Here is a 54386-nt window from a genome sequence, read left to right on the forward strand (position 1 = left end):
CCACCGTGCCGACGACATCGCGACGGCGCTGCGCGTGGCCGAGGAGTTCGGCTACGACCTCGTGCTCGACCACGGCACCGAGGCGCACCTGCTGGCGGACCTCATCGCCGAGCGCGGCGTGCCGGTGATCTTCGGGCCGCTGCTGTGCAGCCGCAGCAAGGTCGAGACGGTGAACCGCTTCCCGGCCAACGCGGTGACGCTCGCCGAGGCGGGCGTGACGCTCGCGATCGCCACCGACCACCCGGTCGTGCCGATCGAGCACCTGATCGTGCAGGCGATGCTGTGCGTCAAGGAGGGCCTCGACCGGGACACGGCGCTGCGGGCCGTGACGATCAACCCGGCGAAGATCATGGGCGTCGACGACCGGATCGGCTCGCTCGAGGCGGGCAAGGACGCCGACTTCTGCGTCTGGTCGGGCGACCCGCTCGACTTCTACTCCGAGGTCGAGCAGGCCTACATCGACGGCCGCCCCGTCTAGCGGTGCGAAAAGGCCGGGAGCGGTCGCTCCCGGCCTCTCACGTTCGGCTCGCTCAGGCGGCCCGGCGGACGTCGCCTCGCTTGAGCGGGGCGCCCGCGCGCGACGCCGCCCTGAAACGCAGGGAGGCGATGCGGTCGAAGACCGTGGGCCGGTGCTCGACGACCGGCGCGTCCGGCAGGGCCGAGCGCGCCTCGTCGTGCATGACCTGGAGTGCCAGGATCGCGAGTGGTTCCATCGTGGTGTTCCTTCCGGGCGGTGGTGCGTGTGCGTGCCGCGCCGGTGCGGCGGTGAGCCCAACGATGCAGGCGAAGTGTCACCGGCGCATTACGCGTGAAGAAACCGCCGCGAACTCGCGGTAAAAAGCTCGTGCCCCCGGATGGCCCTGCTCACAGAAGTGCGCGAAGCCGAACGCATCGCACGGGTCGAGAGGACACCGGCCATGGATCTCGACGACTACCGCGTGGTGATCACCGGAGCGGGACGCGACTTCGGCAGGAGCCTGGCGATCGGCCTCGCCGAGCTCGGGGCGGAGGTGTTCCTGTCGGCGCGGGACTTCGACGCCGCCTAGCCGAGGCGGTCGAGGACGATCGGGCCGCGCTCGACCGGCTCGGCGCCGACGCTCCACCGGCCTCGCAAGGTCTCCTTCGCCGCTTCGATGCGCTCGGGGGTGTCGGTGTGGAGCCGGAGCACCGGCTCCCCCACCTCGACCCGTTCGCCGACGGCCTTGAGGATCTCGACGCCGGCCCCTGCCTGCACCGACTGGCCTTGCCTGGTGCGGCCGGCGCCGAGACGCCATGCGGCGACGCCGACAGCATAAGCGTCCATGTCAACCACGAAGCCGCCGGTTTCGGCGGTGATCTCCTCGGTGTGGCGCGCGGTCGGCAGCGGGGCGTCGACGTCGCCGCCCTGGGCGGCGATCATCTTGCGCCAGGAGTCCATCGCGCGGCCGTCGGCGAGCGCGGCGGCCGGGTCCAGGCCCGGCCTGCCAGCGGCGTCGAGCATCTCGCGGGCGAGCGCGACGGTGAGCTCGACGACGTCGGACGGGCCGCCGCCCGCGAGGACCTCCAGCGACTCGCGCACTTCGAGGGCGTTGCCCGCGGTGCGCCCGAGCGGGACGCTCATGTCGGTCAGCAGCGCCCTGGTGTCGACGCCGTGGGCGCCGCCGAGGCGCACCATCGTCTCGGCGAGCTCCTTCGCCCGGTCGAAGTCCTTCATGAACGCGCCTGAGCCGACCTTGACGTCGAGGACGATCGCGTCGGCGCCTTCGGCGATCTTCTTGCTCATGATGGACGAGGCGATGAGCGGGATGGACTCCACCGTGGAGGTGGTGTCGCGCAGGGCGTAGAGCTTCCGGTCGGCCGGGGCGAGGTCGCCGGTGGCCGCGCACACGACCGCGCCGACCTCCTTCAGCTGCGCGACGATACCCGCCTCGTCGAGGTTCACGTCGAAGCCGGGGATCGACTCGAGCTTGTCGAGGGTGCCGCCGGTGTGGCCGAGGCCCCGACCCGACAGCTGCGGGACGGCGACGCCGAACACGGCGACCAGCGGGGCGAGCGGGAGGGTGATCTTGTCGCCCACGCCGCCGGTGGAGTGCTTGTCGACGCACGGCCTGCCGACGCCGGACAGGTCGAGCGTCAGTCCTGAGCGGATCATCGCGGCGGTCCAGTCGGCGATCTCGCGAGGCGAGGCCCCGTTGAGGAAGATCGCCATGGCCAGGGCCGACATCTGCTCGTCGGCGACCTCGCCTCTCGTGTAGCCGTCGATGACCCAGTCGATCTGGTCGGTCGACAGCTCGCCCCCGTCCCGCTTGGTCCGGATGACGTCGACTGCGGTGATCAAGGCATGTCCCTCACTCGTCGAGATGGTCCGGCCCGAAGGCGCCGGGGAGGAGCGTCTCCACGGCGACCGGTCCGGGTTCGGCGTCCACGAGGCAGGCGGGGCCGCCGTGCTCGTGGAGCAGCTGGCGGCACCGGCCGCACGGGGTGAGGGGTCGGCCGCGGCCGTCGACGCAGGCGACGGCCACGAGGCGCCCGCCGCCGGTGGCGGCGAGCTCGGAGACCATGCCGCATTCGGCGCACAGCGTCAGGCCGTAGGAGGCGTTCTCGACGTTGCACCCGGCCACGGTGCGGCCGTCGTCGACGAGCCCGGCGACGCCGACCGGGTAGTTCGAGTAGGGGACGTAGGCGCGGGCGGCCATCTCGACGGCCTTGGCGCGCAGCGCCGCCCAGTCGATGTCGGTCATCACTTGTCTCCCGGGTTGTACGGCACGCCGTCGGCGGCGGGCGCCTTGGCCCTGCCGATGAGCCCGGCGACGACGACGAGGGTCACGACGTAGGGCAGCATCTGGAGGAAGGGGCCGGGCACGATGGAGTTCCCGGCGACGTCGAGGTATTCGGCCATCTGGCTGGCGAAGCCGAAGATGAGCGCCCCCGCGAGGACGCCGAGCGGGTTCCAGCGGCCGACGATCATGACCGCGAGGGCGACGAAGCCGAGCCCGGCGGTCATGTTCTTGGTGAACGCCAGGGAGTTCGCGAGCGTGAAGAACGCGCCGCCGAAACCGGAGACGAGGCCGGCGGCGGTGACGTTCCAGAAGCGGAGCCGGTTGACGGCCACGCCCATGGAGTCGGCGGCGGCCGGGTGCTCGCCGACCGAGCGGGTGCGCAGGCCCCAGCGGGTGCGGAAGAGCAGGAACCACACGACGAACACGGCGACGAGCCCGACGTAGACGAAGATGTTCTGGGCGAACAGGACCGGCCCGACGAGGGGGATGTCGGCGAGGAAGCCGAGCCCGATGCCGTCCAGGGCGTTCGAGGGCACGCCGTAGGCGGAGTTGTAGCCCTCGGTCTTCTTCAGCTGGTCGTACATGAAGCTGGTGAAGCCGAGCGCGAGCAGGTTGAGGATGACGCCGACGACGACCTGGTTGACCTGGTACTTGGTGGACAGCATCGCCAGCAGCATCGTGGTGAGCGCCCCGGCGAGCATGGCGCCGAGCATGCCGGCGTAGACGTTGCCGGTGATGTTGGCGACCAGCACGCCGGTGAAGGCGCCCATGAGGAACTGGCCTTCGATGCCGATGTTGATCACGCCGGAGCGCTCGCAGACGACGCCCGAGAGCGCGCCGAAGATGAACGGCAGCGACAGGAACACCGCCCCGGCGAGGATCGACTCGGCGCGGAAGACCATGCCCGGCTCGGAGACCGACCAGGAGATCAGGGCGAACACGATGGCGGCCACCGCGATCGCCGAGGCGAGTTTGAACAGCCCGCGCCGCAGGCCGAGGAGCATCCACGCTCCGCAGGCGGCCACGACCGCCGCCATGGCGATGACGGTGGGGAGGGTCGGCAGCGTCCAGCTGGCGTCGGTGAGCGTCCGGTCGAGCGTGAAGACGGTCTCGCGGTCGCCGCCGAGGAAGGCGAGCGCGCCCGCGGCGAGGAGGACGCCGATGGCCGCGTAGACGATGCCCGCCTTGAGGTGGCGGACGACGGCCCTCTCGTCGACGTGCGCGGGGGCGGTGGCCTGCGTGTCCGTTGCCATGGGGCTCACCAGCCTTTCGCTTCGAGGGTGACCAGGCCACCGCGCGGGGCGCGCAGCCGCAGGATCGCTTTCACCAGGGCCGGCGCGGCGATGAACAGCACGATGGTCGCCTGGAGCAGGGTCGACATGTCGACCGGCACGTCCGGCTGGGCGTCCAGGGCGCCGGCCTTGAGCGCGCCGAACAGCAGCGCGGCGGCGATGATGCCGCCGGGGTTGGCCCGGCCGAGCAGGGCGACGGTGATGCCGTCGAAGCCGTATTCGAGCGCGGTGTTGGTGGTGATGCCGCCCGAGCCGACGCCGAGGGTCAGCGCGGCCCCGGCGAGCCCGGCGAGGCCGCCGGCCACGCTCATGGTGGTGACGTAGGTGCGGCCGATGTTCATCCCGGCGGTGGAGGAGGCGTGCTCGTTGAAGCCGACGGCGCGGATGCGGTAGCCGAAGGTCGACTTCGACAGCAGCCACCACACGAAGACGGCGGCGGCGACGCCGATGAGGAGCGCGAGGTTGACGCGCAGGCCGTCGTCGACGAAGCCGAGGAGCAGCGGCAGGGACGCGGAGTCCTCGACGGGCTTGGTGACCAGTTCGGAGCGGGTCTCCGAGTGCATGAAGGAGGTGCCGATGGCCCACACCAGGAACAGCCCGGCGATGTTGTTGAGCATGATCGAGGAGATGACCTCGTGGGCGCCGGTGGTGGCCTTGAGGACGCCGGGGACGGCGCCGAACGCGGCGCCCGCGACGGCTCCGGCGAGGACGGCCAGGGGGAGGTGGAGGATCGCCGGGAGGTTCAGGCTGAAGCCGACGATGAGCGCGCCGATCATGCCGAAGATCATCTGGCCCTGGGCGCCGATGTTGAACAGGCCCGCGCGGAAGGCGAGGCCGACGGCGAGGCCGGTGAAGATCAGCGGGGTGGCGTAGGTGAGGGTCTGGGAGATCGGGCGCAGCAGGTCGCCGATCTCGGCGGTGCCCGCGGCCATCCGGTCGATGGTGTTGAAGTTGAGGATCGCGCCCTCGAACAGGGCGCGGTAGGAGTTCGAGACGACCTGCCAGGAGGCTTCGAGGGCGTCGGTGGGCCGGGAGAAGAAGTAGCTCCAGGTGCCGCGGACGGTCTCGTCGGAGACGATGAGGAGGATCGCTCCGATGAGGAAGGCCAGCAGCAGGGAGTAGACCGTGACCATGACCGAGTTCGCCTCGGTCAGGTACCGGCCGAAGAGGACCATGAACGGGGGGCGCTTGTCGGGCCGCTCCCCCGCTTCGGGCGGTTCGGGAGTGGGCGTCGCGGTCTCAGTGGTCACGGTCACCTCCGTTGGCGTCATCGTCGGTGGTCGCCGTGTCGGGGGCGGCGGGGCTCTCGGCGTCGAAGTCCGCGACGGCGGCGCTGTCGGCGGCCTCGGTCTCGGCGCCGTCGGGCTCGGCGCCGACCATGAGCCGCCCGATGACCTCCCTCGGCGTGTCGGGGCCGACCTCGCCGACGATGCGGCCGTTGTAGATCACGGCGATGCGGTCGGCCAGGGCGTAGATCTCGTCGAGCTCGGAGGAGATCAGCAGCACCCCGGTGCCGGTGTCGCGCTCGGTGACCAGTCGCGAGTGGATGAACTCGGTGGCGCCGACGTCGACGCCGCGGGTGGGCTGGGCGGCCACCAGGAGCCGGCGGGGCCGGGAGAACTCGCGGGCGATGACGACCTTCTGCTGGTTGCCGCCCGACAGCGAGGAGGCCGGCTCGGCGGGCCCCTGCGTGCGGATGTCGAACTCGGCGATGGACTCCTCGGCCCGCCTGCGGATCGCGGCGGCGTCGATGACGCCGCCCTTGGCGAAGGGCCGGTCCCGGTACTGGTTGAGCACGATGTTCTCGGCGACGGTGAACTCGTTGATCAGGCCGTCGCGGGCGCGGTCCTCGGGGATGTAGCCCAGGCCGCGCTCGATGCGCTGCGCGGGGCTGTCGCGGTCGACGCGGCGCCCGTCGACGGCGATGGTGCCCGCGTCGGGGCGGATGAGGCCGAGGACGGCGCGGGCCAGCTCGGTCTGGCCGTTGCCCTCGACGCCGGCCAGGCCGACGATCTCGCCGGCGCGGACGGTCAGGTCGAGCCCGTCGAGGACCTTGACGCCCGTCTCGCCCACGACCGTCAGCCCCGAGATCTCCAGGCTGGGCTCGCCGGGCTCGGCGGGGGTCTTGTCGACGGTCAGGGAGACCTCGCGCCCGACCATGGCCGAGGCCATCTCGGTCTCCGAGGCGGTCGGCTCCAGCTCGGCGACGACCTTGCCGCGCCGGATCACCGTGACGGTGTCGGCGACGGCCTGGACCTCTTTGAGCTTGTGGCTGATGAACAGGATCGAGGTGCCCGCCTCGGCGAGCGAGCGCATGATGTCGAGCAGCTCGCCGATCTCGGCGGGGGTGAGCACCGCGGTGGGCTCGTCGAGGATGAGCAGCTCGGTCCTGGGGCCCGAGAGGGCCTTGACGATCTCGACGCGCTGCTGGACGCCCACGGGCAGGTCCTCGCAGATCGCGTCGGGGTCCAGGCGCAGCCCGTACTGCTCGGAGACGTCGAGCACGGCCCGGCGGGCGGCCCGCGCCGAGAGCACGCCCGCGCCGCGGGTGTGCTCTCGGCCGAGCTGGACGTTGTCGGCGACGCTGAAGGGCCCGACGAGCTTGAAGTGCTGGTGGACCATCCCGATCCCCGCGGCGATGGCGTCGCCGGGCCCGGAGAAGGCGACCGGCTCGTCATCGATGAGGATCTCGCCGCTGGTCGGCTTGAGAATGCCGTACAGCATGTTCATCAGCGTCGACTTGCCCGCGCCGTTCTCGCCGAGGACGGCGTGGATCTGGCCGGGCTCGACCGTCAGGTCGATGTCGTCGTCGGCGGTGAACGAGCCGAACTTCTTCGTCAGGCCCTTCAGTTCGAGTCGCAATTGGCGTCCTTCGGGTCCCGGCTAGGAGGCGGCGGGCGAGGACGGCGAGTTCAGCCCGAGCGACTCGTCGCCGTCGATGATGCGCTGCTGGATCTCTTCGAGCTCGGTCTTGGTCTCCTCGGAGACGGCGTCCTCGAACTCGTGGAACGGGGCGAGCGAGACGCCGCCGTTCTCGAGCGTGCCGGTGTAGGAGCCGCCGACCTCGCCGTCGTAGGCGGCCAGGACGGCGTCCTTGACGGCCACGGCCAGGCCCTTCTCGGCGCTGGAGAGGATCACCGAGCAGTCGTCGGGCAGGGACTCGCAGCCGTCGACGTCGACCCAGATGACGCTGACGCCCTCGTTCTCGCCGGCGGCGGTGACCGCGCCGGTGCCCGCGGGGCCCGCGACGGGGTGGATGATGTCGGCGCCCTGGGAGATGAAGGTCTCGCTCAGGCTCTTGCCGGCGGAGGTGTCCTCGAAGTCGTCGGTGAAGGTGCCCTCCTGGGATTCGGGGTCCCAGCCGAGGACCTGGACGTCGGTGCCCTTGGCCTCGTTGTGGTAGGCGACGCCCTGGACGAAGCCGTCCATGAAGATCGTCACCGGCGGGATCTTCGCGCCGCCCCAGGTGGCGACGGTGCCGGTCTCGGTCTGGGCGGCGGCGAGGTAGCCGGCCAGGAAGGCCGACTGGGCGGTGTCGAACTGGATCGAGTGGACGTTCTCGACCTCGGAGAAGCCGTCGACGGTCGCGAAGGGGATGTCGGGGTTGTTGGTGGCGGCGGTGTTGACGTTCTCGGTCATCAGGCCGCCGACGCCGACGATGAAGTCGCAGCCGTCGTCGACCCATGCCTGAAGGTTCGGGTCGTAGTCGGACTCGTTCGAGGACTCCTTGTAGTCAACGTCGATGTCGGGGTTCTCCTCGGCGGCGTCGTTCATGCCGGCCCAGGAGGACTCGTTGAAGGACTTGTCGTCGACGCCGCCGGAGTCGGTGACCATGCAAGCCTGGAACGAGGCCTCGGCGTCGTCGCCGGAGCCCTCTTCGGGGGCTTCGCCGCAAGCGGTGAGGGTGATCAGGCCCGTGGCGGCCACGCCCGCCAGGGCCAGCTTGTACGGCTTCACAGCCATCTTCGTCTCCTTCGACAGTTCAGGTGATCCCATCGCGCCTAATCATGGCCGCCGGGACCGTTCATTGACAGTCACTTTGATCAAGTCGTTATCGAAACATCCTATGACTGAGACCACCTGCGAACAGGCGTTTCAGCCTCGTGCCGTTTCGATTGCGATCACGACCAGAAGACGGCCACGCCGGCGGTCACCAGGGCCATGCCGCCGATCGCCCAGAAGTGCCCGGGCGCGACGGTCTTGCGCTTCTTCCACCACGGGACGGCGATCATGACGGCCAGCAGCAGCGCGAGGAGGAACTTGACGCCGAGCTTGGCGTGGTTCGCGTCCTCCCCGGCCAGACCGTAGAGGACGATGCCGGTGGCCAGCTGCGCGGCGATGCCGTACAGCATCGCGGTGTTGATCTTGTAGCGCTTGGAGAGCCAGGCGGTGAACCAGCCGCCGACGACGGCGGCGAAACCGAGAAGGTGCAGGTAGCGCAGGAGCAGCTCGACGAAATCCATACTCGGGAGTATCGCAGAGGGGCCCGCCCGGCTCGGCTCTGGCCGCCGCCGGACGGGCCGGGGTCCACAAGGACCGCGCCGCTCAGCGCACGCGGTGCGCTCCGGCGGCGGCGCGGGCGGCGAAGATCCGCGGCCTCGGCAGGGCGGCGGCCTTGGCGGCCTCCAGCACGGCGGCCTCGGTCTTCGGCGCGGCGGCGGTCTCGACCAGGGCGATCGCGCTGCCGCCGAAGCCGCCTCCGGTCATGCGCGCCCCGAGCGCGCCGGCGCCGAGGGCGGCGTCGACGGCCGAGTCGAGCTCGACCGAGGAGATCTCGTAGTCGTCGCGCATCGAGACGTGCGAGGCGGTCAGCAGCTCGCCGATCCCGGCGACCGAGCCTCCCTTCAGGATCCGGGCGGTCTCCAGGACGCGCTCGTTCTCGGTGAGGATGTGCCGCAGGCGCCGGTTCAGCCGGTCGTCGTCGAGGCGGGCGTCGGCGGGGGCGTCGCGCAGGTACGCCACGCCGAGCAGCCTGGCGGCCTCCTCGCAGTCGGCGCGGCGGGAGGCGTACTCCCCGTCGGCGTGGCGGTGCGGGGCCTGGGTGTCGATGACGAGCATGGTCAGGCCCTCGTCTTCGAGGCGGAACGGCACCTGCTCGCGCGAGAGGTCGCGGCAGTCCATGAACATGGCGTGCCCCTCCTCGCACAGCAGCGAGGCCGACTGGTCGAGGATGCCGGTGGGGGCGCCGACGTACTCGTTCTCGGCGCGGCGGGCGATGCGGGCGGCCTCGGCCCGGTCGATCGCGTGGCCGTGGAGATCGGCCAGCGCGAGCAGCGCCGCGCATTCGAGCGCGGCCGATGAGGACAGGCCCGCGCCGTGGGGCACGTCCGAGTGGATGGCGATCCGGGCGGGGCCGACCTCGTATCCGGCCTCGTTCATCGCCCAGGCGACGCCCGCGAGGTAGGCGGCCCAGCCGCCGACGCCGTCGGCGGACTCGGAGCGGACGATCTCGCCGCCGCCGTGGGTGGAGTGGAACTCCCAGGTCTCGGCCTTCGCGGCGGCGGCCGTGGCGTAGAACGGGAGGGCGAACGGCATGACGAAGCCCTCGTTGTAGTCGGTGTGCTCGCCGATGAGGTTGACGCGGCCGGGCGCGGCCCACACCCCTTCGGGCGCGGCCCCGAACTGGGTCCGGAAGACCTCCTCGGCGGTGGCGGCCAGTTCTGCCGCGTGCGTGTCCGGCATGGCGAGGCCGTTCTGGTCCGAGTGGTGGTGGGCGTCAGGCGTGGGCATGCCGGTAGTACTCCCATGCGTCGGCGACCATGCGGTCGAGTGAGTCGCGGCTGGGCTTCCAGCCGAGTTCGTTCTCGGCCTTCTCCGAGGAGGCCACGAGTTCGGCGGGGTCGCCTGGGCGGCGGCCCTCGACGACGACGGGGAAGTCGGCGCCGGTGACGCGCTTGACGGTCTCGACGACCTCCTTGTTGGTGAAGCCGTTGCCGTTGCCGAGGTTGTAGATCTTGTGCTCGCCGGGCTCGGCGGCGCGCAGCGCGAGCAGGTGGGCGTCGGCGAGGTCGGCGACGTGGATGTAGTCGCGGACGCAGGTGCCGTCCTTGGTCGGGTAGTCGTCGCCGAACAGCACCATGCGCTCGCGCTTCCCGGCGGCGGCCTCGAGCGCGATGGGGATGATGTGGGTCTCCGGCTCGTGGTTCTCGCCGTGCCAGACACCGCTGCGGTCCTCATAGGCGCCGACGACGTTGAAGTAGCGCAGGCTGACGGCGGCGAGGCCGTACGCGGTGGCCTCGGACTGGATCGCCATGTCGCTGGAGAGCTTCGTGGCCCCGTAGGTGGAGGTGGGGGCCTTGACGGCGTCCTCGCGGATCGGGATCTCGGTCGGGTCGCCGTAGACGGCCGCGGTGGAGGAGAACACGAGGGTCTTCACGTCCGCCTCGCGCATGGCCTCGAGCAGGGCGAAGGTCCCGGTGGTGTTGGCCTCCCAGTAGAGGCCGGGCTTCTGCATGGACTCGCCTGCGGCGATGAGCCCGGCGAAGTGGAGCACCGCGTCGAAGGTGCCGTCGAGCACGTCGGCGGCGGCCTGGACGGGCCGCCGGACGAGCTCGGCTCCGGCGGGGACGCGCTCGGCGGCCCCGGTGGAGCAGTCGTCGAGGACGACGACCTCGTGCCCGTCTTCGAGCAGCATCGTGGCGACGATGGAGCCGATGTATCCGGCGCCGCCGGTGACGAGGTATTTCACAGTGCATCCCTCAATATCTGCGCGGCCTTCTCGGGGCCGAGGTCGTTGACGAAACCGCCCATGACCGACTCCGAGGAGGCCAGGAACTTGACTTTGCCCGCCGCGCGGCGGGTGGAGACGATCTCGAGCCGCAGCCAGGCGAGGTCGCGGTGCTCGCCCACGGGCGCCTGGTGCCAGCCGGCCATGTACGGCATGGGCCCCGAGCCTTCGAAGGCGCCGTCGAAGCGGGCCAGGACCTCCAGGTACAGCGGCGCGAGCGCTTCGATGTACTCGTCGGGCAGCTCGGCGAGGTCGGCGAAGCGCTCGTGGGGGTAGAGGTGGACCTCGAAGGGCCAGCGCGCGGCGTAGGGCACGAACGCGGTCCACAGCTCGTTGGCGGCGACGACGCGCGGGCCGGACCGCTCGGAGGCGAGGATGTCGCCGAAGAGGTTCTGACCGGTGGCCTCGCGGTGGCGCTCGGCGGCGTCGAGGTGGGCCCGGGTGTGGGGCGTGACGTACGGGTAGCCGTAGATCTGGCCGTGCGGGTGGTGCAGGGTCACGCCGATCTCGACGCCGCGGTTCTCGAAGCAGAAGACCTGGGCGACGTCGCCGCGGGCGGAGAGCTCGGCGGTGCGCTGGGCGAGCGCGCGGACGACCAGTTCGACGCGCTCGGGGCTCAGGTCCACGAAGGAGGCGTCGTGCTCCGAGGAGAAGCAGACGACCTCGCAGCGGCCGGTGGCGGGCACGCTGATCTCCAGGCCAGGCTCGCCGCTCTGGGGCGCGGTCGTGCCGCTCCCTTCCGGTTGCGTCCCCCCGCTGTGCATGCTGGTTTCAGCGGCTGCGCCGCCGAAACTCGGGAAGCGGTTCTCGAAGACGGCGACCTCGTAGTCCGGGGCGGGGATCTCGGTGAGCTCGTGGCCCTCGGAGGGGCACAGCGGGCAGGCGACCGGCAGCTGCGGGCGGGCGTTGCGCCCGGCGGAGACGGCGATCCACTCGTCGCGGAGCGGGTCGTAGCGCAGCTGCCCCGCTTCGGCCCGCTCGCCGAGGTCGCGCTTGTCGGCGAAGGACGCCCGCCCGGCGTCGGGAGCGGTGTTGAAGTAGATCACCTGGCGGCCGTCGGCGAGGCCGCCGGTCTCGGTGTACACGCGGAGTTCGCTCACGCTGCCCTCTCTTCTCGGGTCCTCATCTGGAGGCGGGAGCGGAGCTCCCGCGGCTTTGGGGTGCGGGCGGGGCGACGACGGGCGTGGGCGCCAGCACGACCTGGTCGACGTGCTCGCTCAGGATCCGCCGGGCCTCCTCGTCGAGGCGCGCGTCGGTGACGATGACGTCGGCGTCGGAGAGGGCCGCGATGGTGGCGATCCCGACGACGTCGAACTTCGTGTGGTCGGCGACGACGACGAGCCTGCGGCCCTTCTCGGCGAGGGTCGCGACGGTCTCGGCCTCGAGCAGGTTCGGCGTGGTGAACCCGGCGCGGGCCGACATGCCGTGGACGCCGAGGAAGACGGTGTCGACGTTGACCCGCTCGAGCGAGGCGACCGCGAACGGCCCGACCAGGGCGTCCGAGGGGGTGCGGACGCCTCCGGTGAGGATCACGGTCTGGTCCGAGCGGCCGGAGCGGTAGAAGACGTCGGCGACGGGCACCGAGTTGGTGACCACGGTCAGGTCCGCGACGTCGGTGAGCCGGTGCGCGAGGGTCCACGTCGTGGTCCCGGCGGACAGGGCGATGGCCTGGCCGGGGCCGACGAGGCCGGCCGCGGCCTCGGCGATGGCCTCCTTCTCGGCCTCCTGGCGGACCTGCTTGACGGCGAAGCCGGGCTCGGAGGTGGAGCCGAAGTCCACCGCGGTCGCGCCGCCGTGGACCTTGGCGACCAGTCCGCGCTCGGCCAGGGTCTCCAGGTCGCGTCGTATGGTCATGTCGGACACGCCGAACTCCTCGACGAGCTCGGCCACGCGGACCGCTCCGGTCCGGTGGACGCGCTCGGCGATCCGGCTCTGTCGCTGCTGCGCCAGCATCTTCGGTGGCTCCTTCGCTTCGAGAGCAGAATACTCAAGATCCAACACAATTAAACATCACTTTGGCCCGTCCCGCAATACCGGGTGGCCGCGTGTCGGGCCCGGATGACAGAATCGAGCCATGACCACCGCAGACAGCAAGCCCCGGGTCTTCTCGGGGATCCAGCCCACCTCGGACTCATTCCACCTCGGGAACTACCTGGGCGCGCTGCGGCAGTGGGTGGCACTCCAGGAGACCTCCGACGCGTTCTACTGCGTCGTCGACCAACACGCGATCACCGTCAGCCATGACCCCAAGGTATTGCACCAGCGCTCCCGGACCTCGGCGGCGCAGCTGCTCGCGCTCGGCGTCGACCCCGAGCGCTCGGCGCTGTTCATCCAGTCCCAGGTGCCCGAGCACGCGCTCCTGAACTGGATCCTCGGCTGCGAGACCGGCTTCGGCGAGGCCTCCCGGATGACCCAGTTCAAGGACAAGTCCGCCAAACAAGAACGCACAACCGTGGGCCTGTTCACCTACCCGGTGCTCCAGGCGGCGGACATCCTGCTCTACCAGACCGACCGGGTGCCGGTCGGCGAGGACCAGCGCCAGCACCTCGAGCTCAGCCGCGATCTGGCCGCGCGCTTCAACAACACCTACGGGCGGACGTTCACCGTCCCCGAGGCGTACATCCTCAAGGAGACGGCCACGATCAAGGACCTCACCGAGCCCGAGAAGAAGATGTCGAAGTCGTCCTCGGGCCCGCGCGGGTGCCTCAACCTGCTCGACGAGCCGAACCAGATGCGCAAGAAGATCAAGAGCGCCGTCACCGACTCCGAGGCGGAGGTCCGCTACGACGCCGAGAACAAGGCGGGCGTCTCGAACCTGCTCGTCGTCTACTCGGCGCTCAGCGGCACCGCGATCGACAAGCTCGAGGACGAGTACCGGGGCAAGGGCTACGGCGACTTCAAGTCCGACCTGGCCGAACTCGTCGCCGAGAGCCTCGAGCCGATCGCCCGGGCCACCCGCGAGTACCTCGACGACAAGGCCGAGCTGGACCGGCTCCTCACCAAGGGCGCCGAGAAGGCCCGCGCCGTCGCCTCGCGCACACTCGCCAAGGCGTACAAGAAGGTCGGCTTCTACCCCCCAGTGGCGAACTAGCGGGGACGGGTCAGTGGACCGGTCGGGGGACGGGGCGTCCGAGGACTCCGTCGACGCGCTCGGCCTGGGGCGGGGCGTGACCGTCGGCGTGGCGATCCCCGTGCCGCAGCCGTGGCGGCGGAAGCTCGACAGCGCCCGCATCGCCTCGGGCGACGAGCTCGGCGGCGTCGTGCCCGCGCACCTGACGCTGCTCGGCCCCACCGTGATCGGGGCCGACTCGCTCGGCCCCTTCGAAGACCACCTGGAGGACCTGGCCGCGAACATGCGGCCGTTCGAGCTGCACCTGCGCGGCACCGGCTCGTTCCGGCCGGTCACCGAGGTGGTGTTCGTGGCCGTCGTCGACGGGATCGCGGTGTGCGAGCAGCTCGAGTCGGCGATCCGGAACGGGCCCATCAGGCCCAGGGAGCCGCGGTTCCCCTACCACCCGCACGTGACGGTGGCGCAGGACGTGGGCAAGGAGGCGCTGGACCGGACGTTCCGGGCGCTGGTGGACTTCGAGGCGCAGTTCGAGGTCGACTCGTTCACGCTCTACACGCACGGCACGGTCGACAGCCCGATCGGGACGGCGACGCCGTGGACGCCCAAGCGCGTGCTCCGCTTCCTCGCGGGGTAGCGGTGCGGGGCTAGTCGAAGTCGAACAGCTCGTCGAAGAAGTTCCGGCGGCGGCGCTTGCGGTAATGCCGGTCGTCGTAGCGGCGGCGGTCGTCGTAACGCCGGTCGTCATAGTGGCGGTCGTCGTAGTACGGGTCCCGGCCGTAACCGGGGGGCGGCGGTGGCGGCGGTGCCGCCGCGGCACGCCGGTTGAACGCCACCTCGCCGTCGACGAGGTGCTCCAGTTCTCCCTTGTCGAGGAAGATGCCGCTGCATTCGGTGCATTGGTCGACCACGACGCCGTTGCGCTCGTAACGCCGCATCAAATTATGACATTTCGGGCACAGCATATCCATGCTGCCAAGATACCGGCCGTCACGCCGTGTGACCAGCTTCAATACGCGCTGGGCAGCACCACCGACGCGGGCCGCGGCCGCTCAAATATGTAAGAAAGCTGACTAAAGCGATTCTTCCGTCGACATCGGGGCATGGTCCGTGAAAGCGTCACGGTGTCGTGGGCCACCCCCACGGCATGACATCGAATGGGAGAGAAACAGTGAAGCGATTCCTGATGGCGCTCATGGCCCTTGGCGCGGGGCTGGCGCTTTCCGCGACGTTCGCCGCCTCCGCCTCCGCCGCTCCGTCCGCGTCTGCGGAAACAGCCGACGCGACCGCGGCCTGCTCGGCAGTGGCCGAGGAGAACCGGTCCGTCTGGGCCTCACCGGGCACCGCGGACGGCACGGTCGGCGCCGTCGTCGCCGGCCGGACGTACACCGCCGAATGCTCGCTGGTCGAAGGCGAGTCCTACACCGCCTGCGGGTCGACCACCGACCTGTGGGCCTATGTGAACTACGCGGGCGACGAGTGGGGCTACCTGCCGAACTCCTGCCTCAGCTGGGCCTCCTAGCACCGACGCGGCGGCGCGGCCCCGGTCGAGAGAACTCGACCGGGGCCGCGCCGTGCTGCTGCCTCCCGCACTTCCCGCCTCAGTGGGGCTGCGTTTTTGCTTCACCCACTTCCTTCGTCAGTGGGTACTGCGCCTTTAGTGGGTGAAGTGCCTCGTCCCGGTGAAGTACATGGTCACTCCGGCCTGCTTCGCGGCGGCGATGACCTCTTCGTCGCGGACCGATCCTCCAGGCTGGACGACGGCCTTCACTCCGGCTCCGGTGAGGATCTCCAGCCCGTCGGGGAACGGGAAGAACGCGTCGGAGGCAGCCACGGCGCCCTTGGCGCGGTCGCCCGCCCGCTCGACGGCGAGCCTCGCCGAGTCGACCCGGTTCACCTGGCCCATGCCGACGCCGACCGAGGCGCTCCCCTGCGCCAGCAGGATCGCGTTCGACTTGACCGACCGCACCGCCCGCCACGCGAACTCCAGGTCCGCGAGCGTCGCCTCGTCGGCGGGCTCGCCGGTGACCAGCCGCCACTGGGCGGCGGCGTCACCCTCGGCGTCGATCCGGTCGGGGCGCTGCGCGAGCACGCCTCCGGAGATCGGCTTCAGCTCCAGCCGCGACGGCTCCCAGGCGGGCGCGCGCAGCAGCCGGATGTTCTTCTTCTTCGTCAGCAGCTCCACGGCCTCCTCGCTGAAGGCCGGAGCCACGACGACCTCGGTGAAGACCTCGGCGATCTGCGCGGCCGCCGCCGCGTCGATCTCGCCGTTGGCGGCGATGACGCCGCCGAAGGCGCTCACCGGGTCGCACTCGTGGGCGCGGCGGTGCGCCTCGGCGATCGAGGCGCCCACGGCGATGCCGCAGGGGTTGGCGTGCTTGATGATCGCCACGCACGGCTCGGCGAAGTCGTGCGCGGCCCTCCAGGCGGCGTCGGCGTCGGTGTAGTTGTTGAAGCTCATGGCCTTGCCGTGCAGCTGCTCGGCCTGCGCGAGCCCCGCCGGGGCGAGCGGGTCGTCGTAGAGCGCGGCGCCCTGGTGCGGGTTCTCGCCGTAGCGCAGGTCGGCGAGCTTGGCCGCCGGAACGGCGTGGAAGTCGGGGAGCGCCTCGTCCCCGGCCTGCTCGGCGAGCCAGGTCGCGACGGTCGCGTCGTAGGTCGCCAGGTGCGCGAAGGCCTTGGCGGCGAGGCGGAGCCGCTGCTCGGCGGTGGTGCCGCCCGCGTTCGCGGCGGTGCGGATCCACTCGTAGTCGGCCGGGTCGACCACGACCGCGACGTTGGCGTGGTTCTTGGCGGCGCCGCGGACCATCGAGGGCCCGCCGACGTCGATCTTCTCGACGATGTCGTCGAAGCCGGCGCCGGAGGCGACGGTCTGGGCGAAGGGGTAGAGGTTCCCGACGAGCAGGTCGAAGGCCTCGATGTCGAGCTCGGCGAGCTGCTCGCGGTGCGAGCCCTTGCGGACGTCGGCGAGGAGCCCGGCGTGGACCTTCGGGTGGAGGGTCTTGACGCGGTCGTCGAGGATCTCTGGGAAGCCGGTGAGGTCTTCGACCTTGGTCACCGGGATGCCGGCCTCGCTGATGCGGGCCGCGGTCGAGCCGGTGGAGACGAGCTCGACGCCTGCGGCGTGGAGGTCTGCGGCCAGTTCGACGACGCCGGTCTTGTCGAAGACCGAGACGAGGGCTCGCCTGATGGGTTTGGGCTGCGCGGACACGGATGCGTCACTCACGGAATGCTGCTCCTGGATCGTTGAATGACTGCGGCCCAGGCGTTCGACCGCAGTAGCAGGTTCAGCAGTGCCGCTCCCCGGTGGTGCTCCACCTGCGAACGTCTCCAGGGTCTCCCCTCAACAACGAGCTGCCCGGTCCGTGCCACGGGAGACCTGCGCTGTCGACGTCCTGCGCCAGTCGCGACGCTTCGAGGCTAACACGCCGAACCGATCCCGGACAGCGGCGGCCGAGCGACCCGTGCAAGTGAACCGCCGTCACCCGCTCGACCGGACCGGTGCGGGCGCTGCGATCTGCCGATTCCGCCACCAGGGCCGGGAGGCGAGCGCGGCGAGGACCGCGCCGAGCGTGTTGAGCAGGACGTCGTCGACCGAGGCGACCCGGCCGGTGCCGAACAGGTACTGCGCCGCCTCGACGGCGAGGCAGCCCGCGGCGGCCCCGAGCGCGACGGCGCCGGGCCCGATGCGGAAGCGGATCGGGGTGAAGAACCCGGCGGCGGCGAACAGCATGAGGTTGCCGACGAGCTGCTCGACGATCGTGCGCGGGTCGGCGGCGGCCAGTTCGGCGAGGTCGACCAGCGGGACGAGCTGCACGGCCCCTTCGCCGTCCCTCGGGGTGAGCACGAGCAGCAGCCACGGCAGCGTCCCGGCGACGGCGCCGACCTCGGCGATCGCATCGCGCCAGCTCTCCCTCCGCTCGCGTCCGGCGCGGATCCTGAACGCGGCGATCGCCCACACGAGCAGCGCCATCAGCGGCAGCAGCGCGATCGAGACGACGACGGTCGCCGATTCGAGGGCGTTGATCGCCAGGGGGTTCGAGGGGTCCATGCGGGGTCTAGCCGAGGCGGACCCGGCGGCCCTCGACGGCCCAGCCGTCGCGGACCATGCGGCCGACCGAGTCGACGAGCTGGGCTCGCTCGGCCTCCTTGATGCGCTCGGTGAGGTCTTCCACGGTGTCGTCGTCCTCCACCGGGACGGCGGTCTGGGCGATGATCGGGCCGGTGTCGACGCCCGAGTCGCAGATGAACAGGGTCGCTCCGGCGAGTTTCACGCCGGCGGCGAGCGCCTCGCCGGGGCCGTTCATGCCGGGGAAGGCCGGCAGCAGCGAGTTGTGGGTGTTGATGTAGCGCCCGGGGAAGGCCTCCAGGAAGCGCGGGCCGCACAGCTTCAGGAACCCGGCCGAGACGACCAGGTCCGGCCCGTAGGACGCGACGGTCTCGGTGAGGGCGGCGTCCCAGGCGTCGCGGTCGGGGTAGTCGCGGACCTTGCGCACGAACGTGGGGATCCCGGCGTCCTCGGCGCGCTTGAGTCCGAGCGTGCCGTCGCGGTCGGCGCCGACGGCGGCGATCCGGGCCCCGTATCCGGGGTCGCGGCAGGCGTCGATGAGCGCCTGGAGATTGGAGCCGGAGCCGGAGACGAGCACGACGAGCGGCTTCGGCGAAGCCTGCGAGCCGTCGGTCGGAGCAGTGGTCACATCAGTACCGTAACGCGTCGTCGCGGCTCGGCGCCGGTTCGGGGATGACGACCGTGTCCCTGCGCACCAGCTCGGATTCGGCGGCGCGGCGGTGGACGGCGAACAGGCGCGCCACGAGCGCGGCGCCGACCAGGCCGATGAGGATCTGGACGCCGCCGAAGGCCGCCACCTTCCACGCGTCGGGGCCGATCTCGGCGAGCAGATCGGTGCCGGCGGCGCCGCCGGAGAGCCACGCCAGGGCGGCCAGGAGCGCGGCGGCGACCGCCGCGGCGAGGATCGCGGCGGTGGTGACGCGCGGGACGCGCAGGTCGGGCGAGCGGTACGTCAGCAGCACCCCGAACACGGACGCGAGCATCAGCGGGAGTCCGATGAGGATCGTCGCGGAGGCGGGGAGCGGACCGGCGGGGACGGCCGCGAAGACCGGGAACGCCGGGAGCGGCCCGAGCTCGACGAGTTCGGCCTGCACCGCGGTGCCCGTGCCGACGGCGAAGCCGGGCCCGCACAGGTAGGCGACGGCCCAGACGGCGAGGTTCGGCAGGTAGAGCAGGCTGAGCAGGGCCACGGCCCAGGCGTCGGAGCCGTAGAGCGCCAAGGTGTCGGCCACGGCGGAGCCGCGCACGGCGAAGGCGACGCCGACGGCGGCCGAGCCGAAGGCGAGCAGGGCGCCGACGACGAGCGATCCGGTGCGCACGCCGCGGCGCAGCCACACCGAGGAGCGGTCCCAGGGGAGCACGCCCGCTTCGCGGGCGGCGCCGAAGGCGGTGGCGGCGACGGCGAACGGCGCGGTCCAGGCGAGGGTGCGCGGCACCGAGACGGCGAACGGCCCGATGGAGACGAGCGCCGCCACGCCCGCGGTGAGTCCGATATAGAGGATCGAGACGGCTCCGGCGGCGGCCCGGACGGCGGCGGCGTCCTTCCCGCCGATCGCGCGCGTTGTCGCGGCGGCGGCCTTGGCGAGCCGCCAGGCGAGGACGGCGGTGATCAGCAGCGGGGTGACCGTCAGGTGGAGTCCGCCGATGTCGACGCCGGCGCCGTGCCCGGCGATCCAGGCGACTCCGGCGGCGGCGACCACGGTGGACACGTCGCCGACGCGCCCGGCGAGCCACCACGCGAGGATGACCAGGACCAGGATCGGCGTGTAGACGACGGTGGCGCACCACAGGACGGTGGCGACCGCCGAGGCGAGCAGGGCGCGGGGCCGACGGGGGCCCGCCGGGCGCTTCGCGGGGTCGACGGCCACCGTGTCCCGCTGCGCGGCGGCGGACGTGTGCGCTCGCTCCTTCACGCCGATCAGTCTGTCATAGGACGGCTCGGGCGGTGGGCACCAGCGCTGCCGCCGGAACGCCCGATGCGAGTCCCCCGCCCTCGCACGGCGAATGCGAGGATGGGTCGGCAGACGCGGCCGCGCGGTGCGGCCGGGCGAGAGAGTGGAGACTGACATGGAGGGTCCCGGCGACTTCTTCGCGACGGCCGAGGCGTACGAGGTGGTGGACGGCGATACGTTCCGCGCCGTCATCGGCGGCGAGAAGACCCGCGTGCGCATCATGGGGATCAACTCCCCCGAGTCGGGCGGCTTCAGGGCCGAGGAGGACTGGGGCGCCGAGGCGAAGGCGTACGCCAAGCGCAAGCTCGAGGGCCGGACCGTCCACTTGTTCACCGACCCGGGCGACCCGGCCTACGACCAGTACGACCGGCTGCTCGCGCACGTGGTCATGGAGAACGGCATGAACTACGCCGTCCTCGCCGTCGCCGAAGGCATGGCGCACACCTACATCCTGCGCCACCAGGAACTGGTCATCGGCGACACGCTCCGCAAGGCCGAGCGTCTCGCGAAGGCCGAGAAGCGCGGCATGTGGGCCTCCCCGGCTCTGGACTAGGCCGGCTCCGGCCGTGCTCGTTCGCGACGCCGCGCCTCAGAGACCGTATCGTCGGCCTTGTTGCTCACGGCCTGAGGCCGCTCTTGGGGGGTTGATTTCGTAGATCGCACCCCTGAAGATCACTCCGAGACTCCCATGTAGCGCTGAATCGCGAGCATTTCGGCGCGGTCATCGGGGTCGTTGGCGAGTCGTTCGGCATCCTCGCGAGCCTGCTTGATCAGTTCGTCGCGATAGGTGTGCAACAGTGCGTAGCGGACCGCCTCGGTCTTGGTGCGGCCCTTCGCGGTCAGCGCTTGGAGAGCCTTCTCCGTCGCCTCGTCGGTGCGTATGTTGAGCGTTGGCACGGCCATATTCTGTCACGGCTCGCCGACGCCGCAAATTCCACGAACAATCCGGCTCCGCGTATCAGCGCTCAGGCGCTCTCGAGGTAGCGCAGGACCGCGGCGACGCGGCGGTCGGTGTGGTCGTCGGGGGCGAGGTCGAGCTTGAAGAAGATGTTGCGGATGTGCTTGTGGACGGCGTTCTCGGTGATGAACAGCCGCTGCGCGATCGCGGCGTTGCCCAGGCCCTCGGCCATGACCGACAGGACCTCTTTCTCTCGCGGGGTGAGCCGCTCGAGCGGGTCGTCGCTGCGGCGCTGCGCGAACAGCTGCGCGACGACCTCGGGGTCGATGGCGGTGCCTCCCGCCGCGACGCGCTGGAGCGCCTCGACGAAGGCGTCGACACGGCCGACGCGCTCCTTGAGCAGGTAGCCGACGCCTTTGGCGCCTTCGGCGAGCAGGTCGGTCGCGAAGCTCTCCTCCACATAGGCCGACAGGACGAGGACGGCGAGCTCGGGGTGGGCGCGGCGCGCCTCGACCGCGGCCTTGATGCCCTCGTCGGTGTGGGTCGGCGGCATCCGGACGTCGACGACGGCCACGTCGGGCCGGTGCTCCTCGACGGCGGCCAGGAACGCCTCGGGGCCGCCGGTGGAGGCGACGACGTCGAAGCCCTCCCCGCGCAGCACCAGGCCCAGGCCCTCGCGCAGGAGGGTGTCGTCCTCGGCGATCACGATCCGCATGGCAGCTCCACTCTGATCTCTGTCGGCCCGCCGGCCGGGCTGGTCACGGTCACGTCGCCGTCGTGGGCCTCGACGCGGCGGCCGATCCCGGCCAGCCCCGAGCCGTTCGCGGCGTCGGCGCCGCCGCGGCCGTCGTCGGTGACGCTCACATGGAGGCGGCCGCCGCGCAGGCGCACCTCGACTTCGGCGCGGCTCGCCCGGCTGTGCTTGGCGACGTTCGTCAACGACTCTGCCACGACGAAGTAGGCGGTCGCCTCGACACTGGCCGGGCAGCGGTCCGGAACGTCGACGGTGACCTTGCACGGCACCGAGCAGTCCGAGGCGAGGGCGCTCAGCGCCCCTTCGAGGCCGCGGTTCTCCAGCACGGGCGGCAGGATCGAGCGGACGACGGCGCGCAGCTCGGCCAGGGCGTCCTCGACGGTGTCCTGGGCGCGGGCGAGGATCTCGTCGGCGCGCTCGGGGTTGCGCTCCACCTCGCGGCGGGCGGCGCCGACGAGGACGGCGACGCCGACGATGCGGTTCTGGGCGCCGTCGTGCAGGGCCCGCTCGATGCGGCGCAGCTCCACGGCGTGCGCGTCGAGCGCGGCGGCGCGCGTGGCGGTGAGCCTGGCGACCCGCTCGGAGAGGTCGGCGTCCGGGTCGGGCCCGAGGAGGTTGACGCCCGGCCGGGCCTGGAGCTCGCACAGCTTCGGGGCGCCGATGAGCCACAGCGCGAACACGGCGACGCCCGCGATGGGCCCGATCATCGCGGCGCTCCACGTCGCGGCCTCGACGGTGCCGTTGAGGATCTCCTGCTGGTCCGGGCTGATGGTGGTCCACCAGATCGGGTAGGTGATGTCGCGGACGGCCGTGAACGGCAGCTGGATGGCGACGATGCCGACGATCAGACCCCAGGTGGCGTGCATGAACAGCCACGACAGGTCCCGGCGCGTCTCCGGATCGGCCAGGGCTCCCCGCAGCGAGGGCTCGGCTTCGACGTCGGGCCCGTGGTAGGGCGATTCGATCTCGTGACCGAGCCGCCGCAGGCGGCTCCGTTCGAGGTCGGCCAGGCGCCGCACCCAGCGCAGCATCGGCAGCGCCATCGGGCGGCCGACGCGCACGAGGGTCAGCACGGCCGTGATCAGCAGCAGCGGGAGGGTGTAGAGCGCGAGGATGCCGATGGCGGCGCCGTAGACGGCGTAGCCGGTGCTGCGCAGTGCCTCGCGCGGCACCCGCCTGTCGTCGCTCACGACAGCGTTCAGCCTGCTCATCGGACTCCCCCTCCGTCCGATCCAAACGCTACCCGGGGGCCTGCCGGTCCGTCGGTACAGCGAACTGTACCGGTGGCCCTACCGCTGGCCCCACCTCCGTTTCACCAGGTAACGGCATTGGGCGGCAAGGCATTCCGCCATACGGTCGAGTCATGTCCGCAACGACCTTCGGAAGGGGTCACGATGACCGACCGATACCGCCTCGGTGAACCGCCGCCGAGCGCCGACCCCGAGACGCGGCCCGCCTCGAACGGCACCGACATGCTGCTGTGGATCGTCCTGGTCCTCGCCCTGGCCCTCAACGGCGCCCTGTCCCTGGTCGGGCTCGACCTGCTGGGGGCCCCGTTCGGCCTGGTGGCGCTCTTCTGCGGCGTCACGCTGCTGATCCGCTACTTCCAGCGGAGGAAGTGACGATGCCGACGCTGCAACAGCCCAAGACCGCGCTCCGCGAGGACCCCACCAGGCCCGCCGCGCTGCTCATGCGGGAGGTCACGAAGACCTACGACGGCGCGGTCACCGCGCTGGACCGCGTCTCACTCCAGGTGCCGCGCGGCTCGTTCCTGGCCGTCATGGGTCCGTCCGGTTCGGGCAAGTCGACGCTGCTGCACTGCGCGGCCGGTCTCGACTCGCCAACCGGCGGCGAGGTCTACATCGGCGGGACCGCGATCGGGCCGCTGAACGAGACGAAGCGGACGATGCTGCGCCGCGACCGGATCGGCTTCGTCTTCCAGTCCTACAACCTGCTGCCGTCACTGACGGTGGAGGAGAACATCACGCTGCCGCTGCGCCTGTCGGGCGCCTCGGCCGACCGGCGGTGGCTCGGCGAGCTGGTGAAGCGGGCCGGCCTGGGCCGGATGCTGCGCCTGCGGCCCGGGGACCTGTCGGCCGGGGAGCAGCAGCGCGCCGCGATCGCCCGCGCGCTGGCGGGGCGGCCTGAGGTCGTCTTCGCCGACGAGCCGACCGGCGCGCTCGGGCCCGAGGCCGCCGACGAGGTCCTCGGCCTGCTGCGTGAGCTGGTCGACGAGTTCGCCCAGACGGTCGTCATGGTCACCCACGACCCGAACGCCGCCGCGCACGCGCACGCGACCGCGGTGATGGCAGGCGGCCGGATCGACCGGTACTTCGCGCGGCCGACCGCCGCCGAGCTGGCCCGGAGCCTCGTCCGCCAGGGCGCGCCGTAGGGGCCGCCCGTGGAAGGCGGCCCCTGTCGAAGGTGTCGGTGCGGTCAGGCGGTCTCGGGCAGCACCCGGCGGCGGCTCAGCAGCGCCGTGGCCGAGGCCAGGAGGCCGATCACCGCGACGGTGGTGACGAGGTAGAGCCCGGGCCGGTACTGGGCGATGCCGGTGGCGGCGCCGCCGGAGATCAGGCCGGTGGCGATCGCCAGGACGATCGCGCCGCCGATCTGGCCGGAGGTCTGGACGAGCCCGGAGGCCAGCCCCTGCTCGTCGTCGTCGATGCCTTCGGTGGCCTGGACCATGACCGAGGAGAAGCCCAGCGCGAAGCCGACGCCGAGCAGCAGGAAGCTCGGCAGGTAGTCGGTGAGGTAGGCCGGCTCGGGGCTGCCGCCGCGGAGGATGAACCACACGTAGCCGAGGACGAACGAGGTCATCGACGCGATGATCATCGGGGTGGTGCCGAAGCGGTCGATGAGCCGCCCGGCCAGCGGCGACAGGAACGCCACGATCACGCCGGCGGGCGCCAGCGCGAGCGCCATCCGCAGCGGGCCCCATTCGAGCGTGTTCTGGAGGTACAGCGACACGATCGTCTGGAAGCTGAGGTAGGAGCCGAAGATCGCCAGGGCGGCGAGGTTGGCCCGCACGATCGACTTGACCTTGAGGATGCTGAGCCGCACCAGCGGGTGGCGGACCCGGTTCTCGGCGACGAAGAACGCGCCGAGCAGGACGACGGCGGCGGCGGCCGTGGCGGTCACGAGCGGGGTGAAGCCGGTCTCGGGGGCCGTGACGATCGTGTAGACCGCGGCGAGCATGCCGCCGGTGAGCAGGGCCGCGCCGACGAAGTCGACGCTGCCGCGTTCCCGCTCCCGGTCGCGGGGCACCACGAGGAAGGCGGCGACGATGACGGCGGCGACGACCGCGACGGGCGCGTAGAAGGTCAGGCGCCAGTCGACGCCGGTGAGGAACCCGGAGACGATGAGCCCGGAGGCGTAGCCGGTGGCGCCGAAGACGGTGAAGATCGACAGCGCCTTGTTGCGGTCGTGGCCTTCCTTGAAGGTGGTCGTGATGATCGACAGGGCGGCCGGGGCGGTGAAGGCGGCGGCGACGCCCTTGACGATGCGGCTGGCGATGAGCAGCGCGCCGTCGTCGACCATGCCGCCGATCAGTGAGGCGAGGCCGAAGACGACCAGAGCGGCCAGGAAGACGCGGCGCCGCCCGAAGAGGTCGGCGGCCCTGCCGCCCAGCAGGAGCAGGCCGCCGTAGCCGAGGATGTAGCCGTTGACGATCCACTGGAGGCTCGCGGTCTCCAGGCCGAGTTCGGCGCCGATGGAGGGCAGCGCCACGCCGACCATGGAGACGTCGAGGGCGTCGAGGAACATCGCCAGTCCGGCGACGAAGAGGATGGCCCAGAGCTTGGGGCCCCAGCGGCTCGGGGCGTGCGCCGGGGTGTGGCCGAGGCGGGTGGGTTCGGTTTCGGTGAGTGTCACGACGGTCAAATTACATGCTCGTGCATTGGATGTCAACGCATCAAATGCATGGACATAAAATGTCTTGACATGGTAATCTCCTGGTCATGGACCCTGAATCGGATCAAGACGTATGCACCAAGTGGTCTACGACACTTCGCGTGTACCACGACACGTCCTCCGAGCTGGAGCACGAGCTCCAGTCCCGCCACGGCCTGGGGCTCAGCGAGTTCGAGGTGCTCCAGATCCTCGCGGGCCGCTGCCGCGTCGAGTCCGGGCACAAGGTCAAGATGAAGGACCTCGAGGCGGAGATGTACCTGAGCCAGAGCGCCCTGTCCCGCACCGTCACGCGCCTGGAGAAGTCCGGGCTGGTGGGCCGGGCCGCCTGCGACTTCGACCGCCGCGCCAACTTCCTCATGCTCACGCCCGAGGGCCGCGAACGCTGGGAGGCCGCCCGGCCCACCCACCGGGCGGTCCTCGAACGGCACCTCGCGTGACAGCGCTTCACCTCAATGCTTGCCGAAGTCGGTATTGTGTGACCTGAGAGAAGTCACGACCTGATCCGGCAGGAGTAGCGCTTATGGCTCACCCCGAGAACCAGCAACAGGAAGACGACGACGGCGGCACCTTCAAGCTCAAACCTGGAGCGCAGTCGAAGCCCGAAGCCCCCCAAGGCGAGGAGAGCCTCGACTCGACGATGAAGCTGCGCAAGGCCGGCGGCGCCTCGGTGCCCCCGCCCCCGCCGCCCTCCCCGCTCGGCAACCCCACCGGGCCCTCGAACCCGCAGCCCTCGCCGTTCGCCGAGACCTCGGTCATGCCGCAGTCCGGCGGATCGCAGACCGGCTTCCAGCCGGCCACCCAGCCTCCCGGCCAGTCGAACCCGCTCGGCCAGCCGACCCCGCCGCCGCAGCAGCAGGCCCAGCAGCAGTACGGGCAGCAGCCCTACGGCCAGCAGCCGCCCCCGGGCGGCCAGTACCCGCCGCAGCAGGGCCACATGCCCCCCGCCCAGCAGAGCGGCCCCGGCGGCGCCCCCAAGGCCCTGCAACGGGTCGGCATGCTCGCCATGATCTCCGGTGTCGCCGGTATCGTGTGGGCGCTGCTCGGCTTCTTCACCGGCGAGTTCGGGCTCATCGTCAACGCGGTGGTCTACCTGGTCACCTCGGCCGTCGTCCTGGGCATCTCCTTCGCGCTGCCCCGCGGCGTCCTCAAGAGCAAGCGGTGGCGCCAGTACGCCGTCGGCATCTTCGGCGCCCACGGCCTCATCGGCCTGATGTGGATGCTGGGGTCCATGACCTCCAGCACCCCGGCCTGGTTCCTCGCCGCGGGCTGGCTGCTCATCGCCATCGTCGTCGGCGCGGTCGCCTACGGCATCTTCCTGATCCTCAAGGACCCCGAGATCCGCAACTGGTTCGAAGGCGCCCCCGCCTCGATCCACCACACCGCCGGCGGGGCCGTGCCGCCGCCCACCGCGCCCGGCCAGCCGGGCTCCTACCCGCCGCCCCCGGGCTACCCGCAGCAGGGCCAGCCGGGACAGCAGCCTCCATACGGCCGGTAGCCTTTGCGCTCCGGCCCGTCGCGACTAAGCTCACTCGTATGACGGCCGCGGCAGCCACGGCGACACCGTGGCGCCGCTCGACGGCCCCCGCGGCGACACCCGCGGAGCCCGGATCGGCACTGGTGCCGCGGCCGCAGACGAGGAGGTCACTATGTCTGCATCGCGCGCGTCGAACAACGGTGCGCCCGTCCGGGTGGTCGTGGCGAAGGTCGGGCTCGACGGGCACGACCGAGGCGCGAAGGTCGTCGCTCGCGCGCTGCGCGACGCGGGCATGGAAGTGATCTACACCGGTCTGCACAATTCGCCGGAGCAGGTCGTGGCGACGGCGTTGGCCGAAGACGCCGACGCGATCGGATTGAGCATTCTCTCAGGCGCGCACATGACGCTGTTCCCGCGAGTGCTGCGGCTGCTCGACGAGGCGGATGCGCGCGACATCGTCGTGTTCGGCGGCGGCATCATTCCCGACGAGGACGCCGAGGCGCTGCGCGAAGCCGGGGTGGCCGCGACCTTCGGACCCGGCGCCTCGACTCAGGTGATCGCCGAATGGGTGGCCGAGCACGTCGGCCGCGCCGAAAGCGACGGCGCCGCAAGGGAGAGCAGCGCCTCCGCGGGCTGATCACACCGCCTGGAAAAAATATTTCGACGGGCCCGTAACCGCCCGCGAACAGCCTCGTTTTATTAGTGTCGGACGCAGTGAAAGCGGCGCGAGACGCATCGGAGAGCGAGGCGAGAGCCGCCGCTCATCGGTACAGCAGGGCTCACAGAGCCATGCCACAAACTGCCGATGCCCTGTCGATTGAGGGGTGGCGATAGGGCATCGTGCCTAAAGGGAATCAAGCCTTTGAGGGGTGGGCTTGATTCCCGACTAAAAGGGGACCGGACGCCTGAGGGGTGCGTCCGGTCCCCGCTCATCTGCCCCCGAGTGCGAATCCCCCGCAAGTTCGGCGGCATCGCCGACTCGTCTCGGCGCAGTGCTGTCGGGGAGTTCACTCCGTCACTTTCACGCTGTGCGATCTTCGATCTCGTCACACCGGTGCACCGCCACGCCTCCGCACCGCCCGCCCGCGCGTTACGCTGCGCTAACGGGCACCTGACAGATGCTCCGGCCCGCGGGGCCCGGCCGCCGAGTCGCGGCGCGGGGAACCGCCCGGTCGAGCCAGGCGACCCGGTCAAGGAAGACTAGCTAGTGGAGCGGACTCTACAGTGGATCTGTACGAATACCAGGGCCGCGCGCTGTTCGCCCGGCACGGTGTGCCGGTACTGGACGGCGGTGTCGCCACCACCCCGCAGGAGGCCGTGGAGCTCGCTGAGCGCCTCGGTGACCGGGTGGTCGTCAAAGCGCAGGTGAAAGTGGGCGGGCGAGGCAAGGCGGGCGGCGTCAAACTCGCCGACACCGTCGCCGAGGCCGAGACCCACGCCACGAACATCCTCGGCATGGACATCAAGGGGCACACGGTCGAGAAGGTCATGCTGACCGTCACGGCCGACATCGACTCCGAGTACTACTTCTCCTACCTCCTCGACCGCGCGAACCGCACCTTCCTGTGCATCGCGTCCACCGAGGGCGGCATGGAGATCGAGGAGGTCGCCAAGACGGCCCCCGAGAAGGTCGTCAAGACCCCGATCGACGCCGGCGTCGGCGTCACGCCGGAGATCGCCGGCCAGATCGCCGACCAGGCCGGGTTCCCGGTCGACCTGCGCGACCAGCTCGTCGACATCTTCGTCAAGCTGTGGGACGCCTTCGTCGCCGAGGACGCCACCCTGGTCGAGGTCAACCCGCTGGTCCGCACCCCCGAGGGCAGGGCGCTCGCGCTCGACGCGAAGGTCACCCTCGACGAGAACGCGGCATTCCGGCACCCCGAGCACGCCGAGTTCGAGGACAAGTCCTCGGTCGACCCGCTCGAGCAGCGCGCCAAGGACGCGGACCTGAACTACGTCAAGCTCGACGGCCACGTCGGCATCATCGGCAACGGCGCCGGCCTGGTCATGTCGACCCTCGACGTCGTCGCCTACGCCGGCGAGAAGCACGGCGGCGTCAAGCCCGCCAACTTCCTCGACATCGGCGGCGGCGCCTCGGCCGCCGTCATGGCCAACGGCCTCGAGGTCGTCCTGTCCGACCCCCAGGTCAAGAGCGTCTTCGTCAACGTCTTCGGCGGGATCACCGCCTGCGACGAGGTCGCCAACGGCATCATCGGCGCGCTCCAGATGCTCGCCGACCGCGGCGAGGACGTCACCAAGCCGCTCGTGGTCCGCCTCGACGGCAACAACGCCGAGGTCGGCCGCAAGATCCTCGCCGACGCGAACCACCCGCTCGTCACCGAGGTCGACACGATGGACGCCGCAGCCGACAAGGCCGCCGAGCTCGCGAACCAGGAGGCATAGGCAATGGCGATCTTCCTCACCGAGAACAGCAAGGTCATCGTCCAGGGCATGACCGGCTCCGAGGGCATGAAGCACACCCGCCGCATGCTCAAGGCGGGCACGAACGTCGTCGGCGGCGTCAACCCGCGCAAGGCCGGCCAGAAGGTCGACTTCGACGGGCAGAGCCTGCCGGTGTTCGCCTCCGTGCAGGAGGCCATGGCCCAGACCGGCGCCGACACCTCCGTGGTGTTCGTGCCCCCGGCCTTCTCCAAGGCGGCCGTGGTCGAGGCGATCGACGCCGAGATCGGCCTGGTCGTGGTCATCACCGAGGGCATCCCGGTGCACGACTCGGTCGCGTTCTGGAACTACGCGCAGGCCAAGGGCGGCAGGACCCGCATCGTCGGCCCGAACTGCCCGGGCATCGCCAGCCCCGACAAGTCGAACGCCGGGATCACCCCGGCCGACATCACCGGCTCGGGCCCGATCGGCCTGGTCTCCAAGTCGGGCACGCTGACCTACCAGCTCATGTACGAGCTGCGCGACATCGGCTTCTCGACCTCGGTCGGCATCGGCGGCGACCCGGTCATCGGGACGACCCACATCGACTGCCTCAAGGCCTTCGAAGAGGACCCCGAGACCAAGGCGATCGTCATGATCGGCGAGATCGGCGGCGACGCCGAGGAGCGCGCCGCGGACTTCATCAAGGCCCACGTGACCAAGCCGGTCGTGGCCTACATCGCGGGCTTCACCGCGCCTCCGGGGAAGACGATGGGCCACGCGGGCGCCATCATCTCCGGTTCGGCCGGGACCGCCGAGGCGAAGAAGGACGCCCTCGAGGCCGCCGGGGTCAAGGTCGGCAAGACGCCGAGCGAGACCGCGAACCTCATGCGCGAGATCGTCAAAGGTCTCTAGCGGACCACAGGACGACAAGGCCGGGCGGCGAAGCCGCCCGGCCTTGTCGTTCCGCGGCATAGAGATACGATCGGTTTCTTCGTATCAGGAAACACCCACCCGACGGAGGAACCATGTCAAACATCCCTGTGGTGACCACCGGGACCAGTCTGGCTCAGAACATCTACGGGACGATCGCCGGCGACGACCGGCTGACGTCCGCCGCCGCGATCCCCGGGGAGATCTTCGGCCTCGCGGGCGAGGCGCTCATGGCGATCAAGGATCCGGTCTACGCGCTCTCGGCGGCCGGGCTCAGCATCGTCCTGGAGCTGGTCGAACCGTTCAACGACGCGATCGAGGCGGTCTCCGGCTCCCCCGGCGACATGGAGCGCGCCGAGACCGCCTGGGGCGAGGTCGCCCAGTCCCTCAACACCCTCTCCAGCGACACCGCCGCGGTCGTCAGCGGCAACACCACCCAGTGGCAGGGCGCGGACGCCACCGCCGCCACCGAGCAGCTCAACGCACTGGCGGCGGCGATCGCCGCCGCGGGCAACGAGGCCTCGAACGTGCAGCGGATCGTCTCGTGGTGCCGGATGCTGGCCGAGGCCATCAAGGCGGTCATCGAGTCGATCCTCGCCGAGCTGGTGTCGTGGCTGATCACCCGCGGGCTCGCCGCCCTGGCGACCGGGCCGTGGTCGTTCGGCGCCAGCGTCGCGGCGTTCATCACCGCGGCGTTCTACAAGGCGACCTCGATGTTCCTGCGCGTCATGAGGAAGTTCGAGTCGGCCACGGGCATCTTCGGCAAGATCATGAACGTGCTCGTCACGCAGGGGCTCAACCGCAAGGGTCCCTTCCACACCCGCGCGGGCCAGATCTTCGGCGTCCGCGACGGCGCGGACTACACACTGTGGAAGGGCGTGCTCCTCAAGGCGGGCATCGGCGGCGGGCTGAGCCTGACGGGGAACGTCGGGGACGCGGCCACGAACCTGATCGGCATGGTCACCGGGCCTTCGGGCGGCGGTGGCGGTGGCGCGGGCGGCGGCGCGATCAACGTCGACCTGGACGAGCTGGACTCCTTGCAGTCCGAACTGGACGGCATGCGGGGGCAGGCCGAGCCGATCCACGCCAAGGCCTCCGAGACCATGGCCGAGGAGATGACGTGGGGCGTGCCGGGCATGCTCGGGCTCGAAGGGCATTACACGTCCACGTGCGAGGGCCTCGACGAGGCCATCGGCGAGATCGTGTCGGCCTTCGAGGGCCAGGCCATGCGCATCGGCGAGTGCCGCGCCGACCACGAGGCCGCCGACGCCGAGGCCGCCGACGCGCTGAACAAGCTGCTGAGCGAGTTCTGAGCCGTGTCCGGCCGCGATTACGACCTGCGCGAGGACGCACGCAGCCTCATCGCGGGCCAGTGGCTCCGGGACGGCGAGCGGCTGCGGACCTTCGCGCCGACCGGGCGCGGGAACTACCGGTCCGAGATCCGCGGCTACCCGTCGTTCGCGTGGCGGGCCTTGACCGTCGCGGGATGGTCGGCGCTGAAGCTCGTGAGCCCGGTGGGCATCGTGACCGGCGGCGTGCCGTACTGGAACGAGATCCGGCGCTTCGAGGGCGAGCCGCCGCCGGTGGTCGCCTTCGGGGAGGGCAGGCGGTGCCGGGCCGCCGAGGTCCTCGGTTCCGGCCCGCACCGGAGCGGAGTCTGGGCGCTCTCGCACGAGCGCTTCGGCTTCGCCGCCGACAAGCGGCAGGGGGAGCCGCACCCGAAGGCGCTGAAGCGGGCCGGGGACACGTTCGTGGTGCTGGAGAACGTCATCGACGTGCCCTCGACGGAGTTCGACTTCGAAGGGCAGGTGGAGCGCGGCTCGCGCGGGACCGTGTACCTGCGCATCCGCTTCCACGACGGCTCGGGGGTCGACGTCCGCGGCAGGCGCTCCGAGTAGCGGAGGGGGAGGCCGGAGCGCTCACCGGCGCACGGGAAGCGCGCAGGGCCGTCCGGGAGACCGGGCGGCCCTGCGGTGTTCCGTCAACGGTGGCGCACTCGCATCCCGGTCACTGCGGCAGGGAGTCCCAGTGAGGGTCGGGGGCGGGAGCGGACCAGATCGGGTCCTCGGCCGTGCCGTCCACGCTGGTCCAGACGGGGTCGGGGGCCGGGGCGGACCAGATGGGATCGGGAGCCGGGGAGGACCAGGTGGGGTCCTCGGCCGGGCCGTTCGCGGCGGCGGCGAGGCCCGCGAAGGCCAGCGCGGCGGCGGCCGTGGCGATCATTTTGCGTCGCATGAAGGTGTTCCTCTCGATTCGATGGAATTCCTGCCCACGAGACACCCGAGCCGCTCGATCCGTGACATCCTCTTCGCGGCGATTTCAGACGCCCGGCTTCGGCAGTGGCCCGCCGAGGCGGCATATTCCATCGAAACACGTTGCAACACAACGGATTACATAAAAGTCTCCTCAGATCACGAGCACGGCCCGGGATGGCGCGATGGAGTTCGTTGAGACCGACATCACCACCGGGCGGCTGGCATGCCCCTCACCGGCGGCCGGAGACGGGTCACGGCGTGCCGACACGGCTTCCCCGATCATCCGGCCGCCGAATGGGCCAGCGCCCAGAAGAGGGGCACCCTTCGAAGGGCAGAGGACGGCAAAACGGCCACGACCGCAAGCGGTCGTGGCCCGTGGAGTTCGTGGGAGCTGTCAGGCCGCGCTTGCTGCGCGGAGCAGGCTCGTGAAGTCATCGGCGGCGAGGTCGAAGACCGGCGAGTCGTGGCCGAGCTTCGAGTCGCGGACCTGGAAGCCGGTGGCTGCGGTGCGAGCCTCGACACAGTTCGTATTGTTGGTGCCGCTGCTGTAGGTGCTCTTGCGCCAAGTCTGGCGGCACTCGACGCAGTTTGGGTCGTTGTTGCCGCTGCTGCGGGTGCTCTTACGCCAAGCGGTCGCGCTCTGCATCGAGAAATTCCTCCAGAGGTGTCGCACGAAGCCAGTTCGGCTTGATCGATTCATGGTACAACTTCACCCGCTTCGGCTCCTCAAGACACCAACTGCGATCACGGATCTCGGTGTAAACGAAGGCTGGCCCGGCGGTTGGGCTGCCGCTCGGCAAGAAGATCTCGTACCCACTACCGAGCGTGTCAGGGCCTGGCATGATACGGATCTCCCAGCCAGGTCGGTTACTGCACTCACGAAGAAAGTCAAGCTGTTCTTGACGCCCATCCGGGTCCATTGCGCGCAGCCATAGGAAAGCGGCCTCCCCGATGACGATGTTCAGCTCAAACGTGTCGGTGCGGTTGAGGATTCCCTGAACACGCCGCATTTTGGATGCCCAACTGAGTTCGGCGACTTCATCGCTGGTGCCATCGAGTGGTTGAAGTGCCTTGAAGTGGAAGTCTCGTGTCTGCACAATGCCTGGCAGGATGTTAGGCCACCACTTGAAAAGTTGCCGGAAGTGCAGGTCCCCCTTCCTCAACATGAGCATGTTGAACCTGGCATCGGCCTCCAAGACCCGCAGGTCGGCCTTCTTGTTGCGCACGACCTGCTGCATGTACAGCATCGCTTCCTCATCGCCGTCGCCGTAGTGCGCGAAGAACTCCCGCGCGTCGCCCACCGTCGGTTGTCCCGAGCCCTTGCGCCAGTTCGCGATCGTCTGGGGCGAATAGTCGAGCCGTGCGGCGACTTCCGCATCCGATGCCCCGTGTGCGTCCATGCGGTCGATGAGTTCGGCCCGGACATACCAATCCGACAGCGACTGTCGCGCCATGAGAGATACCCCGCATTCGGTGGGAGGACTGCTGGTGGTCACACATGATGGCATGTGACGGCGACTTGCGAAACCCCCGCTGCGCCTCTATGGAGAATGGACCCAAGGATTTTGGCCAAATTTTTTGGCTCAAGATTTTGACACCTCCCGCTCCCCTATGAAGTAGCGTCTCGTGTCCCCTTGCGACCTGCGAAAACGCCGCTTAGATTGAGTTCAGCGCAAGCACTTCCATACGGCTTGCGACAGGTGGGGAAGGCCCGGGAGTCGTCGTGTCGGAAAGTCGACACGCGACTTCCGGCACATTCACTACAGCAGTTAAATTGCGAACCGATCGCATCGAGGTGGGGACACGGAAATGACCAGAACATCCATACCGGACTCAATTGAGCGCGGAACGTTCTCGGACGGCGCCCGCACTTTCTCGGTCCGCGCCTCCTCCGAGGACGTACCGGACTCGTTCCAGGTCTACGACGCCGAGAGCGTGGCCGAAATCGTCCTGGTCGTCTCCGGGATCAACTCGGGCACCCTCAAGGCCACCTGGGGCCTCAACTGGATCACCGCCTCCGAGGAATGGCGCGAATGGTGCGAGGCCGAGGCGTTCATGGTGTTCTACAACGGCACCAAGCCCGCCGTGGGCAGAGTGCGGGTCTGCAATGGCTGAACGACCCGACCCGAGCGGCCCCGAGCCGATCGAACCCGACGGGGCCTACCTCGGCGAGTTCCGCCGCGGCCCGGCGATCTTCACCGTCTTCCGCATCGCCGTCAAACCCGACCGCTACCGCGTCATGTGCTCGGACGGCAACGGCCCCGGCCCCGTCTGCGTCTTCGCCGACCAGCCCGGCTCCGAACCGCGCTGGCACGGTGCCTGGAACGGCGACGAGTGGTGCGCCTGGATCGAGGCCGAGGCCCGCAAGGTCATCGAACGCTTAGCGACTCGGGTGCGGCGGCGGGCCGACCGTTGTCGTCGTTCGCAGCCTTCACAGCACCTCCCGCTGTGCCGCCGCACCCGACCCCATGTCCTCGCGCGGCGACCCCCAGGGCCGCGGCGAGGGCCCGCGGGCCGGTCGATCATGGTGGAGATCGACCGGCCCGCCTCCGCTCCCCCGGCCGCTTCGGCAGGTCGGGCGAGGAGCCGCCCCTTCGCCGCCGGGCCGGGGTGAGCGGGTTCACCCCGCCCTGCCGGCGTTCGGCCTTGACCCTGACGCGGCCGGAGGCTTCACGATCGGGGCATGAGCGAATACACCAGCCCAGTACCGCCCGCCGGCCCGGACACACCCGCTCCCGAGCCGTACCGCGAGTTCTATCCCATGCCGATGTTCGTCAACATCCCCACCGCCGACTTCGCCGCGTCGAAGGACTTCTGGATGCGCGGGCTCGGCTTCATCGACCTGTTCTCGATCCCCGACCAGCTCACGCACCTGCGGCGCTGGGCCTTCCAGGACGTCCTCCTGGTGCCCGGCGAGCCGGCCGAGGAGGCGCCCGCGATCAGCGTCAGCTTCGCGTGCGTCATGAACGAGGTCGACGGCATCGCGGCCCGCTGCGAGGAGATCGCGCCCGGCTCCGTCACCGGACCGGCCGAGACGCCGTGGAACACCATCGACGCCACGATCGTCACCCCCGAAGGGGCGCGGGTCGTGATGACGGCCGCCAAGCCGCTCGACCGCGACGGTGAGAAGGGTGCCGCCATGCGCGAGATGGGCTTCGACTTCGTATGACGGTCCAGGCGGTCCTCGGCGGCGAGGGGCGCGACAATGGGCCGATGCCCGCGTATGAATCGGCCGCCTCCGAGGGCCTCACCGTCGGCCAGGCGGCGGCGCTGGTCGGGGTCAGCGTGAAGACCTTGCACCACTGGGACGAGATCGGCCTCGTCCGCCCCGGCAGCCGCACCACCGCCGGGTACCGGGTGTACTCGGGCGAGGACATCGCCCGGGTGCACCGGGTCCTGGTCTACCGCGAGCTGGGGTTCGAGCTCGCCGCGATCGGCCGGCTCCTCGACGACCCGGACGTCGACGCGCGCGAGCACCTGCGTCGGCAGCGCTCGCAGCTGCTGGAGCGCATCGGCCGCCTGGAGCACATGGTCGGCGCCGTCGACCGCATGCTGGACGCCTCGCGCCGCGGCCTCCTGCTCACGCCGCGGGAGCAGGTCGAGATCTTCGGCGACCAGTGGCGGCCCGAGTGGGCCGAGGAGGCCGAGCGGCGCTGGGGTGACACCGCGCAGTGGCGGCAGTACGCCGAGCGGGCCGCCACGATGTCGCCGCTGGACTGGAAGGGGCACGCGGCCGACGTCGACGCCCTGAACGCCGAGCTGGCCGCGGCCGTGCGGGCCGGGCTCGCGCCCGGCTCCGAGCGGGCGGCGGCCCTGGCCGAGCGGCACCGGCGGCAGCTCTCGGCGTACTTCGACTGCACGCACTCGATGCACGTCTGCATCGGGCGCAGGTACGTCGACGAGGCGGGGTTCGCCGAGTACTACGACGCGATGGCGCCGGGGCTGACGCGGTGGCTGCGCGATGCGATCTTCGCGAACGCCAGGGCCCACGGCGTCGACCCCGAGACCGCCGTCTGGGAGTGAGCGGCTCTCCCCGCCGCGCGGCCCGCTATTGCGCGCAGGCCACCTTCCACAGGAAGCCGTCGGGGTCGGTGAAATGCCCCGAGTAGCCGCCCCATTCCTGTTCCACCGCAGGTGTGGCGATCCGGCCGCCGGCGGCGTCGGCCCGCTCCATGAGGGCGTCGACATCGGCGCGGGAGGCGGCCGTGCGGTTGAAGGCCACCGCGCGGAAGCCGGCGCCGCCCTCGTCGGCGCCGACGTCCTTCGCGAGCGCCGCACGCGTCATCAGGCCGAACCGGCACGTCCCGGCGGCCGGGAGGAAGTCGATGTACTGGTCGCCGTAGTCCCGGTCGGTCGTCATGCCGAGGGTCTCGTAGAAGGTCTTGGACCGCTTCGGTTCGGCGACGCCGAGGAGCGCCGCGGTCTCGGTCGGCACCGGAGGCTCCCCCGCGGGGCCGGTGTCCTTCTTGGTGGGCGCCGAGACCTTCCAGATCGAGCCGTCCGGCGCCTCGAAGACGCCGGAGAAGGCGCCGAACAGCGCCTTCTTCGCGGGTTTGAGGACCTTCGCGCCGTGCCGCCCGGCGGCCTCGACCACGGCCTCGACCTCGCTGGGCTGCTTGAGGACGTACGAGACGACGTAGCCGCGGAATCCGGACGGGGCGCCTTCGGCGCCCGCGTCGGCGGCGAGGTTCTCGGTCCCGTACAGGCCGACATGGCCGGTCCCGTGCATGTCGAGGTCGACCCATTCGCCGTAGTCGGCGACGAGGGGTGCGAGCACCCCGGTGTAGAAGTCGTGCGCGGCCCGCACATCGGGCGTGCCGAGCGTGATGACGTCGAGCGAGAGCATCGTGTTCGTTTCCATAATGGCCACGCTACGGCCGTCGGCGGGCCGGTGCTTCTCGATTCCTGATCGATGACGGAACGGCTGAAAGGCCGGAGTGACGCGCTCAAGGGACACCGGCGGCCTCCCCGGGGCACTAGGATGGCGCGATGGAGTTCGCGGAGATCGTCATCGCCACCGAGCGACTGGAATTCCCCGCGCTGGCGGCCGGAGACGGCCCCGTCGTGGTGTGCTGGCACGGATTCCCCGACCATCCGGCCACCTTCGGGCCGCTCGCCGAGCGCCTCGCGGCGGCCGGGCGCCGGGTCGTGGCGCCGTTCCTCCGCGGCCACCACCCCGCGCACGCCGACGCCATGGCCTACGCCGACGGCCTCACACTGGCCGCGGACGCCGCCGCCGTGGCCCGCGCGCTGAACCCCGAAGGCGTCGACATGATCGGCCACGACATCGGAGCCGGCATGGTGGCCCGCACGGCCGCGGCCTGGCCGGAGCTGGTGCGGAGCGCGGTGACCATGGCGGTGCCGCCGCCGGCGGCCGTGACCGGCATGTTCGACGACCCCGCCCAGCTCAAGCGGCTGTTCTACATGTGGCTGTTCCAGGTGCCCGGCGTCGCCGAGATGACGCTGAACCGGAAGCTCGTCGACTACCTGTGGGCGACCTGGTCCCCCGGCCTGGACCCCGGCGGGCATCGCGAGCGCGTCCACGCCGTGTACGAGGACGCCGCCTTGGCGGCCAACGCCTTGCGGATCTACCGCGCCAATTTCGACACCTCGCTGCACGACCCGGGCCTCGCCGAGCTGGCCGCGACCACCGAGGAGCCGGCCTCGGTCCCCATGATGGTGCTCGCCGGGGCGGAGGACGGCTGCATACCGCCGTCCGCCTTCGCCGACGCGGAGGCCGGTCTGGCGCCCGGCTCCAGAGTGGAGACCCTGCCGGACGCGGGGCACTTCATGCACCTCGACCGCCCCGACGAGGTCGCGAGGCTCGTCCTGGAATGGCTGCGGTGATCCGCTGACCGGCACCGGCCGAAGGCCCTGATCTCACTTCCCGGCGGGGCCTTCCACCGGCCGGCGGAAGGCCCCGCGGCGCTCAGACGACGGCGACGGCGTCGATCTCGACGAGGACTCCCGGCCCGAGGGCCGAGACGACGTGGACCGTGATCGCCGGCGGCGGGTCCTCGCGGTTCCACACTTCCTGGAAGGCGGCCACGCCCTCCTCGAAGGAGTTGCCCTCGACCGTGGCGATCCTCCAGTGGACGATGTTCGCCAGGCTGGCGCCCTCGCTTTCGAGGATGGTCGCGAGGTTGCGGAACACCTGCACGGACTGCTCTCTGACCGTGGGGCCGACGACCTCGCCTTCGGCGTCGACGCCGTTCTGCCCGCCGATGTAGATCGTCTTCGTCGGCTGCTCGACCACGACGGCCTGGCTGAACGCCGGGCTGCGGTGGAGCCCCTCGGGGTTGATGTGTCTGACTGCCATGGCTTGCCTCCTGGACTGACGTAACCAGTTAAAGTGGTTCGTTCGATGAAACCTATTATACTGGTTTCATGCGACGAGATGGAACCGGACGACGACTGCACGACCCCAAAGGGGGATCGTTCTGGTTCGACGCCGGAGCGGTCTGCCTCGACTTCGCCCACACCGGAGGCGAGGGCCGGTACGCGGTGTTCGAGACCCTCCACAAGCCCGCCGACCTGGGAGAATGGCTGTCTCAGCCTCCACTGTCCGCGGCGACCGCGGATCCCGTCACGCCACGCGACCTGAGCGCGGCGAAGACGCTCCGCCAGGCGATCTGGGACACCGCCCACGCGCGGGCGGCGGGCCGGCCCCTCCCCGACAAGGCCGTCGCGGTCCTCAACCGGACCGCCGCAGCCGCGCCGCTGGCCCCCGAACTCGCCGCCGACGGCACCACCGCCGGATGGGCGCCGCCGGTGCGGACGGCGCAAGCGCTGTCGACACTGGCGCGGGAGATGATCGAACTGCTGTCCGGGCCGCTCGCCGAACGCATCCGCGAGTGCGCGAGCGACGACTGCCCGCTGGTGTTCGTCGACTCCTCCCGCCCCGGCGCGCGGCGCTGGTGCTCGATGGAACGGTGCGGCAACCGCCACAAGGTCCGAGCCCACCGCGCCCGACAGGCCGGTGAGCGGTGACAGAGTCCTAGGGCGAAACCGGAAGGCCGCCAGCTGGAATAAGGCCCTCCAAGCGTTCGCCCTCTACTTCGGCGATCGCATCACCGACCAGACCGAGCGATAGAATCAGAATCGATCACCCTGGCCCACAAAGAATCTTCCCCGCACTGGCCTCGAAGCGCTCGATCTGGTCGTGAAGGGGCCCCCTGTGGCAGGCGCACCAGTACGTGTTCGCGATCCTCACGCTCGAATCCGAACCGGTCGACCCGCGCCTGTGAATCGCCGCGCGCTCATTCATGTGCCTGGGACAAGGGGCGACTCGACCACCACTTGCCTGAAAGGTTCGGGGCCGTCTAGAAGGAGAAGTACGTCCCGTGTCGGCATCTGGATCCATCGGGACTGATACCGGCAGCGGCACTACCAGCCCATCGAGTTGAGGAAGTGCCTGGTGGCTGCCGCGCCTGCCTCCCTGATCGCTGCCTCGGCGGCGGCGTCGAGCAGCGTCGGCTTGTCCTGGATGTCCGAGGAGGCGCCATCTTCGGGAATCGGGCGCATGAAACTGAACGGTGCTCCTCCGGGTTCGGCGACGGCGATCCGCGTACGGAGATCACCGCTGATCCAGAGCACGCCGAAGCCGTCAGGTGTGCGCTGCCACGTGTCCATCCACATGGCCCCATGGAAACGCCGCACAGGCCGCTGGTCGGGGTCGAGCAGGGTGATCCTGGCGGCAAGGAGGCCCGGTCGCCGCACCTCGCGGGGGAGCCGGATGGTCGGGTCGCTTGCCACCTGGCATGGCCATGCCTGCCAGGGATGTTCGGTGAGCTGGGGAAGTTTTTTCAGCATCCTTCGCCGGCGCTGGGTAAGCAAAATGGCGAGTCCGGCGAAAGGGAACGGGAGGACCAGCATGGCGACCATCAGTAGGACGCTGATGTCGGTGTTCCATGCGTAGGCAGCACCCCCGATGGAAAGTGCGATCCCGCCGGTGAAGACGAACCAACCGACGCGTCGGACCTTTCGGGCTCCGCCCTGGATCCACTGCATCGTCGCCGGGTGGTCGGCTGCCGCGCGCTCCGATACCCAGTATCCGTATTTCTTGGCGAGCATGGGGCCTCCACTCGAACTCCTTCAAGTGTAAGAGAAACCGGCGCCGATCGGTGGGGTGATCATTACGGGTGCAAAGGCTCAGGACCTCTTTGGCCCTTCGTCCTTGGGACATCGTTGACACTTCGAGGGCGGTCTCAGGGTCAGGACTACGGGGCCTTAGGCGGTCTCGGTTCGGGGTTCTGGGACTTGCTGGTCGTCTTGATCCCGGCCAATGGCCCGGTGGTCTTGCATTGTCGGACAGCGAGTTCTTCTGCCCCGTACATGATGTGGAAGCAGCCGTCCTCGATGACGACCGCGACCTGCTTGCCGACGTTGCGTTTTCCGAGCTTCATTCGTTGACCGCCGACCATGATCCGCCCCCCTTTGTCGATGGCGCGCTCAGCCTGGGCAGGCCCGGCAGGCGCTGGCAGGTCGGTGGTCACGGGACGGGCACCACGAAGTCCTGCCCGGTCCGAGCGGCGTGACACACCGCCTGTTCTGGCGGAAGTGACCCGAACCGATCCGGGCGGCGGTGCCCCGCCTACCGGCGAGAGGCCGGCACCAGCGCTCCTTCGGCCCTGGCATGTGCCGCAGACGGTCGACGGCGGGGTTCAGGCCGCGGTGCGGTGATCGGCCAGGAGAGCGAAGCCGTATCGATCGACCGAGGCGGCGGTGGCCGAGAGGATCACGACGCCGACGCCCGCGTCGCGGTCGAGCCCCAGCCACGACCGGAAGCCACCGGTGCCGCCGTTGTGCCAGGTGATGTCCCGGCCTTTCACCCGGATCGTGATCCATGCGGCGCCGATGCGGGAACCGGCGCCGAAGGGCGCGATCGGATCGAGCGCCGTGACGCCGGGGGCGGTGCCATCGAGCAGCGCACCGGTCAAGCGGGCCATGGCGCCGATGGAGGCCCGGATGCCGCCCGCCGGCGCGACAGCTTCGCCGGTCCAGGTCCCGCGGGGCCGCCCGCGGCGGCTTGTGCCGTGCAGCGCGCCGGGTCGCAGCTCGTCGGCCCCGGCCGGGGCGTAGCAGCGGTCGAGTCCCAGCGGCTCGGTGATCCGCTCGCGCAGGAGTGCGGCATAGGTCGTGGCGGCGGCGCCGGCGAGGGCGTGGCCCAGCAGTTCGAACCCGAAGTTGGAGTAGCGGGGCCGAGGCCTGCCGAGCCGTACGCCGCGGGCCTGGTCGAGGAGCTGCGCGAGATCCTCGCCATAGGGGTTGGCGCCGTGTCGCCACAGGGCGAGGGTGCGCCTGAGCGGGTGCGAGGAGGATGGCAGCGACGGCAGACCCGACCGGTGCGTGCTCAGCGACTCCAGCGTCACCCGGCCGACCGGGGTGCCCTCCAACGGGAGCAGCTCCGCCAGTCTCGTCGTGGGCTCGATCTCGCCTCGCGCGATCGCTTCGGCGTACAGCAACCCGGTGACGCCCTTGCTGATCGAGCCGATCTCGAAATCGGCCTCAAGACCGGTGCCGAGGCCGGCCGTTCTCGCCGCGCCGGGCGTGACCACGGCCGCGGCGGCGACCCGGTGAGCGGGCCCCGGCAACGCGCTGAGCCTGGCGGCGAGTCGCTCATCACCGCCGGTCACAGCGGTCACGACCGGCCGCCGTGCTTCTTGTGGACGGCCTGCTTCGAGACGCCTAGGACGGCGGCGATCTGCGCCCAGCTGGCGCCGTCGTTGCGCGCGCGCCGCACCAGCACGGCCTCGAGACGCTCGGTCTCGGCGCGCGCCCGCGCCACGGCCCGCAGAGCCCGCAACGGGTCGGGGTCGGCGGTCGACGCCGCCAGGGCGGTGAACGCTTCGGTGTCCATGCGTCAACCATAGTTGACGTTCCGCCCATCGTCAACTGAGGTTGACGACCGTCATGCGCACCCGCCCGGATCCGGGACAGGCCGGAGCACGCCCGAGACGCAGCTGGCGACGGCCCACCCCACCGCGCTCACTGCCGCCTTGCGCGGGCGACCTGAGAGCGGATCCGCGAAGCCCGACAGAGTCGGCGGCACTGCACCGCGCGGCTGGAACTTCGGCCCCGTCCCTAAGGTGAGCGTATGGAAACCGGCGGGCATGTGACAACGGACGAGGACAGTGAACTGCGGGAACGCCTGCGGCATGTCCGCTGGATCGGGGGAGGCAGCGGGGCCGGCAAGTCCACCACCGCCGCTCGGCTCGCGGACGAGCACGGCTTGCGCCTGTATGCGACCGACGATGTGATGTCGGACCACGCCCGCCGAAGCTCCGCGGAGCGGGCGCCGCTCCTGCACCGGTTCATGGCCATGAGCATGGACCAGCGGTGGGTGGACCGCTCCCCGGAGACGATGTTCGAGACCTTCCACTGGTTCCGCGGGGAGGGCTTCGACCTCATCGTCGAAGACCTCCTGCGCCTTCCGGCGAGCCCCGGTGTCATCGTCGAGGGGTTCCGCCTGCTGCCGCCGCTGGTGCGACCGCTCCTCGCCTCGCTCGATCAGGCGGTTTGGCTGCTGCCCACACCGGAGTTCCGGCATGCGGCGATCCACGGACGGACCGACGCCGGACCGGGCTTCGTCCACCGGACCAGCGATTCCGAGCGGGCGGGGCGCAACATCGCCGAACGCGACCGCCTGTTCACCGGCAGGGTGCGCGAGGAGACCCGCCGTCTTGGACTGCACGTCATCGAGGTCGACACGACCATGACCGAAGACGACACGGCTCGGCGAGTGAGCGCGTTGTTCGGCCTTTGAGATCCGGACCGTACAGTCCCGGTCTGGAACCGTGCCCCGGCCCCACCGCACCTGCCCGCGCTCTCGGCCGTCCCGTCGAGCGCGGCGAGTGCTCTACCGAGATGCGCAGTCGAAGGGCGGCCCCGAACGCGCGATGTCGTGCTTGGACACCCGGTCCTCGCCGATGGCCGCCTCGGTCGAGGGCCGGGGCGCCCTCGCGCGCCACGCCTCCAGCGCCTCCTTCGATTCCCAGCACTCGAAGACGTTCACCCGACCGGCCTCGACCGGATCGGGCGAGATCGACATATCGAGACAGCCCGGGGCCTTGCGCGCCCCTTCGACCAGGGCGCGGTGGCCCTCGACGAATCGGTCCCGCTCCGCGGGATCGACGTAGACCGGTCCGGCGACGATGACTCGCATGATTGGTCTCCTTCCTCAAGGGCTCCAACAGCCCCACGGGTGACACCTGTTGAGACGAACTCGGCGCCGAAGATTCATCGGCGTCCGGACCGGCGGCTAGCGGGTCAGGGCGTCGGCCAGCGACACCGCGGCCGAGACCAGCAGGACCGGGCCGACCATGGCGCCGACGACCGCGCTCGGCGTGATCCCCTTGGCGCGTGCGAGGAACACCGCACCGATCGAGGCGGCGGTGATCAGCGCCCCGGTGACGTGCACTGAGGGGATCTCCAGGACGGCGGCGACCGGGAACAGGTGGACGCCGACGACGAAGGCGATCCACGCCGAGATGAGCTCGGCGCGCTTTCGCCAGGCCAGCAGGCCCGCACCGAGACCGGCGGCGGCGAACTCGACGCCGACGACGATCCCGAACGTCTGGCCGACCCGCTCGTCGAAGACGGTCCCGTCCGACCAGTACCGCCACGCCAGCAGCACGCCGCCGATCAGCACCAGGCCGCTGAGGATCGAGCCGGCGCGCAGCGGCCACAGCCAGCGCGAGGGCGGCTGCTCCTGCGCCCAGCCGAACCACGCCATGGCGAAGAAGCCGAACACCGCGGCCAACGCGGCGGCGTCACGGACATGCTCGGGGGTCATCATCTGTTCCGTTCGGTCGGAGCGGCGGGGGTCCAAGGGGTTCCCCGCATTGTCCGCCAAGGGCCGCGCCGTCGCGCGGGGACTCCTCCCGGCGGTGGGTCAGTACGATCGGCAATGCCCCCGAACCGCTCACGAGATCGGATCCCCCATGCGCGATGAAGACGGCGCGTCGGCGGCGCGGCGAGCCGGACTCGGACGGAAGCTGCGAACGTACCGCCAACGGCGGAAGAGCCCCTGGCCCGGATACGGCGCCGTCATCGGGAGTCTGATCGCGCTCGTGTCCTACTACGGCGAGAACGATCTGGAGCTGTCCTACCGGCTGTGGGCCGTGCTGGCCCCGCTCGGCCTCGTGCTCGGGCTGGCCTACAACCACTTCGCCGCAATGCCGGTCATGCCCGACGTCCGCGGCCGGCTGCGCCTCGACCTCCACGAGCACGGCGTCCTCATCAGGCCCCGGAACGGCGGGCCGAGCGCGGTCGAGCCGGTCGTCCTGACCGCCGGGCGGGACGTCGAGATCCGCTGGGACACCCCGAACCTGCGACTGGTGTGGAACGACGAGGCCCACGGCGGCGCGAAGGTGCACACGCGGCTCGACGAGTTCGGCGGCAGCGGCTCACTGCGGCGGGCGCTCGTCGACGGCCTCATGCCGAAGTCGCCGCTGTCGGGAGGGGCGCTGGCGCTCGGGGCGGTCGCGCTCGTGCTCGTGCCGCTCTACGTCTGGATGTTCGTCCCGCTGCCCGTGAGCATTCCCGAGAACGCCGAGCACCTGGAGCGCTTCTGCTCGGACGAGGACATGACGTTCGAGGACTCGCCGCGCTTCGACGGCACCGGCGATCACGCCATCGTGGACTGGGTCGACAGGGACGGCGACATGTACGAGGCGACGGACGAGGAGACCCAGGAGCCCGAGGTCGCCTCGCCCGAGGACGAGCGCGACGCGGCGCTGATCGCCTGCGGCGAGGCGCGGCTCGGGGACCGGGTCGACGTGTGCGAGTACTCCGAGTTCTCCGCCGACGGGGACGTCGAGGGCTCGACCGTCGACGCCTACGCGGTCACCTTCGACTTCGTCGTGTACGAGGCGGCCACCCACGAACGCGTGGGAGAGGTCTCGGTCAAGCCCCAGCCGGACGACTCGCACTGCCCGACGCTCCTCGAAGGCGCGGTCGCCCGGATCCTGGTCGAGCCCTCGCCCGAGGACGTCTACGCCGCGATCGTCCCCTTCACCGAAGAGGGCGCCGACGGCTAGTGCCGTCGGCGCCCCGCACGTTCACGGATCGCTGTGTTCTTGATTCGATCGCAGATCGCTGCGCCGTCCGTTCGATCAAAGATCACCGTGCCTTTGATTCGATCAGAGATCACTGTGCCGTCCGTTCGATCACAGATCGAAGTGACACGCCACCTTGTGGCCGCTCGCGGCCTCGCGCCATTCCGGTTCCTTCTCGGCGCAGACATCCTGCGCCCACGGGCACCTCGTCCTGAAGCGGCAGCCCGAAGGCGGGTTCGCCGGGGACGGCAGGTCGCCTGTCAGGATGATCCGCTCCCGGCTCGCCTCGACCTCCGGATCCGGCTGCGGCACCGCCGACAGCAGGGCCTTCGTGTACGGGTGCCGCGGGTGCTCGTAGATCGTCTCCGAGTCGGCCTCCTCGACGAGCTTGCCGAGGTACATCACGCCGACCCGGTCCGACAGGTGCCGGACCACGGCCAGGTCGTGCGCGATCACCAGGTACGTCAAGCCGAACTCGTCCTGGAGCTCGTCGAGCAGGTTCATCACCTGCGCCTGGATCGACACGTCCAGGGCGCTCACCGGCTCGTCGCACACGATCAGGTCCGGGCGCAGCATCAGGGCGCGGGCGATCCCGAGCCGCTGGCGCTGCCCGCCGGAGAACTCGTGCGGGTAGCGCTCCAGCACCGAGACCGGCAGGCCCACCGCCTCCAGGGTCTCCCTGGCGAGGTCGCGCCGCTCGGTCTTGCTGCCCACGCCGTGGACCTTCAGCGGCTCGGCCAGCAGCATCTCCACATTGTGCCTGGGGTTGAGCGAGCCGAGCGGGTCCTGGAAGACCATCTGCATCTTCGAGCGGAAGCGCCGCAGGCGCTCCGGCCGCAGCCCGGTCACCTCGGTGTCCCCGAGGGTCACCGTCCCGGCGGTCGGCTCCTCCAGGCGCAGCACGGCCCGCCCGAGCGTGGTCTTGCCGCAGCCGGACTCGCCGACCAGGCCGTAGGTCTTGCCCGCGTCGATGCTCAGGCTCACCCCGTCGACGGCCCTGACGTGGCCGACGGTGCGCTCCACGACGATGCCGCGGCGGATCGGGAAGTGGACCTTGACGTCGTCGACGGTCAGCAGCGCCGTCTCGGTCTCGCCTTCGGTGACGGTGTCGACGCTCATGCGACCTCCTCGGCCATGACGCAGCGGTGGAAGTGGCTCGCGCCGATCAGCGGCGGCTCGCCCTCCACGCATTTCTCGGTGACGCGGTCGCACCGGGGCGCGAACGCGCAGCCGTCCTGCCAGCGGATCACGTCCGCGATCGAGCCGCGGATCGGCTTGAGCGGCTCGTGGATCGGCAGGTCCAGCCTCGGGATCGAGTTCAGCAGGCCGACGGTGTACGGGTGGGTCGGGAGGGCGAACAGGTCCGGCGCCGTCGCCGACTCGACGACGCGCCCCGAGTAGAGCACGTTGACCTCGTCGCACAGCCCCGCCACGACCCCCAGGTCGTGGGTGATCATGAGCAGCGCCGTCCCTTCGGCGTCGACGAGATCCTTCAGCAGCTCCAGGATCTGCGCCTGGATCGTCACGTCGAGCGCCGTGGTCGGCTCGTCCGCGATGAGGAGCCGCGGCGCGCACGCCACGGCGATCGCGATGAGGACCCGCTGGCGCATCCCGCCGGACAGCTGGTGGGGGTACTCCCCCAGGCGGCGGCGCGGGTCGGGGATGCCGACGCGGTCGAGCAGGTGCTCGGCCTCCTTCGTCGCCGCCTCGCCGCGCAGGCCGCGGTGGCGTTCGAGGACCTCGGTGATCTGGGTGCCGATCTTGACGACCGGGTTGAGGCTCGAGAGCGGGTCCTGGAAGACCATCGCCAGGTCCGAGCCGCGGCGGCGGCGCATGTCCGATCGCGGCAGCGTGAGCAGGTCGACGCCGTCGAAGCGGGCCCTGCCGGACACGGTGGCACCGCGCCTGGGGAGGAGCCCCATGATCGCCAGGCTCGTCACCGACTTGCCGCAGCCGGACTCGCCGACCAGGCCCACCACTTGGCCCTGGTCGACCTGGAAGTCGACGCCATCGACGGCGGTGGTGCCGCCGAAGGCGACCCGCAGGTCCTCCACTTCCAACAGTGCCACTACTGCTGCCTCCTCAACCTCGGGTCGAGCGATTCGCGCATGGCCTCGCCCAGGAGGGTGAAGCCGAGCGCGGTGATGATGATGCCGACGGCCGGGTAGATCGCCAGTTGCGGTGCGCCCGAGAGGAACCGCTGCGCGTCGGCGAGCATGGTCCCCCACTCGGGCGTGCCCGGGTCGGGGTTGCCGAGGCCGAGGTACGACAGCGCCGCCGCCTCGATGATCGCCGTGGCCAGCACGAGCGTGGCCTGCACGATCACCGGCCCGAGCGAGTTGGGGAAGATGTGCGTCAGGACGATGCGGCTCTTGGGGACGCCGAGGGAGATCGCGGCGAGCACGTAGTCCGAGTGCGCCTGCGCGAGCATCGAGCCGCGCAGGAGCCGCGCGAAGATCGGGATCTGCGCGACGCCGACGGCGATCATGACCGTCGACAGGCTCGGGCCGAGGAGCGCGGCGACGCTGAGCGCGAGCAGCAGCATCGGGATCGCCAGGGCGATGTCGACGGTGCGCATGATGACCGCCTCGATCCGCTCGCCCCACCGGCCGCCGAAGCTGCCCGCGGCGGCGGCGACGCCGCCGACCAGGGCCCCGGCGGCGAAGCCGATGAGGGTGGCGACGACGCCGACGAGCATGGTCTGCCTCGCGCCGACGATCATGCGGGAGAACATGTCGCGGCCGAGGTGGTCGAGCCCGAACCAGTTCTCGGCCCGGGGCCCGGGGAAGATGTTCTGGTTGAGGAAGACCTCGTCGCCCCAGCTCTGGGCCGTGGGGCTGTAGGGCGCGATCCACGGGCCGAAGACCGCGACGACGAGGAAGAGCCCGACGATGGACGCGCCGACGAGGGCCATCGGCGAGCGCCGCATGCGCCGCAGCGACTGGCGCCAGAGCGACCCGGACTCGGCTTCGCGCGCGGTGGCGCTGGCCTCGACGAGGCGGTCGAGGCGTTCGATCTTCGCGAGTGTCACGATCGCACCCTCACTCTCGGGTCGAGGAAGCCGTAGGACAGGTCCACGATCAGGTTCAGCACCACATAGGACACGGCGATGACGAGGATGAAGCCCATCAGCGCCGGATAGTCGCGTTCGGTGGTGGCCTGGTAGATGAACGAGCCGATGCCGCCGAAGGCGAACACGCTCTCGGTGAGCACCGCGCCGGCGAACAGGCTGCCGAGCAGCAGGCCGATCACGGTGACGACCGGGAGCATCGCGTTCTTCATGACGTGCCGCCCGCGGATCGTCGCCGGCTTGAGGCCCTTGGCGTCGGCGGTGCGGACGTAGTCCTCGCCCACCACTTCGAGCACGCTCGCGCGGGTGATGCGGACGATGACGGCCAAGGGGATCGACGCGAGCGCGACCGCCGGCAGCACCAGGTGCTGCGCGGCGTCCCAGGCGACGTCGAACTCGCCGGTCAGGATGCCGTCGAGGACCCGCAGGCCGGTGATCTCGGTGTACGCCAGGCCCGGGGAGAGCCGGAACGCGGTCGGAAGCCAGGCGAGCTCCTGCGCGAACACGACTTTCAGCATCGCGGCCAGGAAGAACACCGGGATGCAGATCCCGACGAGCGAACCGGAGACGGCCGTGAAGTCGAGCCACGAACCGCGCTTGCGGGCGGCCAGGTAACCGAGCGGGATGCCGACGCCGACGGCGATGACGATGGCCCACATGGACAGTTCGATGGTGGCGGGCAGGCGTTCGGCGAGTTCCGTCCCGATGGGCCGACCGCTCGACAGCGAGGAGCCGAAGTCGAGGCGGACGATGCGGGAGAGGAACTCGCCGTACTGGGTCCAGATCGGCTCGTCCAGACCCAGTGCCTGCCGCAGCGCCTCCCGCTGCTGGTCGGTGGCGTTGTCGGGGAGCATGCGGTTCTCGGGTCCGCCCGGCAGGGCTTTGAACCACGCGAACAGCAGCAGCGACAGTCCCAACAACGCCACCGCCAGCTGCAGGAGGCGCTTGATCGTGTAACGCAGCATATTCGGCTAACTGATCGGTGTTACTCGGCAGCGAACGACAGATCGGAAAAGTCCTCCTGCGTGAGCGGTGAGACCTCCATCGGCTCCACGTTCGGGGCGAACGCGATCGACGGCGGCGAGCTGGAGATCGGCAGCCCGGGCAGCTGGTCCATGATCGTGACGTTCAGCTCGGCCCACATCTCGGCGCGGACCTCCGGGTCGGGCTCGGCGGCGGCCGCGGCGAGGCCGTCGAAGATCTCCGGCTCGTTGAAGCCCCACTCGGTGGTCTCGGAGGAGAACCAGGTGCCCAGGAAGTTGAAGGCGTCGGTGAAGTCGCCGGTCCAGCCCAGCAGGTACAGGCCGCATTCGCCGCTGCGCGTGGCGGGGATGTAGTCCACCCAGGTGATCGGCGTCGCCTCGACGGTCACGCCGACGGCCTCGAGGTCGGCGGCGATGATGTCGAAGATGTCCTTCGGCGCCGGCATGTAGGGCCGGGTGACGTCGGTCGGGTAGCAGAACTCGACGGTCATGTCCTCCTGGCCGGCCGCGGCCAGCATGTCCATCGCCAGCTGCGGGTCGTACTCGTAGGTGGTCACGTCCTCGGACCAGCCCTCGATCGTCGGCGGGATGAACTGGGTGGCGACCTCGCCGCCCGGCGGGAGCACCGAGTCGACGATGCGCTGGCGGTCGATCGCGTGCGAGAGTGCCACGCGGACGTCGTGGTTGTCGAGCGGAGCGGTCTGCTGCTGGTAGGTCATGTAGAGGACGTTGAACACGTCGCGGATCGGGACCTGGAATCCGGCGTCGATCAGCGGCTGCACGTCGGCGGGCGCGACCAGGTCGTAGCCGTGGATGTCGCCGGCCTCCAGGGCCTGGCGGCGGGCGGTCTCGTCCGAGATGGTGCGGAAGATCAGGGTCTTGACCTTCGCCGGCTCGCCCCAGTAGTCGTCGTAGCGCTCCAGGGTGATGGCCTGCTCGCCGTGGTCCCACTCGGTGAGCTCGTACGGCCCGGTCCCGGCGAGGACGCCGGCGGTCTGGGTGTACTCGGGGAGCGGGTCCTCGGCGGTGACGACCTCGTCGTCGGTGATCTGCTCCAGCGAGGCGGGGCTGACGATCGCGGTGGTCGCCATGGTGAACGCGCCGGGGAAGTTGGCCGTGTACTCGGTGAGGCTGATGGTGGCGGTGAGCCCGTCGGCCTCGCAGCCGGCGTAGATCGACTCGGCCTCGATGCCCATGTCGGGGTCGTTCTCGGCGAAGCCGCCGAAGAAGCTGGAGTAGTAGTAGGTGTAGTTCGGGGACTGGTAGCCGCCGGTGAAGTTGTACCAGCGGTCGAAGTTCGCGCAGACCGCGGCGCCGTCGAGCTCCGTGCCATCGTGGAAGGTCACGCCTTCGCGCAGGTTGAAGGTCCACTCGGTGCCTTCGGGGTTCTGCTCGTAGCTCTCGGCCAGGCCGGGGACGATCTCGGTGCCGTCGTGGTCCAGGAGCGTGTCGAAGACCTGGCGGGTGACGCGGAAGGTCTCGCCGTCGGAGGCGAAGACGGGGTCCATCGACGATGGGTCGCCGGGGCTGCCGAAGATGAACGGCTGGGTCTCGTTGAGATCCTCACCGCTATCCCGTTCGCTGGCACACGCGGCGATGAGGCCCAGCGCGAGTACCGCGCTCGCCGCAGCGCCGACGGCGCGTCGGGTCGGAGATGTTCGAGACATGCGCATAGGTTTTCTCACCCGTCGATCGTTGGGTACTGGGAGGTACCTGACAGCGTATTACTCGGTGAGCTGGGCCACTATTAAGTGTTATGCAACCGTGACCAGATCGGCAACTATTGTTACCAATTGTGCGCAACCTTCACTTCCGAATAGATGCGTTGGGCCGCAATGGTTCCCAGAAACGGCACGCGGGGGCGCGCAGGCCCGCCCGCCGGGCGGCGAGGTCTCCTCAAGGGACGGGCAGCGGCGCCGCTCGGCAGCCGCGGGCGTGGAGGCATCGGCCGGTCGCCGCCTGCGGCGGCCCCGGCCCGCCCGCCACCGCGAGACCGGAGGCGGGCGCTGCGCCGAGGACGGCCTCCTCGGCGCGGCGGCACGGACCGGCTTCGAACGCCGTGCCTTCAGGCGATGACGCGGGGCCCCTTGGAGCACGCCCGCGAGCGCGGCCTCGTCACGGCGCGGCGGTACAAGGCGGCCGCTGTGCCGCAGGCGGCGCTTCGCCGGTCAGTCGACGTCGCGGCGACCCGAGAACGCCCTGCCGAGGGTGACCTCGTCGGCGTACTCGAGGTCGCCGCCGACGGGCAGGCCGCTCGCCAGGCGCGTCACCTTGAACCCCATGGGCTTGACCAGCATCGCCAGGTAGGTGGCGGTGGCCTCGCCCTCGGTGTTCGGGTCGGTGGCGAGGATGATCTCCTTGGTCTCCCCGCTCTGGAGCCGCGTCATGAGCGAGCGGATGCGCAGGTCGTCGGGGCCGATGCCCTCGAGCGGGTTGATCGCGCCCCCGAGGACGTGGTAGCGGCCCCGGAACTCGCCGGTCCGCTCGACGGCGAGGACGTCCTTCGGCTCCTCGACCACGCAGATCTGCTCCTCGCTGCGGCGCTGGTCGCGGCAGATGCCGCACCGCTCGGACTCCGAGACGTTGCCGCACACCTCGCAGAACCGCACCTGCTCCTTGACGCGGTGCAGCGCCGAGACGAGCCGCTCGACCTCGACCTTCTCGGCCGCGAGCAGGTGGAAGGCGAGACGCTGGGCGCTCTTCGGGCCGATGCCCGGCAACTGCCCCAATTCCTCGATGAGGTCGCCCAATGCGCCGTCGTACACGGTTCTCCTTCTCCCGAGCGAGCGAAACTGGATCCTATAGGTGAGGTCCTACAGGAGGTGGGATCGATCCCCGATGGTCACATGCCGGGCAGGCCGAGGCCGCCGCCGAGCCCGCCGAGGGCGTCGCCGAGCGGGCCCATCTTCTGCTCGGCCAGGCGCTTGGCGTCCTCGGTGGCCGCCTGCACGGCCGCCAGCACGAGGTCTTCGAGGGTCTCGACGTCGTCGGGGTCGACGGCCTTGGGGTCGATCTTGACGCCCTTGAGCTCGCCGTCGCCCGTCACGGTCGCGCTCACCAGGCCGCCGCCCGCGGAGGCGGTGACCTCGGAGGAGGCGAGTTCCTGCTGGGCCTGCATGTAGTCGGCCTGCATCTGCTGCGCTTGCTGGAGCAGTTTCTGCATGTCTCCGCCACCGGGGAACATGTGCATCACTTCCTTGAACTCGAACGTCGTGGTGGTGCGTCAAGCCTAGTGGCTCTGAATCTGCTTCGCCCCGAACGCTTGGGCGAGCAGCTTGACCGCCTGCTCCTCGCTGGTGCCGAAGGAACCGGGCGCCACCGGGTCGTCCGGCGAGGGCTCGTCGTAGTCCTCCGGCGGCGGCTCCTCGGACGCCGGCGCCTGCGGCCGCTGCCTAGGAGGCGGGGCCGCCTGCGCTTTTGGGGACGACTTCGGGATCTGCGCCGCCTCCCCCACTTCGCAGCGGACCTTCCACGAGCCGCCGAGGACCTCGCCGAAGACCTCGGCGACGGTCCCGTAGGCGGGCTCCTTCTGGAGGGCCCCGGCGTGGAAGGCGTGCTTGAACACCAGCACCACCTCGCCGTCGGAGGCGTCGGCGACGGTGGCCTCCGACAGGATCGCGGCGGTGGTCTTCTTGCGGTCCTTCATCGCCATCATGATCCGGTCCCACTGGCGCCGGATCGAGGCGGCGGTGACGCCGTCGCCGGCCGGCTCGGGCCCGGCGGGCGGCGCGACCGGCGCGGGCGCCTCGGATTCGGGCTCGGCCTCGGGCGCGGCGGCCTCGACCGGCGCGGCGGCGGGCTCGGGCTCCGCGGCGGGCCGCTCGGGCGCCTCGGCTTCGGCGGCGCGTCCGGCCGGGCGTTCCGGGGCTCGCTCGGCCGGGCGCTCCACGGGGCGGGCCACCGGCGTCACCGGCGCGGCCGCGACGGCGCCGCGCTGCTCGAGCATCTCGAGGCGCTGCAGGAGCCCGGCCATCGACTCGTCGGCGCCGGGCAGGATCGCCCGCACGCACGCCAGTTCGAGCAGCAGCCGCGGCGCGGTGGCCCCGCGCATCCCGGCCAGGCCGTCGGCGACGACCTCGGCCATCCGCGTCAGCATCGAGGTGCCCATGCGGGTGGCCTGGCTGGTCATGCGGGAGAGCTGGTCGGCCGGGGCGTCGATGAGGCCGCTGGAGGTCGCGTCGGGCACCTGGTTGACGACGATGAGGTCCCGCAGCCGCTCGAGCAGGTCACCGGCGAAGCGGCGCGGGTCGTGCCCGCCTTCGACGACGCGCTCGACGACCTCCATGACGGCCGCGCCGTCGGCGGCGGCGAAGGCCTCGCACATCTCGTCGAGCAGCCCGCCGTCGGTGACGCCGAGCAGCGCCGCGGCCCGCTCGTAGGTGACGCCCTCGGCTCCGGCACCGGCGATGAGCTGGTCGAGCACCGAGAGCGTGTCCCGCGCCGAGCCGCCTCCGGCGCGCACGACGAGCGGGTAGACGTCCTCGTCGACCTTTGCGCCCTCTTCCTCGCACAGCTTCTTGCACAGCTCGCGCATCGACGGCGGCGGGATGAGCCGGAACGGGTAGTGGTGGGTGCGCGAGCGGATCGTCGGCAGGACCTTGTCCGGCTCGGTGGTGGCGAAGATGAACAGGACGTAGTCCGGCGGCTCCTCGACGAGCTTGAGCAGCGCGTTGAAGCCCGCCGCGGTGACCATGTGGGCCTCGTCGATGATGTAGATCTTGTAGCGCGAGTCCACGGGCGCGAACACGGCGCGTTCGCGCAGCTCGCGGGCGTCGTCGACGCCGCCGTGGGAGGCCGCGTCGATCTC

General features: G+C 70.6%; 62 protein-coding genes, 1 pseudogene and 1 riboswitch (2 of these 64 cut by a window edge). Of the genes and pseudogenes, 23 read left to right on the forward strand and 40 right to left on the reverse strand.

The genetic code is table 11. From position 1 onward, the window contains the following. A protein-coding gene (locus tag YWW_RS0109295) for an amidohydrolase (RefSeq protein ID WP_026929906.1) crosses the window boundary here: on the forward strand, window positions 1-478 show its end. 659 nt of this gene lie to the left of the window's left edge; 478 of the gene's 1137 nt are visible here — the last part of the coding sequence; its start codon lies off the left edge, out of view; its stop codon occupies window positions 476-478. Between the two features lie 52 nt (window positions 479-530). On the opposite strand, the gene YWW_RS0109300 is transcribed toward YWW_RS0109295, so the two are convergent. Beyond that, window positions 531-713, reverse strand: a complete 183-nt coding sequence (locus YWW_RS0109300; protein ID WP_026929907.1) for a hypothetical protein — start codon at window positions 711-713, stop codon at window positions 531-533. Between the two features lie 204 nt (window positions 714-917). Between YWW_RS0109300 and YWW_RS37730 the strand changes: the two are divergent. Continuing rightward, a pseudogene (locus YWW_RS37730) lies at window positions 918-1043 on the forward strand (SDR family NAD(P)-dependent oxidoreductase); the annotation flags it as partial. On the opposite strand, the gene YWW_RS0109310 reads toward YWW_RS37730, so the two are convergent. The 11 genes from YWW_RS0109310 to YWW_RS29345 all read right to left on the reverse strand — a co-directional run bounded on the left by YWW_RS0109310 (window position 1043) and on the right by YWW_RS29345 (window position 12731). After that, window positions 1043-2317, reverse strand: a complete 1275-nt coding sequence (locus YWW_RS0109310; protein WP_026929909.1) for a thymidine phosphorylase — start codon at window positions 2315-2317, stop codon at window positions 1043-1045. The pseudogene YWW_RS37730 and the gene YWW_RS0109310 overlap by 1 nt on opposite strands. A gap of 10 nt (window positions 2318-2327) precedes the next feature. Next, window positions 2328-2720: a cytidine deaminase gene (locus tag YWW_RS0109315; RefSeq protein WP_026929910.1), complete on the reverse strand. Its 393-nt coding sequence runs from the start codon at window positions 2718-2720 to the stop codon at window positions 2328-2330. Beyond that, window positions 2720-4012: an ABC transporter permease gene (locus YWW_RS0109320; RefSeq protein ID WP_051325585.1), complete on the reverse strand. Its 1293-nt coding sequence runs from the start codon at window positions 4010-4012 to the stop codon at window positions 2720-2722. Before YWW_RS0109320 ends, YWW_RS0109315 begins: the two co-directional genes overlap by 1 nt. A gap of 5 nt (window positions 4013-4017) precedes the next feature. After that, window positions 4018-5322 carry an ABC transporter permease gene (locus tag YWW_RS0109325; protein WP_425402685.1) on the reverse strand — a complete coding sequence of 435 codons (1305 nt, stop codon included), beginning with the start codon at window positions 5320-5322 and terminating at the stop codon, window positions 4018-4020. Next, window positions 5291-6913, reverse strand: coding sequence for an ABC transporter ATP-binding protein (locus tag YWW_RS29340; protein WP_051325586.1), 1623 nt, complete (start codon window positions 6911-6913; stop codon window positions 5291-5293). The genes YWW_RS0109325 and YWW_RS29340 overlap by 32 nt, the downstream gene beginning before the upstream one ends. Window positions 6914-6934: 21 nt before the next feature. Next, window positions 6935-8014 (reverse strand): BMP family lipoprotein, encoded by a 1080-nt coding sequence (locus YWW_RS0109335; protein ID WP_155830060.1) that lies wholly within the window; start codon window positions 8012-8014, stop codon window positions 6935-6937. Between the two features lie 158 nt (window positions 8015-8172). After that, the gene (locus YWW_RS0109340; RefSeq protein ID WP_026929914.1) at window positions 8173-8514 is read right to left on the reverse strand and encodes a hypothetical protein; all 342 of its coding nucleotides are present in this window, start codon (window positions 8512-8514) and stop codon (window positions 8173-8175) included. Between the two features lie 82 nt (window positions 8515-8596). Continuing rightward, window positions 8597-9733, reverse strand: a complete 1137-nt coding sequence (gene galK / locus YWW_RS0109345) for a galactokinase (protein ID WP_051325622.1) — start codon at window positions 9731-9733, stop codon at window positions 8597-8599. Between the two features lie 34 nt (window positions 9734-9767). After that, on the reverse strand, window positions 9768-10685 hold the full coding sequence (gene galE / locus YWW_RS0109350) for a UDP-glucose 4-epimerase GalE (protein WP_425402688.1): 918 nt from the start codon (window positions 10683-10685) through the stop codon (window positions 9768-9770). Between the two features lie 50 nt (window positions 10686-10735). Continuing rightward, window positions 10736-11878, reverse strand: a complete 1143-nt coding sequence (gene galT / locus YWW_RS0109355) for a galactose-1-phosphate uridylyltransferase (RefSeq protein ID WP_245595385.1) — start codon at window positions 11876-11878, stop codon at window positions 10736-10738. A gap of 22 nt (window positions 11879-11900) precedes the next feature. After that, window positions 11901-12731, reverse strand: a complete 831-nt coding sequence (locus YWW_RS29345; RefSeq protein ID WP_051325587.1) for a DeoR/GlpR family DNA-binding transcription regulator — start codon at window positions 12729-12731, stop codon at window positions 11901-11903. A gap of 121 nt (window positions 12732-12852) precedes the next feature. On the opposite strand from YWW_RS29345, the gene trpS reads away from it, so the two are divergent. Beyond that, entirely contained in the window at window positions 12853-13869 is a 1017-nt protein-coding gene (gene trpS / locus YWW_RS0109365) for a tryptophan--tRNA ligase (RefSeq protein ID WP_026929918.1), read from the forward strand. Between the two features lie 13 nt (window positions 13870-13882). Then, complete coding sequence (locus YWW_RS29350) at window positions 13883-14482, forward strand: 2'-5' RNA ligase family protein (protein WP_245595386.1); 600 nt, start codon at window positions 13883-13885, stop codon at window positions 14480-14482. Window positions 14483-14492: 10 nt separating this feature from the next. Here the strand turns inward: YWW_RS29350 and YWW_RS0109375 are convergent, their stop codons facing one another. Then, window positions 14493-14783: a TFIIB-type zinc ribbon-containing protein gene (locus tag YWW_RS0109375; protein WP_245595387.1), complete on the reverse strand. Its 291-nt coding sequence runs from the start codon at window positions 14781-14783 to the stop codon at window positions 14493-14495. A 233-nt stretch (window positions 14784-15016) separates the two neighbouring features. Between YWW_RS0109375 and YWW_RS33945 the strand changes: the two genes are divergently transcribed. Continuing rightward, window positions 15017-15367, forward strand: a complete 351-nt coding sequence (locus tag YWW_RS33945) for a hypothetical protein (protein WP_051815581.1) — start codon at window positions 15017-15019, stop codon at window positions 15365-15367. A 135-nt stretch (window positions 15368-15502) separates the two neighbouring features. On the opposite strand, the gene purH is transcribed toward YWW_RS33945, so the two are convergent. From purH to YWW_RS0109400, 4 genes are all read right to left on the reverse strand, one after another. Further along, complete coding sequence (gene purH / locus YWW_RS0109385) at window positions 15503-17068, reverse strand: bifunctional phosphoribosylaminoimidazolecarboxamide formyltransferase/IMP cyclohydrolase (protein ID WP_051325588.1); 1566 nt, start codon at window positions 17066-17068, stop codon at window positions 15503-15505. Between the two features lie 26 nt (window positions 17069-17094). Beyond that, window positions 17095-17260: riboswitch (ZMP/ZTP riboswitch) on the reverse strand. Between the two features lie 63 nt (window positions 17261-17323). Beyond that, entirely contained in the window at window positions 17324-17893 is a 570-nt protein-coding gene (locus YWW_RS29355; protein WP_051325589.1) for a VanZ family protein, read from the reverse strand. Window positions 17894-17900: 7 nt separating this feature from the next. Next, window positions 17901-18539: a phosphoribosylglycinamide formyltransferase gene (gene purN / locus YWW_RS0109395; RefSeq protein ID WP_051325590.1), complete on the reverse strand. Its 639-nt coding sequence runs from the start codon at window positions 18537-18539 to the stop codon at window positions 17901-17903. A gap of 1 nt (window position 18540) precedes the next feature. Next, window positions 18541-19824 carry a cell division protein PerM gene (locus YWW_RS0109400; protein ID WP_026929923.1) on the reverse strand — a complete coding sequence of 428 codons (1284 nt, stop codon included), beginning with the start codon at window positions 19822-19824 and terminating at the stop codon, window positions 18541-18543. 154 nt (window positions 19825-19978) lie between these two features. On the opposite strand from YWW_RS0109400, the gene YWW_RS29360 reads away from it, so the two are divergent. After that, the gene (locus YWW_RS29360) at window positions 19979-20416 is read left to right on the forward strand and encodes a thermonuclease family protein (RefSeq protein ID WP_051325591.1); all 438 of its coding nucleotides are present in this window, start codon (window positions 19979-19981) and stop codon (window positions 20414-20416) included. A 119-nt stretch (window positions 20417-20535) separates the two neighbouring features. Here the strand turns inward: YWW_RS29360 and YWW_RS0109410 are convergent, their stop codons facing one another. The 3 genes from YWW_RS0109410 to YWW_RS0109420 all read right to left on the reverse strand — a co-directional run bounded on the left by YWW_RS0109410 (window position 20536) and on the right by YWW_RS0109420 (window position 22726). Beyond that, a complete protein-coding gene (locus tag YWW_RS0109410) occupies window positions 20536-20760 on the reverse strand; it encodes a type II toxin-antitoxin system VapB family antitoxin (protein WP_051325624.1) in 225 nt (74 codons plus the stop codon). 68 nt (window positions 20761-20828) lie between these two features. Further along, the gene (locus tag YWW_RS0109415; protein WP_026929925.1) at window positions 20829-21476 is read right to left on the reverse strand and encodes a response regulator transcription factor; all 648 of its coding nucleotides are present in this window, start codon (window positions 21474-21476) and stop codon (window positions 20829-20831) included. Next, complete coding sequence (locus tag YWW_RS0109420; protein WP_026929926.1) at window positions 21464-22726, reverse strand: sensor histidine kinase; 1263 nt, start codon at window positions 22724-22726, stop codon at window positions 21464-21466. Before YWW_RS0109420 ends, YWW_RS0109415 begins: the two co-directional genes overlap by 13 nt. A gap of 183 nt (window positions 22727-22909) precedes the next feature. On the opposite strand from YWW_RS0109420, the gene YWW_RS29365 reads away from it, so the two are divergent. Continuing rightward, window positions 22910-23137 carry a hypothetical protein gene (locus tag YWW_RS29365; protein WP_035698305.1) on the forward strand — a complete coding sequence of 76 codons (228 nt, stop codon included), beginning with the start codon at window positions 22910-22912 and terminating at the stop codon, window positions 23135-23137. 68 nt (window positions 23138-23205) lie between these two features. Then, the gene (locus YWW_RS0109430) at window positions 23206-23907 is read left to right on the forward strand and encodes an ABC transporter ATP-binding protein (RefSeq protein ID WP_155830088.1); all 702 of its coding nucleotides are present in this window, start codon (window positions 23206-23208) and stop codon (window positions 23905-23907) included. 44 nt (window positions 23908-23951) lie between these two features. Here YWW_RS0109430 and YWW_RS0109435 read toward each other — a convergent pair whose 3' ends face one another. Further along, window positions 23952-25397, reverse strand: a complete 1446-nt coding sequence (locus YWW_RS0109435) for an MFS transporter (protein WP_026929928.1) — start codon at window positions 25395-25397, stop codon at window positions 23952-23954. Window positions 25398-25528: 131 nt separating this feature from the next. Here YWW_RS0109435 and YWW_RS0109440 point away from each other — a divergent pair, with 131 nt between their 5' ends. From YWW_RS0109440 to YWW_RS0109470, 7 genes are all read left to right on the forward strand, one after another. After that, window positions 25529-25864, forward strand: a complete 336-nt coding sequence (locus YWW_RS0109440) for a MarR family winged helix-turn-helix transcriptional regulator (protein WP_245595388.1) — start codon at window positions 25529-25531, stop codon at window positions 25862-25864. Window positions 25865-25947: 83 nt separating this feature from the next. Beyond that, complete coding sequence (locus tag YWW_RS0109445) at window positions 25948-26922, forward strand: hypothetical protein (protein WP_026929930.1); 975 nt, start codon at window positions 25948-25950, stop codon at window positions 26920-26922. A gap of 151 nt (window positions 26923-27073) precedes the next feature. After that, entirely contained in the window at window positions 27074-27538 is a 465-nt protein-coding gene (locus YWW_RS29370) for a cobalamin-dependent protein (RefSeq protein ID WP_051325592.1), read from the forward strand. Window positions 27539-28125: 587 nt separating this feature from the next. Further along, on the forward strand, window positions 28126-29304 hold the full coding sequence (gene sucC / locus YWW_RS0109455) for an ADP-forming succinate--CoA ligase subunit beta (protein ID WP_026929931.1): 1179 nt from the start codon (window positions 28126-28128) through the stop codon (window positions 29302-29304). A gap of 3 nt (window positions 29305-29307) precedes the next feature. Further along, on the forward strand, window positions 29308-30195 hold the full coding sequence (sucD, locus tag YWW_RS0109460; protein WP_026929932.1) for a succinate--CoA ligase subunit alpha: 888 nt from the start codon (window positions 29308-29310) through the stop codon (window positions 30193-30195). 113 nt (window positions 30196-30308) lie between these two features. After that, a complete protein-coding gene (locus YWW_RS0109465; RefSeq protein ID WP_155830062.1) occupies window positions 30309-31526 on the forward strand; it encodes a hypothetical protein in 1218 nt (405 codons plus the stop codon). A gap of 3 nt (window positions 31527-31529) precedes the next feature. Then, the gene (locus tag YWW_RS0109470; protein WP_026929934.1) at window positions 31530-32111 is read left to right on the forward strand and encodes a hypothetical protein; all 582 of its coding nucleotides are present in this window, start codon (window positions 31530-31532) and stop codon (window positions 32109-32111) included. Between the two features lie 109 nt (window positions 32112-32220). On the opposite strand, the gene YWW_RS0109475 is transcribed toward YWW_RS0109470, so the two are convergent. From YWW_RS0109475 to YWW_RS0109485, 3 genes are all read right to left on the reverse strand, one after another. Beyond that, window positions 32221-32448: a hypothetical protein gene (locus YWW_RS0109475; protein ID WP_155830064.1), complete on the reverse strand. Its 228-nt coding sequence runs from the start codon at window positions 32446-32448 to the stop codon at window positions 32221-32223. A 414-nt stretch (window positions 32449-32862) separates the two neighbouring features. Beyond that, window positions 32863-33114, reverse strand: a complete 252-nt coding sequence (locus YWW_RS0109480) for a DUF397 domain-containing protein (RefSeq protein ID WP_026929936.1) — start codon at window positions 33112-33114, stop codon at window positions 32863-32865. Next, window positions 33089-33964 carry a Scr1 family TA system antitoxin-like transcriptional regulator gene (locus YWW_RS0109485; protein ID WP_155830066.1) on the reverse strand — a complete coding sequence of 292 codons (876 nt, stop codon included), beginning with the start codon at window positions 33962-33964 and terminating at the stop codon, window positions 33089-33091. Before YWW_RS0109485 ends, YWW_RS0109480 begins: the two co-directional genes overlap by 26 nt. A gap of 313 nt (window positions 33965-34277) precedes the next feature. On the opposite strand from YWW_RS0109485, the gene YWW_RS0109490 reads away from it, so the two are divergent. The 4 genes from YWW_RS0109490 to YWW_RS0109505 all read left to right on the forward strand — a co-directional run bounded on the left by YWW_RS0109490 (window position 34278) and on the right by YWW_RS0109505 (window position 36491). Then, window positions 34278-34583 (forward strand): hypothetical protein, encoded by a 306-nt coding sequence (locus YWW_RS0109490; RefSeq protein WP_026929938.1) that lies wholly within the window; start codon window positions 34278-34280, stop codon window positions 34581-34583. Then, window positions 34576-35082: a hypothetical protein gene (locus tag YWW_RS0109495; protein WP_026929939.1), complete on the forward strand. Its 507-nt coding sequence runs from the start codon at window positions 34576-34578 to the stop codon at window positions 35080-35082. The genes YWW_RS0109490 and YWW_RS0109495 overlap by 8 nt, the downstream gene beginning before the upstream one ends. A gap of 69 nt (window positions 35083-35151) precedes the next feature. Continuing rightward, window positions 35152-35637, forward strand: coding sequence for a VOC family protein (locus YWW_RS0109500; protein WP_026929940.1), 486 nt, complete (start codon window positions 35152-35154; stop codon window positions 35635-35637). Window positions 35638-35681: 44 nt separating this feature from the next. Further along, window positions 35682-36491 carry a MerR family transcriptional regulator gene (locus tag YWW_RS0109505; protein ID WP_026929941.1) on the forward strand — a complete coding sequence of 270 codons (810 nt, stop codon included), beginning with the start codon at window positions 35682-35684 and terminating at the stop codon, window positions 36489-36491. 25 nt (window positions 36492-36516) lie between these two features. Here YWW_RS0109505 and YWW_RS0109510 read toward each other — a convergent pair whose 3' ends face one another. Continuing rightward, on the reverse strand, window positions 36517-37329 hold the full coding sequence (locus YWW_RS0109510; RefSeq protein WP_211228494.1) for a VOC family protein: 813 nt from the start codon (window positions 37327-37329) through the stop codon (window positions 36517-36519). Window positions 37330-37457: 128 nt separating this feature from the next. Here YWW_RS0109510 and YWW_RS0109515 point away from each other — a divergent pair, with 128 nt between their 5' ends. Then, on the forward strand, window positions 37458-38315 hold the full coding sequence (locus tag YWW_RS0109515; RefSeq protein ID WP_051325593.1) for an alpha/beta fold hydrolase: 858 nt from the start codon (window positions 37458-37460) through the stop codon (window positions 38313-38315). 82 nt (window positions 38316-38397) lie between these two features. Here YWW_RS0109515 and YWW_RS0109520 read toward each other — a convergent pair whose 3' ends face one another. Beyond that, window positions 38398-38787, reverse strand: coding sequence for a RidA family protein (locus YWW_RS0109520; RefSeq protein WP_026929944.1), 390 nt, complete (start codon window positions 38785-38787; stop codon window positions 38398-38400). Window positions 38788-38855: 68 nt separating this feature from the next. Between YWW_RS0109520 and YWW_RS0109525 the strand changes: the two genes are divergently transcribed. Beyond that, on the forward strand, window positions 38856-39458 hold the full coding sequence (locus YWW_RS0109525) for a CGNR zinc finger domain-containing protein (RefSeq protein WP_026929945.1): 603 nt from the start codon (window positions 38856-38858) through the stop codon (window positions 39456-39458). Between the two features lie 396 nt (window positions 39459-39854). On the opposite strand, the gene YWW_RS0109530 is transcribed toward YWW_RS0109525, so the two are convergent. The 4 genes from YWW_RS0109530 to YWW_RS0109545 form a co-directional block, all read right to left on the reverse strand. Then, window positions 39855-40541, reverse strand: coding sequence for a hypothetical protein (locus YWW_RS0109530; protein ID WP_026929946.1), 687 nt, complete (start codon window positions 40539-40541; stop codon window positions 39855-39857). Between the two features lie 146 nt (window positions 40542-40687). Beyond that, complete coding sequence (locus YWW_RS0109535) at window positions 40688-40963, reverse strand: hypothetical protein (protein ID WP_155830068.1); 276 nt, start codon at window positions 40961-40963, stop codon at window positions 40688-40690. 168 nt (window positions 40964-41131) lie between these two features. Then, window positions 41132-42112, reverse strand: coding sequence for a serine hydrolase domain-containing protein (locus YWW_RS0109540; RefSeq protein WP_026929948.1), 981 nt, complete (start codon window positions 42110-42112; stop codon window positions 41132-41134). Further along, window positions 42109-42327 (reverse strand): helix-turn-helix domain-containing protein, encoded by a 219-nt coding sequence (locus YWW_RS0109545; protein WP_026929949.1) that lies wholly within the window; start codon window positions 42325-42327, stop codon window positions 42109-42111. The genes YWW_RS0109540 and YWW_RS0109545 overlap by 4 nt, the downstream gene beginning before the upstream one ends. 237 nt (window positions 42328-42564) lie before the next feature. Here YWW_RS0109545 and YWW_RS0109550 point away from each other — a divergent pair, with 237 nt between their 5' ends. Then, window positions 42565-43233 (forward strand): hypothetical protein, encoded by a 669-nt coding sequence (locus tag YWW_RS0109550; protein ID WP_026929950.1) that lies wholly within the window; start codon window positions 42565-42567, stop codon window positions 43231-43233. Window positions 43234-43326: 93 nt separating this feature from the next. On the opposite strand, the gene YWW_RS0109555 is transcribed toward YWW_RS0109550, so the two are convergent. Further along, complete coding sequence (locus tag YWW_RS0109555) at window positions 43327-43632, reverse strand: putative quinol monooxygenase (protein WP_026929951.1); 306 nt, start codon at window positions 43630-43632, stop codon at window positions 43327-43329. A gap of 96 nt (window positions 43633-43728) precedes the next feature. Beyond that, window positions 43729-44262, reverse strand: coding sequence for a hypothetical protein (locus YWW_RS0109560; protein WP_026929952.1), 534 nt, complete (start codon window positions 44260-44262; stop codon window positions 43729-43731). 148 nt (window positions 44263-44410) lie between these two features. Here YWW_RS0109560 and YWW_RS0109565 point away from each other — a divergent pair, with 148 nt between their 5' ends. Then, window positions 44411-45508 (forward strand): hypothetical protein, encoded by a 1098-nt coding sequence (locus tag YWW_RS0109565; protein ID WP_026929953.1) that lies wholly within the window; start codon window positions 44411-44413, stop codon window positions 45506-45508. Window positions 45509-45637: 129 nt separating this feature from the next. Here YWW_RS0109565 and YWW_RS29375 read toward each other — a convergent pair whose 3' ends face one another. The 8 genes from YWW_RS29375 to YWW_RS29385 form a co-directional block, all read right to left on the reverse strand. After that, on the reverse strand, window positions 45638-46645 hold the full coding sequence (locus tag YWW_RS29375; RefSeq protein ID WP_051325594.1) for an ABC transporter ATP-binding protein: 1008 nt from the start codon (window positions 46643-46645) through the stop codon (window positions 45638-45640). Next, complete coding sequence (locus tag YWW_RS29380) at window positions 46642-47595, reverse strand: ABC transporter ATP-binding protein (RefSeq protein ID WP_051325595.1); 954 nt, start codon at window positions 47593-47595, stop codon at window positions 46642-46644. Before YWW_RS29380 ends, YWW_RS29375 begins: the two co-directional genes overlap by 4 nt. Beyond that, window positions 47595-48557 (reverse strand): ABC transporter permease, encoded by a 963-nt coding sequence (locus tag YWW_RS0109580; RefSeq protein WP_035698298.1) that lies wholly within the window; start codon window positions 48555-48557, stop codon window positions 47595-47597. Before YWW_RS0109580 ends, YWW_RS29380 begins: the two co-directional genes overlap by 1 nt. Continuing rightward, a complete protein-coding gene (locus tag YWW_RS0109585) occupies window positions 48554-49561 on the reverse strand; it encodes an ABC transporter permease (protein ID WP_026929954.1) in 1008 nt (335 codons plus the stop codon). The genes YWW_RS0109580 and YWW_RS0109585 overlap by 4 nt, the downstream gene beginning before the upstream one ends. A gap of 20 nt (window positions 49562-49581) precedes the next feature. Beyond that, entirely contained in the window at window positions 49582-51246 is a 1665-nt protein-coding gene (locus tag YWW_RS0109590; RefSeq protein ID WP_026929955.1) for an ABC transporter substrate-binding protein, read from the reverse strand. Between the two features lie 501 nt (window positions 51247-51747). Next, window positions 51748-52344: a recombination mediator RecR gene (gene recR, locus YWW_RS0109595; RefSeq protein ID WP_026929956.1), complete on the reverse strand. Its 597-nt coding sequence runs from the start codon at window positions 52342-52344 to the stop codon at window positions 51748-51750. 77 nt (window positions 52345-52421) lie between these two features. Beyond that, window positions 52422-52763, reverse strand: coding sequence for a YbaB/EbfC family nucleoid-associated protein (locus YWW_RS0109600; RefSeq protein WP_026930047.1), 342 nt, complete (start codon window positions 52761-52763; stop codon window positions 52422-52424). Between the two features lie 45 nt (window positions 52764-52808). Further along, window positions 52809-54386, reverse strand: partial view of a DNA polymerase III subunit gamma and tau gene (locus YWW_RS29385; RefSeq protein WP_051325596.1) — the 3' portion only. The gene runs 276 nt beyond the window's last position; only the last 1578 of its 1854 coding nucleotides appear in the window; the start codon falls outside the window, past its right edge; its stop codon occupies window positions 52809-52811.

The sequence above is a fragment of the Glycomyces tenuis DSM 44171 genome, from assembly GCF_000427885.1.
GTDB lineage: Bacteria > Actinomycetota > Actinomycetes > Mycobacteriales > Micromonosporaceae > Glycomyces > Glycomyces tenuis.

Bases quoted from the DNA above. Each gene is read 5' to 3' on its own strand.
- YWW_RS29355 (WP_051325589.1), bottom strand. From the start codon at position 17,893: ATGGACCCCTCGAACCCCCTGGCGATCAACGCCCTCGAATCGGCGACC.
- YWW_RS0109510 (WP_211228494.1), bottom strand. From the start codon at position 37,329: ATGGAAACGAACACGATGCTCTCGCTCGACGTCATCACGCTCGGCACG.
- YWW_RS0109530 (WP_026929946.1), bottom strand. From the start codon at position 40,541: ATGCTCGCCAAGAAATACGGATACTGGGTATCGGAGCGCGCGGCAGCC.
- YWW_RS0109585 (WP_026929954.1), bottom strand. From the start codon at position 49,561: ATGCTGCGTTACACGATCAAGCGCCTCCTGCAGCTGGCGGTGGCGTTG.
- YWW_RS0109545 (WP_026929949.1), bottom strand. From the start codon at position 42,327: ATGGACACCGAAGCGTTCACCGCCCTGGCGGCGTCGACCGCCGACCCC.
- YWW_RS0109505 (WP_026929941.1), top strand. From the start codon at position 35,682: ATGCCCGCGTATGAATCGGCCGCCTCCGAGGGCCTCACCGTCGGCCAG.
- galK (WP_051325622.1), bottom strand. From the start codon at position 9,733: ATGCCGGACACGCACGCGGCAGAACTGGCCGCCACCGCCGAGGAGGTC.
- YWW_RS0109325 (WP_425402685.1), bottom strand. From the start codon at position 5,322: ATGACGCCAACGGAGGTGACCGTGACCACTGAGACCGCGACGCCCACT.
- YWW_RS0109590 (WP_026929955.1), bottom strand. From the start codon at position 51,246: ATGTCTCGAACATCTCCGACCCGACGCGCCGTCGGCGCTGCGGCGAGC.
- YWW_RS0109420 (WP_026929926.1), bottom strand. From the start codon at position 22,726: ATGAGCAGGCTGAACGCTGTCGTGAGCGACGACAGGCGGGTGCCGCGC.
- YWW_RS0109520 (WP_026929944.1), bottom strand. From the start codon at position 38,787: ATGGCAGTCAGACACATCAACCCCGAGGGGCTCCACCGCAGCCCGGCG.
- YWW_RS0109490 (WP_026929938.1), top strand. From the start codon at position 34,278: ATGACCAGAACATCCATACCGGACTCAATTGAGCGCGGAACGTTCTCG.
- YWW_RS29345 (WP_051325587.1), bottom strand. From the start codon at position 12,731: ATGCTGGCGCAGCAGCGACAGAGCCGGATCGCCGAGCGCGTCCACCGG.
- YWW_RS0109515 (WP_051325593.1), top strand. From the start codon at position 37,458: ATGGAGTTCGCGGAGATCGTCATCGCCACCGAGCGACTGGAATTCCCC.
- YWW_RS0109560 (WP_026929952.1), bottom strand. From the start codon at position 44,262: ATGACCCCCGAGCATGTCCGTGACGCCGCCGCGTTGGCCGCGGTGTTC.
- YWW_RS0109500 (WP_026929940.1), top strand. From the start codon at position 35,152: ATGAGCGAATACACCAGCCCAGTACCGCCCGCCGGCCCGGACACACCC.
- YWW_RS0109525 (WP_026929945.1), top strand. From the start codon at position 38,856: ATGCGACGAGATGGAACCGGACGACGACTGCACGACCCCAAAGGGGGA.
- YWW_RS0109340 (WP_026929914.1), bottom strand. From the start codon at position 8,514: ATGGATTTCGTCGAGCTGCTCCTGCGCTACCTGCACCTTCTCGGTTTC.
- YWW_RS0109600 (WP_026930047.1), bottom strand. From the start codon at position 52,763: ATGTTCCCCGGTGGCGGAGACATGCAGAAACTGCTCCAGCAAGCGCAG.
- YWW_RS29370 (WP_051325592.1), top strand. From the start codon at position 27,074: ATGTCTGCATCGCGCGCGTCGAACAACGGTGCGCCCGTCCGGGTGGTC.
- YWW_RS0109555 (WP_026929951.1), bottom strand. From the start codon at position 43,632: ATGCGAGTCATCGTCGCCGGACCGGTCTACGTCGATCCCGCGGAGCGG.
- YWW_RS0109375 (WP_245595387.1), bottom strand. From the start codon at position 14,783: ATGCGGCGTTACGAGCGCAACGGCGTCGTGGTCGACCAATGCACCGAA.
- YWW_RS0109480 (WP_026929936.1), bottom strand. From the start codon at position 33,114: ATGCAGAGCGCGACCGCTTGGCGTAAGAGCACCCGCAGCAGCGGCAAC.
- YWW_RS0109300 (WP_026929907.1), bottom strand. From the start codon at position 713: ATGGAACCACTCGCGATCCTGGCACTCCAGGTCATGCACGACGAGGCG.
- sucD (WP_026929932.1), top strand. From the start codon at position 29,308: ATGGCGATCTTCCTCACCGAGAACAGCAAGGTCATCGTCCAGGGCATG.
- YWW_RS0109430 (WP_155830088.1), top strand. From the start codon at position 23,206: ATGCGGGAGGTCACGAAGACCTACGACGGCGCGGTCACCGCGCTGGAC.
- YWW_RS0109465 (WP_155830062.1), top strand. From the start codon at position 30,309: ATGTCAAACATCCCTGTGGTGACCACCGGGACCAGTCTGGCTCAGAAC.
- YWW_RS29375 (WP_051325594.1), bottom strand. From the start codon at position 46,645: ATGAGCGTCGACACCGTCACCGAAGGCGAGACCGAGACGGCGCTGCTG.
- YWW_RS0109320 (WP_051325585.1), bottom strand. From the start codon at position 4,012: ATGGCAACGGACACGCAGGCCACCGCCCCCGCGCACGTCGACGAGAGG.
- YWW_RS0109315 (WP_026929910.1), bottom strand. From the start codon at position 2,720: ATGACCGACATCGACTGGGCGGCGCTGCGCGCCAAGGCCGTCGAGATG.
- trpS (WP_026929918.1), top strand. From the start codon at position 12,853: ATGACCACCGCAGACAGCAAGCCCCGGGTCTTCTCGGGGATCCAGCCC.
- YWW_RS0109445 (WP_026929930.1), top strand. From the start codon at position 25,948: ATGGCTCACCCCGAGAACCAGCAACAGGAAGACGACGACGGCGGCACC.
- YWW_RS0109335 (WP_155830060.1), bottom strand. From the start codon at position 8,014: ATGGCTGTGAAGCCGTACAAGCTGGCCCTGGCGGGCGTGGCCGCCACG.
- YWW_RS0109475 (WP_155830064.1), bottom strand. From the start codon at position 32,448: ATGCGACGCAAAATGATCGCCACGGCCGCCGCCGCGCTGGCCTTCGCG.
- YWW_RS0109415 (WP_026929925.1), bottom strand. From the start codon at position 21,476: ATGCGGATCGTGATCGCCGAGGACGACACCCTCCTGCGCGAGGGCCTG.
- galE (WP_425402688.1), bottom strand. From the start codon at position 10,685: ATGCTGCTCGAAGACGGGCACGAGGTCGTCGTCCTCGACGACTGCTCC.
- YWW_RS0109550 (WP_026929950.1), top strand. From the start codon at position 42,565: ATGGAAACCGGCGGGCATGTGACAACGGACGAGGACAGTGAACTGCGG.
- YWW_RS29360 (WP_051325591.1), top strand. From the start codon at position 19,979: ATGGAGGGTCCCGGCGACTTCTTCGCGACGGCCGAGGCGTACGAGGTG.
- YWW_RS0109565 (WP_026929953.1), top strand. From the start codon at position 44,411: ATGCGCGATGAAGACGGCGCGTCGGCGGCGCGGCGAGCCGGACTCGGA.
- YWW_RS29365 (WP_035698305.1), top strand. From the start codon at position 22,910: ATGACCGACCGATACCGCCTCGGTGAACCGCCGCCGAGCGCCGACCCC.
- YWW_RS0109495 (WP_026929939.1), top strand. From the start codon at position 34,576: ATGGCTGAACGACCCGACCCGAGCGGCCCCGAGCCGATCGAACCCGAC.